Source organism: Paraburkholderia nemoris (genome assembly GCF_905221015.1).
Lineage (GTDB): Bacteria > Pseudomonadota > Gammaproteobacteria > Burkholderiales > Burkholderiaceae > Paraburkholderia > Paraburkholderia nemoris.
Window position 1 is genome coordinate 113,600 of sequence record NZ_CAJNBO010000012.1, and the last position, 56,923, is coordinate 170,522.

General features: G+C 61.9%; 52 protein-coding genes, 1 other RNA gene and 1 riboswitch (2 of these 54 cut by a window edge). Of the genes, 24 read left to right on the forward strand and 29 right to left on the reverse strand.

Translation table 11 applies throughout. The features are described from left to right. The 4 genes from glpD to KHO33_RS19920 form a co-directional block, all read left to right on the forward strand. On the forward strand, nucleotides 1-232 hold the 3' portion of the coding sequence (gene glpD, locus KHO33_RS19905; RefSeq protein ID WP_200565177.1) for a glycerol-3-phosphate dehydrogenase. Its footprint begins 1,298 nt before the window's first position; 232 of the gene's 1,530 nt are visible here — the last part of the coding sequence; its start codon lies beyond the left edge, outside the window; its stop codon occupies nucleotides 230-232. 253 nt (nucleotides 233-485) lie between these two features. Continuing rightward, the gene (glpK, locus tag KHO33_RS19910; protein ID WP_154558058.1) at nucleotides 486-1,985 is read left to right on the forward strand and encodes a glycerol kinase GlpK; all 1,500 of its coding nucleotides are present in this window, start codon (nucleotides 486-488) and stop codon (nucleotides 1,983-1,985) included. A 92-nt stretch (nucleotides 1,986-2,077) separates the two neighbouring features. Next, nucleotides 2,078-2,791, forward strand: a complete 714-nt coding sequence (locus tag KHO33_RS19915; protein ID WP_054034471.1) for an MIP/aquaporin family protein — start codon at nucleotides 2,078-2,080, stop codon at nucleotides 2,789-2,791. 208 nt (nucleotides 2,792-2,999) lie between these two features. Next, on the forward strand, nucleotides 3,000-3,686 hold the full coding sequence (locus tag KHO33_RS19920; protein WP_200565178.1) for an HAD family hydrolase: 687 nt from the start codon (nucleotides 3,000-3,002) through the stop codon (nucleotides 3,684-3,686). Nucleotides 3,687-3,778: 92 nt separating this feature from the next. Here KHO33_RS19920 and ribB read toward each other — a convergent pair whose 3' ends face one another. The 4 genes from ribB to KHO33_RS19940 form a co-directional block, all read right to left on the reverse strand. Continuing rightward, a complete protein-coding gene (gene ribB / locus KHO33_RS19925; RefSeq protein ID WP_200565179.1) occupies nucleotides 3,779-4,498 on the reverse strand; it encodes a 3,4-dihydroxy-2-butanone-4-phosphate synthase in 720 nt (239 codons plus the stop codon). Nucleotides 4,499-4,644: 146 nt separating this feature from the next. Further along, a riboswitch (FMN riboswitch) is annotated at nucleotides 4,645-4,827 on the reverse strand. Nucleotides 4,828-4,961: 134 nt separating this feature from the next. Further along, complete coding sequence (locus tag KHO33_RS19930; protein WP_200565180.1) at nucleotides 4,962-5,651, reverse strand: helix-turn-helix domain-containing protein; 690 nt, start codon at nucleotides 5,649-5,651, stop codon at nucleotides 4,962-4,964. A gap of 184 nt (nucleotides 5,652-5,835) precedes the next feature. Continuing rightward, on the reverse strand, nucleotides 5,836-7,002 hold the full coding sequence (locus tag KHO33_RS19935; RefSeq protein ID WP_200565181.1) for an MFS transporter: 1,167 nt from the start codon (nucleotides 7,000-7,002) through the stop codon (nucleotides 5,836-5,838). A gap of 31 nt (nucleotides 7,003-7,033) precedes the next feature. Next, nucleotides 7,034-7,435: a VOC family protein gene (locus KHO33_RS19940; protein ID WP_200565182.1), complete on the reverse strand. Its 402-nt coding sequence runs from the start codon at nucleotides 7,433-7,435 to the stop codon at nucleotides 7,034-7,036. A gap of 116 nt (nucleotides 7,436-7,551) precedes the next feature. On the opposite strand from KHO33_RS19940, the gene KHO33_RS19945 reads away from it, so the two are divergent. From KHO33_RS19945 to lnt, 7 genes are all read left to right on the forward strand, one after another. Next, complete coding sequence (locus KHO33_RS19945) at nucleotides 7,552-8,535, forward strand: LysR family transcriptional regulator (protein WP_200565183.1); 984 nt, start codon at nucleotides 7,552-7,554, stop codon at nucleotides 8,533-8,535. A 162-nt stretch (nucleotides 8,536-8,697) separates the two neighbouring features. After that, nucleotides 8,698-10,071, forward strand: a complete 1,374-nt coding sequence (miaB, locus tag KHO33_RS19950; protein ID WP_054034483.1) for a tRNA (N6-isopentenyl adenosine(37)-C2)-methylthiotransferase MiaB — start codon at nucleotides 8,698-8,700, stop codon at nucleotides 10,069-10,071. 46 nt (nucleotides 10,072-10,117) lie between these two features. Further along, a complete protein-coding gene (locus KHO33_RS19955) occupies nucleotides 10,118-11,191 on the forward strand; it encodes a PhoH family protein (RefSeq protein ID WP_200565184.1) in 1,074 nt (357 codons plus the stop codon). An 84-nt stretch (nucleotides 11,192-11,275) separates the two neighbouring features. After that, complete coding sequence (gene ybeY / locus KHO33_RS19960) at nucleotides 11,276-11,737, forward strand: rRNA maturation RNase YbeY (protein WP_054034485.1); 462 nt, start codon at nucleotides 11,276-11,278, stop codon at nucleotides 11,735-11,737. Between the two features lie 39 nt (nucleotides 11,738-11,776). Continuing rightward, on the forward strand, nucleotides 11,777-12,490 hold the full coding sequence (locus KHO33_RS19965; RefSeq protein WP_200565185.1) for a gamma-glutamylcyclotransferase: 714 nt from the start codon (nucleotides 11,777-11,779) through the stop codon (nucleotides 12,488-12,490). A gap of 230 nt (nucleotides 12,491-12,720) precedes the next feature. After that, the gene (locus tag KHO33_RS19970; protein WP_054034680.1) at nucleotides 12,721-13,617 is read left to right on the forward strand and encodes an HlyC/CorC family transporter; all 897 of its coding nucleotides are present in this window, start codon (nucleotides 12,721-12,723) and stop codon (nucleotides 13,615-13,617) included. Between the two features lie 49 nt (nucleotides 13,618-13,666). After that, the gene (lnt, locus tag KHO33_RS19975) at nucleotides 13,667-15,376 is read left to right on the forward strand and encodes an apolipoprotein N-acyltransferase (protein WP_200565186.1); all 1,710 of its coding nucleotides are present in this window, start codon (nucleotides 13,667-13,669) and stop codon (nucleotides 15,374-15,376) included. Nucleotides 15,377-15,502: 126 nt separating this feature from the next. Here the strand turns inward: lnt and loiP are convergent, their stop codons facing one another. Together loiP and KHO33_RS19985 are read right to left on the reverse strand one after the other, a co-directional pair. Further along, a complete protein-coding gene (loiP, locus tag KHO33_RS19980; protein ID WP_054034487.1) occupies nucleotides 15,503-16,261 on the reverse strand; it encodes a metalloprotease LoiP in 759 nt (252 codons plus the stop codon). A 296-nt stretch (nucleotides 16,262-16,557) separates the two neighbouring features. Beyond that, nucleotides 16,558-17,172, reverse strand: a complete 615-nt coding sequence (locus KHO33_RS19985; protein WP_200565187.1) for a glutathione S-transferase C-terminal domain-containing protein — start codon at nucleotides 17,170-17,172, stop codon at nucleotides 16,558-16,560. 233 nt (nucleotides 17,173-17,405) lie between these two features. Here KHO33_RS19985 and KHO33_RS19990 point away from each other — a divergent pair, with 233 nt between their 5' ends. The 8 genes from KHO33_RS19990 (at nucleotide 17,406) to ruvB (ending at nucleotide 25,974) form a co-directional block, all read left to right on the forward strand. After that, nucleotides 17,406-18,812 (forward strand): aminopeptidase P N-terminal domain-containing protein, encoded by a 1,407-nt coding sequence (locus KHO33_RS19990; protein ID WP_200565268.1) that lies wholly within the window; start codon nucleotides 17,406-17,408, stop codon nucleotides 18,810-18,812. A gap of 44 nt (nucleotides 18,813-18,856) precedes the next feature. Further along, entirely contained in the window at nucleotides 18,857-20,098 is a 1,242-nt protein-coding gene (locus KHO33_RS19995) for a UbiH/UbiF/VisC/COQ6 family ubiquinone biosynthesis hydroxylase (protein WP_200565188.1), read from the forward strand. Nucleotides 20,099-20,375: 277 nt separating this feature from the next. Beyond that, entirely contained in the window at nucleotides 20,376-21,443 is a 1,068-nt protein-coding gene (dusB, locus tag KHO33_RS20000) for a tRNA dihydrouridine synthase DusB (protein ID WP_200565189.1), read from the forward strand. Next, nucleotides 21,440-21,673, forward strand: a complete 234-nt coding sequence (locus tag KHO33_RS20005; RefSeq protein WP_007180440.1) for a Fis family transcriptional regulator — start codon at nucleotides 21,440-21,442, stop codon at nucleotides 21,671-21,673. Before dusB ends, KHO33_RS20005 begins: the two co-directional genes overlap by 4 nt. A 49-nt stretch (nucleotides 21,674-21,722) precedes the next feature. Then, nucleotides 21,723-23,288, forward strand: a complete 1,566-nt coding sequence (purH, locus tag KHO33_RS20010; RefSeq protein WP_054034489.1) for a bifunctional phosphoribosylaminoimidazolecarboxamide formyltransferase/IMP cyclohydrolase — start codon at nucleotides 21,723-21,725, stop codon at nucleotides 23,286-23,288. Between the two features lie 234 nt (nucleotides 23,289-23,522). After that, nucleotides 23,523-24,065 carry a crossover junction endodeoxyribonuclease RuvC gene (gene ruvC, locus KHO33_RS20015; RefSeq protein WP_093635488.1) on the forward strand — a complete coding sequence of 181 codons (543 nt, stop codon included), beginning with the start codon at nucleotides 23,523-23,525 and terminating at the stop codon, nucleotides 24,063-24,065. 141 nt (nucleotides 24,066-24,206) lie between these two features. Beyond that, nucleotides 24,207-24,788, forward strand: coding sequence for a Holliday junction branch migration protein RuvA (gene ruvA, locus KHO33_RS20020; RefSeq protein WP_054034490.1), 582 nt, complete (start codon nucleotides 24,207-24,209; stop codon nucleotides 24,786-24,788). Between the two features lie 121 nt (nucleotides 24,789-24,909). After that, complete coding sequence (gene ruvB, locus KHO33_RS20025) at nucleotides 24,910-25,974, forward strand: Holliday junction branch migration DNA helicase RuvB (protein WP_200565190.1); 1,065 nt, start codon at nucleotides 24,910-24,912, stop codon at nucleotides 25,972-25,974. 33 nt (nucleotides 25,975-26,007) lie between these two features. Here the strand turns inward: ruvB and KHO33_RS20030 are convergent, their stop codons facing one another. The 3 genes from KHO33_RS20030 to tyrS all read right to left on the reverse strand — a co-directional run bounded on the left by KHO33_RS20030 (nucleotide 26,008) and on the right by tyrS (nucleotide 28,557). Then, on the reverse strand, nucleotides 26,008-26,688 hold the full coding sequence (locus tag KHO33_RS20030; RefSeq protein WP_200565191.1) for a histidine phosphatase family protein: 681 nt from the start codon (nucleotides 26,686-26,688) through the stop codon (nucleotides 26,008-26,010). 111 nt (nucleotides 26,689-26,799) lie between these two features. Continuing rightward, nucleotides 26,800-27,258 carry a D-aminoacyl-tRNA deacylase gene (dtd, locus tag KHO33_RS20035; RefSeq protein WP_172160035.1) on the reverse strand — a complete coding sequence of 153 codons (459 nt, stop codon included), beginning with the start codon at nucleotides 27,256-27,258 and terminating at the stop codon, nucleotides 26,800-26,802. Nucleotides 27,259-27,312: 54 nt separating this feature from the next. Next, nucleotides 27,313-28,557, reverse strand: a complete 1,245-nt coding sequence (gene tyrS, locus KHO33_RS20040) for a tyrosine--tRNA ligase (RefSeq protein ID WP_200565192.1) — start codon at nucleotides 28,555-28,557, stop codon at nucleotides 27,313-27,315. 206 nt (nucleotides 28,558-28,763) lie between these two features. Here tyrS and KHO33_RS20045 point away from each other — a divergent pair, with 206 nt between their 5' ends. Further along, entirely contained in the window at nucleotides 28,764-29,894 is a 1,131-nt protein-coding gene (locus KHO33_RS20045) for an anhydro-N-acetylmuramic acid kinase (protein WP_200565193.1), read from the forward strand. Nucleotides 29,895-29,972: 78 nt separating this feature from the next. On the opposite strand, the gene erpA is transcribed toward KHO33_RS20045, so the two are convergent. The 4 genes from erpA to KHO33_RS20065 all read right to left on the reverse strand — a co-directional run bounded on the left by erpA (nucleotide 29,973) and on the right by KHO33_RS20065 (nucleotide 31,882). After that, a complete protein-coding gene (gene erpA / locus KHO33_RS20050; RefSeq protein ID WP_054034493.1) occupies nucleotides 29,973-30,338 on the reverse strand; it encodes an iron-sulfur cluster insertion protein ErpA in 366 nt (121 codons plus the stop codon). Nucleotides 30,339-30,607: 269 nt separating this feature from the next. After that, on the reverse strand, nucleotides 30,608-31,000 hold the full coding sequence (gene rpsI, locus KHO33_RS20055; RefSeq protein ID WP_007180423.1) for a 30S ribosomal protein S9: 393 nt from the start codon (nucleotides 30,998-31,000) through the stop codon (nucleotides 30,608-30,610). An 11-nt stretch (nucleotides 31,001-31,011) separates the two neighbouring features. Then, a complete protein-coding gene (rplM, locus tag KHO33_RS20060; protein WP_020069304.1) occupies nucleotides 31,012-31,440 on the reverse strand; it encodes a 50S ribosomal protein L13 in 429 nt (142 codons plus the stop codon). After that, complete coding sequence (locus KHO33_RS20065) at nucleotides 31,412-31,882, reverse strand: hypothetical protein (protein ID WP_200565194.1); 471 nt, start codon at nucleotides 31,880-31,882, stop codon at nucleotides 31,412-31,414. The genes rplM and KHO33_RS20065 overlap by 29 nt, the downstream gene beginning before the upstream one ends. 241 nt (nucleotides 31,883-32,123) lie before the next feature. Here KHO33_RS20065 and KHO33_RS20070 point away from each other — a divergent pair, with 241 nt between their 5' ends. Continuing rightward, nucleotides 32,124-32,546 (forward strand): OsmC family protein, encoded by a 423-nt coding sequence (locus tag KHO33_RS20070; RefSeq protein WP_063497318.1) that lies wholly within the window; start codon nucleotides 32,124-32,126, stop codon nucleotides 32,544-32,546. 110 nt (nucleotides 32,547-32,656) lie between these two features. Here the strand turns inward: KHO33_RS20070 and rnpB are convergent. From rnpB to pyrC, 3 genes are all read right to left on the reverse strand, one after another. Beyond that, an RNA gene (rnpB, locus tag KHO33_RS20075) (RNase P RNA component class A) lies at nucleotides 32,657-33,070 on the reverse strand. 41 nt (nucleotides 33,071-33,111) lie between these two features. Continuing rightward, the gene (locus KHO33_RS20080) at nucleotides 33,112-33,945 is read right to left on the reverse strand and encodes a DUF3025 domain-containing protein (protein WP_200565195.1); all 834 of its coding nucleotides are present in this window, start codon (nucleotides 33,943-33,945) and stop codon (nucleotides 33,112-33,114) included. 11 nt (nucleotides 33,946-33,956) lie between these two features. Then, nucleotides 33,957-35,036 carry a dihydroorotase gene (gene pyrC / locus KHO33_RS20085; protein WP_054034496.1) on the reverse strand — a complete coding sequence of 360 codons (1,080 nt, stop codon included), beginning with the start codon at nucleotides 35,034-35,036 and terminating at the stop codon, nucleotides 33,957-33,959. Nucleotides 35,037-35,226: 190 nt separating this feature from the next. Here pyrC and KHO33_RS20090 point away from each other — a divergent pair, with 190 nt between their 5' ends. After that, nucleotides 35,227-36,156, forward strand: coding sequence for a class II glutamine amidotransferase (locus KHO33_RS20090; RefSeq protein ID WP_200565196.1), 930 nt, complete (start codon nucleotides 35,227-35,229; stop codon nucleotides 36,154-36,156). 119 nt (nucleotides 36,157-36,275) lie between these two features. On the opposite strand, the gene KHO33_RS20095 is transcribed toward KHO33_RS20090, so the two are convergent. The 6 genes from KHO33_RS20095 to KHO33_RS20120 form a co-directional block, all read right to left on the reverse strand. Continuing rightward, entirely contained in the window at nucleotides 36,276-37,001 is a 726-nt protein-coding gene (locus KHO33_RS20095) for an amino acid ABC transporter ATP-binding protein (RefSeq protein ID WP_200565197.1), read from the reverse strand. Further along, a complete protein-coding gene (gltK, locus tag KHO33_RS20100; RefSeq protein ID WP_054034499.1) occupies nucleotides 36,998-37,675 on the reverse strand; it encodes a glutamate/aspartate ABC transporter permease GltK in 678 nt (225 codons plus the stop codon). Before gltK ends, KHO33_RS20095 begins: the two co-directional genes overlap by 4 nt. Next, nucleotides 37,675-38,415, reverse strand: coding sequence for an amino acid ABC transporter permease (locus KHO33_RS20105; protein ID WP_054034500.1), 741 nt, complete (start codon nucleotides 38,413-38,415; stop codon nucleotides 37,675-37,677). Before KHO33_RS20105 ends, gltK begins: the two co-directional genes overlap by 1 nt. A gap of 82 nt (nucleotides 38,416-38,497) precedes the next feature. Further along, entirely contained in the window at nucleotides 38,498-39,391 is an 894-nt protein-coding gene (locus tag KHO33_RS20110) for a glutamate/aspartate ABC transporter substrate-binding protein (protein WP_054034501.1), read from the reverse strand. Nucleotides 39,392-39,656: 265 nt separating this feature from the next. After that, nucleotides 39,657-40,970: a Glu/Leu/Phe/Val family dehydrogenase gene (locus KHO33_RS20115; protein ID WP_054034502.1), complete on the reverse strand. Its 1,314-nt coding sequence runs from the start codon at nucleotides 40,968-40,970 to the stop codon at nucleotides 39,657-39,659. 138 nt (nucleotides 40,971-41,108) lie between these two features. Continuing rightward, nucleotides 41,109-42,071, reverse strand: a complete 963-nt coding sequence (locus tag KHO33_RS20120; RefSeq protein WP_054034503.1) for a LysR family transcriptional regulator — start codon at nucleotides 42,069-42,071, stop codon at nucleotides 41,109-41,111. 142 nt (nucleotides 42,072-42,213) lie between these two features. Between KHO33_RS20120 and purB the strand changes: the two genes are divergently transcribed. Beyond that, entirely contained in the window at nucleotides 42,214-43,602 is a 1,389-nt protein-coding gene (gene purB / locus KHO33_RS20125) for an adenylosuccinate lyase (RefSeq protein WP_054034504.1), read from the forward strand. Nucleotides 43,603-43,701: 99 nt separating this feature from the next. Here the strand turns inward: purB and KHO33_RS20130 are convergent, their stop codons facing one another. From KHO33_RS20130 to edd, 4 genes are all read right to left on the reverse strand, one after another. Beyond that, nucleotides 43,702-44,205 (reverse strand): gluconokinase, encoded by a 504-nt coding sequence (locus KHO33_RS20130; RefSeq protein WP_200565198.1) that lies wholly within the window; start codon nucleotides 44,203-44,205, stop codon nucleotides 43,702-43,704. A gap of 10 nt (nucleotides 44,206-44,215) precedes the next feature. Beyond that, a complete protein-coding gene (locus KHO33_RS20135; RefSeq protein WP_093635464.1) occupies nucleotides 44,216-45,601 on the reverse strand; it encodes a GntP family permease in 1,386 nt (461 codons plus the stop codon). Between the two features lie 253 nt (nucleotides 45,602-45,854). Continuing rightward, a complete protein-coding gene (gene eda / locus KHO33_RS20140; protein ID WP_054034506.1) occupies nucleotides 45,855-46,496 on the reverse strand; it encodes a bifunctional 4-hydroxy-2-oxoglutarate aldolase/2-dehydro-3-deoxy-phosphogluconate aldolase in 642 nt (213 codons plus the stop codon). A 2-nt stretch (nucleotides 46,497-46,498) separates the two neighbouring features. Continuing rightward, complete coding sequence (gene edd / locus KHO33_RS20145) at nucleotides 46,499-48,415, reverse strand: phosphogluconate dehydratase (protein ID WP_200565199.1); 1,917 nt, start codon at nucleotides 48,413-48,415, stop codon at nucleotides 46,499-46,501. A 291-nt stretch (nucleotides 48,416-48,706) separates the two neighbouring features. On the opposite strand from edd, the gene KHO33_RS20150 reads away from it, so the two are divergent. Beyond that, a complete protein-coding gene (locus tag KHO33_RS20150; RefSeq protein WP_200565200.1) occupies nucleotides 48,707-49,552 on the forward strand; it encodes a MurR/RpiR family transcriptional regulator in 846 nt (281 codons plus the stop codon). Between the two features lie 196 nt (nucleotides 49,553-49,748). Here the strand turns inward: KHO33_RS20150 and KHO33_RS20155 are convergent, their stop codons facing one another. The 3 genes from KHO33_RS20155 to KHO33_RS20165 form a co-directional block, all read right to left on the reverse strand. Then, nucleotides 49,749-54,869, reverse strand: a complete 5,121-nt coding sequence (locus KHO33_RS20155) for a YadA-like family protein (RefSeq protein ID WP_200565201.1) — start codon at nucleotides 54,867-54,869, stop codon at nucleotides 49,749-49,751. Between the two features lie 547 nt (nucleotides 54,870-55,416). Then, nucleotides 55,417-55,833, reverse strand: a complete 417-nt coding sequence (locus KHO33_RS20160) for a CopD family protein (protein ID WP_200565202.1) — start codon at nucleotides 55,831-55,833, stop codon at nucleotides 55,417-55,419. 114 nt (nucleotides 55,834-55,947) lie between these two features. After that, nucleotides 55,948-56,923 carry the 3' portion of a glutamate-5-semialdehyde dehydrogenase gene (locus KHO33_RS20165; RefSeq protein WP_200565203.1) on the reverse strand. It continues 296 nt past the right edge of the window, so only the last 976 of its 1,272 coding nucleotides appear in the window; the start codon falls outside the window, past its right edge; it ends in the stop codon at nucleotides 55,948-55,950.

Here is a 56,923-nt window from a genome sequence, read left to right on the forward strand (position 1 = left end):
AGACGTCATTGGCAGCGCGCGCTCGGTGGCCGATCTCGGCAGCGCTTTCGCGCCGGGTCTCTACGAAGCCGAACTCACTTACTTGCGCGACACCGAATGGGCGCGCAGCGCGCAGGACGTACTGTGGCGCCGCTCGAAACTCGGCCTGCACGTCGAACCGGGCACGCTCGATTCGATCACACACGACATTGACGCATGGTTCGCCCGCGAGCCGTTCCGACAGAGTGCCTAGCTAAAGCAGTTAGTTAGATTGTTTAGTTAGGCTCATTTAGCAGAGCCGCATAGCAGGACCACCCAGGTCAGGCTATCGCAACACGGCCTGGCTATGTGAATTAACCCGCATGACCCGAATCGATTTTCACCCCTCGGCTACTGACAAAGCCGGGACGCATACGCTCAAACTGTTGCAGCCCGCTTAAACCAACAAGCCGTTCCCGTCGCCGGTAAGCAATCCGGCGATTCATAAAACACATGGAGAAGAGACAATGCAGGATCAGTACATCCTCGCGCTTGACCAAGGCACCACCAGTTCCCGCGCGATGCTGTTCGACCGGCTCGGCAATATCGTGTCGACCGCTCAGAAAGAATTCCAGCAAATCTATCCACGTCCGGGCTGGGTCGAACACGACCCGCAGGAAATCTGGTCGACGCAGGCCGGCGTCGCCGCCGAAGCGGTCACGCGGGCCGGCATGAACGGCACCTCGATCGCGGCGATTGGCATTACTAATCAGCGTGAGACCACCATCGTGTGGGACCGGGAAACCGGTCATCCGATTTACAACGCGATCGTCTGGCAAGACCGCCGCACCGCCGACTTCTGCGACCAGCTCAAAGAGCAAGGTCTCGAAGAAAAAGTCCGCGCGAAAACCGGTCTGCCGATCGACTCGTACTTCTCGGCGACCAAGATCCGCTGGATTCTCGACAACGTCGAAGGCGCACGCGAAAAAGCGAAGCAAGGCCGCCTCGCCTTCGGCACGGTGGATAGCTGGCTGGTGTGGAATTTCACCAAGGGTGGTCTGCACGTCACCGACGTGACCAACGCGTCGCGCACCATGCTGTTCAACATCCACACGCTGAAGTGGGATGACGAACTGCTCGAAGCGCTCGACATTCCGCGCAACATGCTGCCGGAAGTGCGTGCATCGTCGGAAGTGTACGGGCCGACCAAGACCACCGTATTCGCCTCCAAGATTCCACTCGCGGGCATCGCCGGCGACCAGCACGCGGCCCTGTTCGGCCAGATGTGCACGGAATCGGGCATGGTGAAGAACACCTACGGTACCGGCTGCTTCCTCGTGATGAACACCGGCGACAAGCCGATCGAATCGAAGAACAATCTCGTCACCACGATTGCCTGGCAGATTGGCGACCAGATCAACTACGCGCTCGAAGGCAGCATCTTCATCGGCGGCGCGGTGGTGCAATGGCTGCGCGATGGCCTCGGCATCATCAAGAACGCAGCGGAGATCGAAACGATGGCGCGCAGCGTGCCGCATAGCGATGGTGTGTATCTGGTGCCCGCGTTTGCAGGCCTGGGTGCGCCGCACTGGAATGCACGGGCTCGCGGCACGCTGTTTGGCGTGACGCGTGGCACGAGTTCGGCGCACATTGCCCGCGCCGCGCTCGACTCGATCGCTTATCAATCTCTCGACGTGCTGAAAGCAATGGAAGCCGACTCCGGCATTCGCATCGGCGAATTGCGTGTGGACGGCGGCGCTTGCGCGAACAATCTGCTGATGCAATTCCAGGCGGACATTCTCGGCGTCGACGCAGTGCGTCCGAAGATATCGGAGACGACCGCATTGGGCGCCGCGTATCTGGCCGGTCTCGCGGTCGGTTACTGGAAAGACGTGAACGAACTGAAAAGCCAGTGGGCGCTCGATCGTCGTTTCACGCCTGCCCTGCCGCACGCCGATGTCAAGGAGTGTCTCGACGGCTGGCAGCGCGCGATCCGCGCCGCGAAGGCCTGGGCCGACACGCCCTGATTGCTGTCCACCGGTTCCATAAGACACCTTTCGACATAACGAAGCCGCCTATCCAGCGGCTTCCCTAACAACTATATTTCGGATACCAAATCATGTCTCCTTACATTGCGGAATTCATCGGCACCGCACTCCTGGTGCTGCTCGGCAACGGCGCGGTTGCCAATGTGCTGCTCGCGCGCACCAAGGGCAAAGGCGCGGACCTGATCGTGATCGTAATGGGCTGGGCGATGGCCGTGTTCATCGCTGTGTACGTCACGGCATCGTACAGCGGCGCGCACCTGAATCCTGTGGTCACGATCAGCCTCGCGCTGGCAGGCAAATTCGCGTGGGCCAAAGTGCCGGGCTACGTCGCGGCGCAGATGCTCGGCGGGATGGCGGGCGCCCTGCTCGTGTGGCTCGCGTATCGTCAGCACTTCAACAAGGAAGGCGATGCCGACGTGAAGCTCGGCGTGTTCTGCACGTCGCCCGCAATTCGCAGCGTGCCGCATAACCTGCTCACTGAAATGATCGCGACTTTCGTGCTGATTCTCGGCGTGCTGTATCTGGCTTCGCCGCAAGTTGGTCTGGGCGCGCTCGACGCGCTGCCGGTCGGCCTGCTGGTACTCGGCATCGGTATTTCGCTCGGCGGCCCGACCGGTTACGCGATGAGCCCCGCGCGCGACCTGTCGCCGCGTCTGATGCACGCGCTGCTGCCGATTCCGGGCAAACGCGACAGCGACTGGCGTTATTCGTGGATCCCGGTGTGCGGTCCCTTGCTGGGCGGCGCGGCGGCAACAGGGCTGTATTTGTATCTGCACGCGCACTGATTCTGCAGCGCACGTGGGAGCGTATATAGGGCCTGCACGAGGCGCACTAAAGGCAAACATAAGCGCGCTCCCACCGCGCAAATAAGCACCGGCGGCAAGCGACGGCGCCGCGCACGCGGCGCCAAAGCACGTATCATGATGCTTTCAATCTCCGCGCATGAGCTTGCAACTGTCTTGCTCGCGTGCTTCTCGCTTTCCGTCTTAAAGCATGATCGACCACCTCATCTGTGACTGCGACGGCGTGCTCGTCGACAGCGAAATCATCGCTGACCGCGTAATGCTCGCAACGCTGTCCGCCACCTTCCCCGGCCTCGACTTCGAACCCGTCGTCAAGACGGCCTTCGGCCAGCAGACCTCGCGCTTTCTCGAAGGTATCGAGAAGTCGTTCGATATCACGCTGCCGGCCGATTTCTTCAATACGATTGAACACAATGTCGAGCTTGAACTCGCGGCATCGCTCAGCCCGATCAACGGTGTGCGCGAAGCCTTACAACGCGTGACGCTGCCGGCCGCGGTCGTATCGAACAGCCGGATGGCGCGCGTGAATGCGTCGGTGCGACGCGCAGGTTTGCAGCAGATTTTCGGTGAGCGGATTTTCAGCGCCGAACAGGTCGCGCGGCCGAAGCCTTATCCGGATGTGTATCTGTTCGCTGCAAAGACACTGGGCGTGGAGCCCTCGCGCTGCGTCGTCGTGGAAGACAGCGTGGCCGGTTTGAATGCGGCGCGAGCGGCGGGTATGAAGACGATTGCCTTCGTCGGTGCGAGCCATATCCCCGACGGTTATGCGGATGCGCTTCGCAAGATGGGCATGACACGCATCATGAAGCATATGGATGAACTACCCGCACTGGTCGAGGCCGGTGTGCGTGGGGAGTTTGGCGACGTGCAGTCTTAACGGGCGCAACAAGAAAAAAGCCGGCTGCAATAGCCGGCTTCAAATTCCTGAGAAACCCCGCGCTATTCCGGGCGCGGGTTTTTTCTAATGCATCAAACCTCATCCGCGACGCATTCGCGCGCCGTCGCCAGCGCCTGGCGGAATTCCACCAGCTCGGCGATCGTCAGCATCGGCAGATTGTGTTGTTGAGCGAAACGCTCCACATCCGCGCCGCGCATCATCGTGCCGTCCGCGTTCATCAGCTCGCACAGCACGCCTGCCGGTTTCAGACCCGCGAGAATCGCCAGATCGACCGTGCCTTCGGTGTGGCCGCGGCGCGCGAGCACGCCGCCCGGTTGCGCACGCAGCGGAAACACGTGGCCCGGACGCACGATGTCGGCAGGCTTCGCCGTATCGCTAATAGCCGCGCGGATTGTCGTCACGCGATCGAGTGCGGATACGCCCGTGGTCACGCCATCGCGCGCTTCGATCGAGACCGTGAACGCGGTGCCGTGACGGCTTTCGTTGTTGACAGACATCGGCGGCAGTTCTAGCGCGCGGATTTTGTCGTCGGGCAGGCACAGGCAGACGATGCCGCTGCATTCGCGGATCAGCAAGGCCATGGTTTCGACGGAAAGACGCTCGGCGGAAACGATCAGATCGGCTTCGTTCTCGCGGTCGTGATCGTCTTGCAGGACGACAGCGCGGCCATCGCGCATAGCTTGCAAGGCGGCGGCGATACGCGGCGGAACGGGCTCGGTGGCGAGCAGGGGAAGGTCAAGTGATGCGCTATCCGCAATCACCGACGGAGCAGGAAAAGTAGCAAAGGACATAGTTGAAACGCTCATCGCAAAAGTTGGGCGAAAAACGTTTCAGGGCATTGCAAACAGACAAAGACGCGCCGTTGAACGCCGCGCAAAGCGGCGCTCGCGCACCGCCCGAACCTCTGGCGGCAACACGGAAACGAACATGACTATCTGCACATCTTCTTCCATCCGGACTCTAACCGTCGGCTCTGGCTTCTCACCAGATCTGCTGACCCCACTGCGCTTTCGATACGCTGAAAGCTGAACAAAGCGGGCGCTCGCGGGCTCACCGGCTCACGCTCTCGCGCTGCCGGCATACCGCCGGTGGGGAATTTCGCCCCGCCCTGAAGACGCACTGATTGCCGGATTGACCGGCCGGCAAAGAATACAACAGTCGCGCGGAACCTGCAGCGCAACCCCTACTGATTAGACGGACATCCCGGCTTCACCGCGGATTCTGGCAGCACATCCGCCTGAAAAACTGCATTCGTCAAACCGGCGCGGCCTGGCGCGGCAAATCGTGCGGCGCGGGCACATCCCAGCGCGGCGGCGTTTCCGCCTTCAACGTGACGCGAAACGCGCGCGCTTCGGTGTCGCCCGGATTGCGCAGGCTGTGCGGCTGGTCGGCATCGAACACGATCGCGTCGCCCGTGGCCAGCAATTGGCGCTGGTCGTGCACGCTGACTTCCAGCGTGCCTTCGCTCACCACCAGATTCACTGTGGTGCCCGGCGCGCGGCGCGTGCCGGCCTCGGTATGCAACGGCGCGATACGCAACTCGTGAAACTCGGCGGCGGTCGGCTCGGCGTCGGGATAAAGCGGCCGGGCCGAGTAGCGCCCATTCGAACTGACGAGCCGCGACGAACGCTCCGCCGGCAAATGCTCGAAGCCGTTGGTCGCATGACGCCGCAAGAACGCCGCCACCGAAACCTTCAGCGCCGATGCCACTTTGCACAGCACCTTGATCGACGGCACGCTGCGCGCCGACTCGATCTGCGCGAGCATCGCTCGCGAGACGCCCGAGGCGCGGGCGAGAGCGTCGAGCGAAAGTTGGCGCTCGGCGCGCAAACGGGCGAGATTCACGCCGACCAGATGTTCAAGAGCATCGAAAGGTTCAGCGGCACGCGGCGACGCATCGGTGTCAGCCGTGGGATCGCGAACCAGCGCAAGCGGGGAATGCATGATTGCCTCCAGGAGCGCCGCCGGACGGCGGGCAAGCGGTTAGTGGAAGCAAGATAGCACCGCGCCCCGCCGCGCCCAACGAAGTTATCTTCACACTGTTATCAGCATTGCGGAGGACGATTCTCGCAAAGCTTGTGCGAATTTTTCATATGGGCGTGTTTGGGGCAGATGCGCCCACGCAGACTCAGGCGCTTTGCGCCACGGTCCTTGCCGGCGCATCCATCCGCGCCGCGAACCACGTGAGCAGCAACGCCACCACGCTAACCGCCGCTGCGACCCATGGCAGCGTATCGAGCGAATGGCCGTGATTGATCACCAGACCGCCGAGCCACGCGCCGCCCGCATTGCCAACGTTGAACGCACCGATGTTCAGCGTCGAAGCCAGATTCGGCGCGGCAGCGGCCTCCTCGACCACACGCATCTGCAACGGCGGCACCGTCGCGAACGCCGCAATACCCCACACGAAAATGGTAATCGCCGCCGCCACCTGCGAGTGGCTGGTACGCGCGAAGATCGCCATCACCACCGCGAGCGCCACCAGAATGCCCATCAGCGAAGGCATCAGCGCACGGTCCGCAAGCTTGCCGCCCACGGTATTGCCGATCGTGAGACCGACGCCGAACAGCACCAGAATCAGCGTGACGCCACGCGGCGAGAAACCGCTGACCTGTTCGAGAATCGGCGCGATATAGGTGAACACGACAAACACGCCGCCGAAGCCCAGCACGGTCATCGCGAGCGCGGTCCAGACTTGCGGGTCTTTCAGTACGCGCACTTCGTGACCGAGGCCAACCGGGCCGGAATCATGGCGATTCGGCACCAGCAGCGACACGCCCGCCAGCGACAGCACGCCAAACGCGCTGACGATCCAGAACGCCGCACGCCAGCCAAACTCCTGGCCGACGAACGTCCCAAACGGCACGCCGAGCACATTCGCGAGCGTCAAACCGGTGAACATCAGCGCAATGGCGCTTGCACGCTTTTCAGCCGGCACGAGCGAAGCCGCCACCACCGCGCCGATGCCAAAGAACGAGCCATGCGCAAACGACGTCACCACGCGCGCGATCATCAGCACCGAATAGCTGGACGCAATCGCGCACAGCGTATTGCCGACGATGAACACGCCCATCAGCAACTGCAACGCGAGTTTGCGCGGCATCTTGCTGGTGACCACGGCGAGCAGCGGCGCACCGACGGCCACGCCGAGCGCATAGCCGCTCACCAGCAAACCGGCCGACGGAATCGACACAGCCAGATCGCGCGCGACCTCGGGCAGCAAGCCCATGATCACGAACTCGGTCGTGCCGATCGCGAAAGCGCTGATCGCGAGCGCCAGTAATGGAATGGGCATTTTTCTACTCCAGGTTCTAAAGTTGAGCGTGTCAGCTACGGTGGGCGTTGCGCAGCGCCGTTACGAATTCGATGACCACGCCCGGCGCGAGCGCGATAAACAACTGCTGCTCGGCTTGCTGCGGCCCCATCTGCGGCACTTCGGCAAGCTGATAAGGCAGCTCCGCCGCATGCACGCGCCGCAAGAGCGCCGCCCATTCGTCGGCACTCTCCAGCCGGAAGGCGACATGGTCGATTCGCGGCATAGCCCTGCCCGCTACGGCGGGCACCGTCGCATCGATCAGATGAATCACCGGCCGGCCGTTCGCATACAGCCAGTAGCCGTCGATCGAAAACGGCGGACGCGCGCCCTCCGTCAGCCCGGCGACGTCGACGAAGAAACGTCGGGCGGTCTCGAGGTCGGCGGTGACGATCGTTGCGTGATCGAGTTGCATGGCGCGGGCTGCACGGAGCACAAAGGGTTTACGAGGAGTGCATTGTGAGCGGAACACGTCAATTTGATAATTGGCGTAGCATTTGAAACATTTTCAAATAACTTTGAAAGATCGCGATGGATAACCTCGGTGATATCCGCCTGTTCGTCGAAGCGGCGCAGCAGGGCAGCCTGTCGGCGGCGGGCCGCAAGATGGGCCTAACGCCGGCCGCCGCCAGCGCGCGACTGGCCAAACTCGAAACCGGCCTGAAGACGCGCCTGTTCGAGCGCACCACCCGTCAACTGAGACTCACGGACGAAGGCCGCCTCTACCTGAACTGCTGCCGCCAGGCGCTGCAATCGCTCGACGACGCCGAAGCCGCGCTGCAAGCCGGACAGGGCGTGGTGCGCGGCAAGGTGCGGATCTCTGCGACCTCGGATTTCGGCCGCAACTTGCTGATGCACTGGCTCGACGAGTTCAACGCGCTCTACCCGGAAGTCACGTTCGCGCTGACGCTGTCGGACTCGCTGTCGAACCTGGTGCAGGAAGACATCGATCTGGCAATCCGCTTCGGCGTGCCGCAGGACACCTCGCTCATCGCCCGCAAACTGGCGCCGAACCGCCGTGTGCTGTGCGCGTCGCCGGACTACATCGCGCGCAAGGGCGAGCCGAAAGACCCGAACGATCTGGCGAATTTCGATTGCATCGTGCTCGGCACCGCATCCGGCCCGGCCAACGAATGGCGTTTCACGCGCGGCGAAGAAGTGCAGCACTACACGGTGCCGTTCGAAACGTCCCGGGAAACCAACGACGGCGCGGTCGCCCGCGAATGGGCGCGGCGCGGCTACGGGATCGTGATCAAGTCGATGTGGGACGTGGAAGCGGACTTGCGGGGCGACTGCCTGAAAATCCTGCTGCCCGAATGGCGCTATCCGGACGCGCCGTTGCACGCGCTCTACCACCGCAACCGCTTCATGGCGCCGCGCGTGCGCGTGCTGCTCGATTTTCTGAGCGAGCGCTTCGCGCAGGTGTCAGACGAACTGGAAGGCCTGCTGGGCTTGCCGCCGGAGCGGCCGCGCGCCAAGGCTGCCGCGGAAACCGCATCCGGTGAAGGGCTATAATATTGAGCTACGCTGCAAACGTGCATTGAAAGTGGACCGGAATAAGCTCAAGCGGGCTCGAGCAAGCCCCAGCGCCGCCCCGCGGCGCCGTCCGCACGTTTTCACCTCTCTCCACCTTTTAAACGACGCCCCCAGGTTAACCACTGCGACCGGCGAAAATCGATGACCAAGAAAGTTTATGTAAAGACCTACGGCTGCCAGATGAACGAGTACGACTCCGACAAGATGGTCGACGTACTCGGCGCGGCTGAAGGCCTCGTCAAAACCGACACCCCGGAAGACGCGGACGTCATTCTCTTCAACACCTGCTCGGTGCGCGAAAAAGCGCAGGAGAAAGTCTTCTCCGAACTCGGCCGTGTGCGCGAATTGAAAGAAGCGAACCCGAATCTGATCATCGGCGTGGGCGGTTGCGTGGCGAGCCAGGAAGGCGCGTCGATCGTGGCGCGCGCACCCTATGTCGATCTGGTGTTCGGGCCGCAAACGCTGCACCGTCTGCCGCAAATGATCGACAAGCGCCGCGAAAGCGGCCGCGCTCAGGTCGACATCTCGTTCCCGGAAATCGAAAAGTTCGATCACCTGCCGCCGGCGCGCGTGGATGGCGCGAGCGCGTTCGTGTCGATCATGGAAGGCTGCAGCAAGTACTGCAGCTACTGCGTCGTGCCGTACACGCGCGGCGAAGAAGTGTCGCGTCCGCTCGACGACGTGCTGACCGAAATCGCCGGCCTCGCCGACCAGGGCGTGCGTGAAGTCACGCTGCTCGGCCAGAACGTGAATGCTTACCGCGCCGGCATCACGCTTGGTTCGTCGGAGATCGCCGACTTCGCCCAGCTGATCGAATACGTCGCGGACATTCCCGGCATCGAACGGATTCGCTACACCACGTCGCATCCGAAGGAATTCACGCAGCGCCTGATCGACACCTACGCCAAGGTGCCGAAGCTCGTCAGCCACCTGCATCTGCCGGTGCAGCACGGCTCCGACCGCATCCTGATGGCGATGAAGCGCGGCTACACCGTGCTCGAATACAAATCGGTGATCCGCAAGCTGCGCGCGATCCGCCCTGACCTATCGTTGTCGACCGACATGATCGTCGGCTTCCCGGGCGAGACGGAAGAAGACTTCGACAAGATGATGGCGCTGGTGCACGAGATGAAGTACGACACCAGCTTCTCGTTCATCTACAGCCCGCGTCCCGGCACGCCGGCCGCGAATCTGCACGACGACACCCCGCGTGAAGTGAAGCTCAAACGTCTGCAACATTTGCAGGCTACGATCGAAGAAAACGTGCAGCGCATCAGCGATTCGATGGTCGGCAAGATCGAGCGGATTCTGGTCGAGCGCCCGGCGCGCAAGGACCCGAACGAACTCGCGGGCCGCACCGAGAACAACCGCGTGGTGAATTTCCCGGCGCCGGTCGCGTCGCACGCACGGCTGATCGGCCAGATGGTGGACGTGAAAATCGTCCATGCGTACCCACATTCGTTGCGTGGCGAGCTCGTGCTGGTGCACGACGACGCGCCCGCAACCACCCACTGAGCGACGCCAGCCAGCGTCACAACCCCGACAGGATCGATCCTCCGCCTTGAAGACCACTCAGCAGCATCTGGAATTCACCGCACCGCGCGACGACAACGCGCGGCTCGCCAACCTCTGCGGACCGCTCGACGAAAATCTGCGGCAGATCGAGCAGGCGCTCGACGTGACGCTGCAACGCCGTGGCCACCGCATCACGATTCGTGGGCGCGGCGCGAAACTCGCGCTGACCGCGCTCGAAAGGTTCTACGACAATTCGCAGAAGCCCCTGTCGGTCGACGACATCCAGCTCGCGCTCGTTGAAGTGCGTCAGCCGGCACGCCATCGCGCGAACGGCAACGGCCACAGCACGGAAACACTGGACCCGCGCTTTCCGGGCAATCCGGATCACCCGTTCGATCAGCCCGCCGATAGCGGCGACGACGACCTCGAAGAACTCGGCCCGAAGCTGTACACGCGCCGCGCCGACCTGCGCGGCCGCACGCCGATGCAACGCGAGTATCTGAAGCAGATCATTTCGCACGACGTGACGTTCGGCATCGGTCCGGCGGGAACGGGCAAGACCTATCTCGCGGTGGCTTGCGCAGTGGACGCGCTGGAGCGCGATCAGGTCAAACGCATCGTGTTGACGCGTCCGGCCGTCGAAGCGGGCGAACGCCTTGGCTTCCTGCCGGGCGATCTGGCGCAGAAGGTCGATCCGTATCTGCGTCCCCTGTATGACGCGCTGTACGACCTGCTCGGCTTCGACAAGACCGCCAAAATGTTCGAGCGCCAGATGATCGAAATCGCGCCGCTCGCGTACATGCGCGGCCGTACGCTGAATCACGCGTTCATCATCCTCGACGAGGCGCAAAACACCACGCCCGAACAGATGAAGATGTTCCTCACGCGGATCGGCTTCGGCTCGAAGGCCGTGGTCACCGGCGACACGACCCAGGTCGACTTGCCGCGTGGTCACAAGAGCGGGCTGATCGAAGCGCAGCAAGTGCTGGCGGACGTGCGTGGCATTGCGCTCACGCGCTTCACGAGCGCGGACGTGGTGCGGCATCCGCTGGTCGCGCGAATTGTGGAGGCGTACGATGCGCATTCGCAGAAAACCGCCAGTCCGGCGGATTCGCGCTAGATTGCGTCGTTGATTTACGTCGCTAATTTTGGGCCGAACTCCACTGGACAGGCCGCAGCAAACCAGGCAACAAACCGAACAAGCATGAGCCGCGCACCGAAACTGACGTTGAATCTGCAATTCCCCGCCGCCAAGACCTGGCCGGAACATAAGGCGCTGCTGCCGCGCGCTACCGTGGCCGGCTGGATCAAGGCGGCGCTCTTCGCGGACGGGGAACTGACCGTGCGTTTCGTCGATGCCGAAGAAGGCCGCACGCTGAACCGCACCTATCGCGGCAAGGATTACTCCACCAACGTGCTGACGTTTGCGTACGCCGAATCGGAAGACGATCCGGTGACGGGCGATCTGATCCTGTGCTGTCCGGTGGTCGAAAAAGAAGCCGCCGAACAGGGTAAGCCGCTGATCGCGCACTACGCGCATCTGCTGGTGCACGGCACCCTCCATGCGCAAGGCTACGACCACGAGGTCGAGGAAGAAGCCGAGGAGATGGAAGCGATCGAAACCGAAATTCTCGGCAAGCTCGGTTTCCCCGATCCTTACCAATAGTCTTTCTCAACCTCTTTAACTTCTCCGTCAGAAACTACCGTGAGCACGTCCTCCCCTGAAACCGATACGCGACGCACGCCCTGCCCGGACTACCCGCCCGCGCTCGGCGAACCGCGGCTGCTGACTGAGGAGGAGTTGCGCGCGTCGCTCGAATGCACGTTGCGCGACTGGGACCGCAAAAGCGATCTGTGGCTGTTCGGTTATGGTTCGCTGATCTGGAATCCCGGTCTGCCTAGTGTCGAAGCGGCCCGCTCGAAAGTGCATGGTTATCACCGTGGACTGTATCTGTGGTCGCGCGTGAATCGCGGCACCCCCGAACAGCCGGGTCTCGTGCTCGCGCTCGATCGCGGCGGCTCGTGCTCAGGCATCGCCTTCCGCCTCGCCGCCGAGGGTGCGATGCCGCATCTGGAAGCGCTGTGGCGCCGTGAAATGCCAATGGGTTCGTATCGCCCGACGTGGCTGCCTTGCGTACTCGCCGACGGCCGGCGCGTCGACGCGCTCGCGTTCGTGATGCGGCGCGACGTGCCGACCTACACCGGCAAGCTGCGCGACGAGGTCGTCAAAACCGTGTTTGGCTGCGCGAGCGGCCGCTACGGCACCACGCTCGACTACGTCAGCCGCACTGTCCACGCGCTGCGCGAAAGCGGCATGCCCGACCGCGCGCTTGAAGCGCTGCTCGAGCGTTGCCGGGAGGAAAGCCGCGAGGCCGGTCATGAACCTGAGCGGCAAACGGGCCAAGGATCGCCGCAATAAGGCACACGCAGCCGCTCTCACTTCAGCGCCCCGCTCGATCCTTACTTTTTTGCTCGAAAACGCTTTTCCTCGCGTAATCAGTTAGGATTGACCCATGCCCACCGCGCGCGGCCGGGCGGGTCATAACTGCTTCACTCATCGCCCAGCCGGGCAGGACACGGTCCTGCCATGTGCCTGGTGTATCCTTAATGCTCTGCAACAGCGCGCCCAGTCTCGCCGGGCGCACTACCATGAACGACACGTATCCCAGTCGACACCGAACTAGCGACAAACCACAGGAAAAACGCTCACTCCTCGAGCGTCTGACCGACTTCATCTCGCCCGAGCCCGACTCGCGGGCCGAACTTCTGGAAATCCTGCAGGACGCGCACGAGCGCAACCTGATCGACGCCGACTCGCTGTCGATGATCGAGGGCGTATTCCAGGTATCTGAACTCAGCGCCCGCGACATCATGGTGCCGCGCGCTCAAATGGACGCGATCAACATCGCGGACAATCCCGCCGAATTCATCCCCTACGTGCTGGAAAAGGCGCACTCGCGCTATCCGGTGTTCGAGGGCAATCGCGACAACATCATTGGTGTGCTGCTCGCGAAAGACCTGCTGCGCTATTACGCCGAAGACGAATTCGACGTGCGCGGCATGCTGCGCCCCGCCGTCTTCATCCCGGAGTCCAAGCGCCTGAATGTGCTGCTGCACGACTTCCGCGTGAATCGTAATCACCTCGCGGTGGTGGTCGACGAATACGGCGGCGTGGCCGGCCTGATCACGATTGAAGACGTGCTGGAACAGATCGTCGGCGATATTGAAGACGAATACGATTTCGACGAAGAAAGTGGCAACATCATCGCTTCGCCGGACGGCCGCTTCCGCGTGCGCGCGCTCACGGAGATCGAGCAGTTCAACGAGTCCTTCGGCACACATTTTCCGGACGACGAAGTCGATACGATCGGCGGTCTCGTCACGCATCATTTCGGACGGGTGCCGCATCGCGGCGAAAAAGTCCGTCTCGACGATCTGATCTTCGAGATTCTGCGCGGCGACGCCCGCCAGATTCACATGCTGCTGGTGCGCCGCGACCCGCTCGCGGGCCAGCGCGAGCGCGAAGCACAGCACGTGCAGACCTGATCCGCTTCTTTTCTTCGCCTCTTCAACTCCTCACGCCGACCGCGCAACAATGGCCGACCCGATTACATCCCGTTCGCGCCGCGGCGTGAGTGCTCCTGTCGCCCCTGCCACCCAGGAGGCGCGCGGCCGTGCACTGCCCCGCTGGCATTACCTCGTCGCGCTGGCCGCAGGTGCAGCCAATACGCTGTCGTTCGCGCCAACGCCGCATGGCGGCTGGCTCGAACTCGTCATCTTCGCGTTCTTTTTCGCATGGCTCACGCGCACGACCGGCTGGAAAAGCGCCGCGCTGACGGGTGGCGCATTCGGCTTCGGCAACTACGTCACCGGCGTGTGGTGGCTGTACGTCAGCATGCACGACTACGGCGGCATGGCCGCACCGCTTGCGGGCGCGGCAGTCGTGCTGTTCACGTTGTATCTGGCGGTGTATCCGGCACTGGCTGCCGGCATCTGGTCGTTCTGCGCGGGGCACGCGCGCAACGGCGCATCTGACACCGACAAACCGTTCTCGCCGACCTGGCATGGCGCGCTGGCGTTTGCTAGCGCGTGGGCAATCGGTGAATGGCTGCGCGGCACCGTATTCACCGGTTTTCCGTGGCTCTCGAGTGGTTATGCCCAGGTAGACGGCCCGTTCGCCGGGTTTGCACCCGTGGCGGGCGTGTACGGCGTCGGCTGGATGCTGGCGCTGGTGGCCGCATTGATCGTGCAGGCGCTGATGCCGCTGTTGCCTTCGCGCGGGCAGCTCGATACCACCGATGGCGGCAACGAGGCTAAACGCAGCGTCGCACATGTTGCAGTGCCAGGGGGAATCGCGGTTGTGCTGATCGCGTCCGGCCTGCTGCTGCCGCTCGCGCAATGGACCCTGCCGGCCAACGCGCCGCTGACGGTGCGCCTCCTGCAGGGCAACGTCAAACAGGAAATGAAGTTCGAAGTAGCCGGCATGCGCGCCGCGATCGACCAGTATCAGCAGATGATCACATCCAAGCCGGCCGACCTGATCGTCACGCCGGAAACCGCCATTCCGGTGCTCGCGCAGCAATTGCCGCCGCAGTTCGCCTCGGCGGTGCGCAACTTCTCAGACACGACCGGCACCGCGATCGTGTTCGGCGCCATCGGCGGCACGATCACGCCGGAGGGTCAGGTGGTCGACTACACGAACAGCCTGTTCGGCGTCACGCCGGGCACGCGCGACGTATATCGCTACGACAAGCACCATCTCGTGCCATTCGGCGAATTCGTGCCGTGGGGCTTTCGCTGGTTCGTGAATCTGATGAGCATTCCGCTCGGCGATTTCGCGCGCGGCGCGCCGGTGCAGAAGCCGTTTATCGTGCATAACCAGCCGGTCTCGGTCGATATCTGCTACGAGGATATTTTCGGCGAGGAGATTGCGCGGAATATTCGCGAGAGCGACACGCCCGCGGGCGTACTGGTCAACTCGACCAATCTCGCCTGGTTCGGCGACACGATCGCGCTGGATCAGCATCTGCAGATTGCGCGCATGCGTTCGCTGGAAACCGGCCGACCGATGCTGCGCGCGACCAACACCGGCATGACCGCCGCGATCGACGCCAACGGCAAGGTGATCGGGCGCCTGACGCCGTACACGATCGGCTCGCTCGATGTGACGGTGCAAGGCACCTCGGGCAGCACGCCTTATGTGACGAGCGGCAATAACACGGTGCTGGCCGTTTCGCTATTGCTGCTGGCGTTCGGGTTTGCATTCGGGCCGGGGATTACGCGGCGGCAAAACGGTAAGAAATAACTCGCGATAAAACGGCGTGACTGTGCGCATGCCGTTTATATGTGAAAACGCCGTGGTGAATCTCGCCTCAATAGAAAAACGCGCGCTCCGGAACCCCGTGAGCACGCGCTCATAAAAAATCAGGCTTTACTGATTCGACGCAATTCGCTGCTGAATATGTTGTGCGCGCGCCGGTGAAGCCGGATGCGAACTCAACATGCTCGATTTACCGCCATCCAGTTGCGCGAGCTTGTTGAACGCCGTCACCAATCCCGACGGATCGAGATTCTTCTTTTTCTGCAGGTCGAATGAATAATCGTCGGCCGCGCTTTCCTGGGTTTGCGAGAACTGCGCATTAATCAGCTTCTCGGAAAAATCGCCCAGCTGCGAACCGGACAACGCCCCTGCCACACCACCCGCTGACGACGCCACCGAACGCGCCGCCGAAGTCGCGTACGCGACCTGCATCGCCTTCTTCGTATGGCCGAGTGCAACGTGACCCATCTCGTGGCCGACCACACCGCGCACTTCGTTGTCGTTCATCATGTCCATCAGGCCGCTATAGACGCGCACGCAGCCGTTGGCCATCGCCCATGCATTGACGTCCTTGGTGATGTACACCTTGTAGTTCACTGGCACGCCGTTGATGTTGTTGCCCAGTTGCGCGGCGATCTTGTTCAGGCGTTTCTGATACTTACTGTTTGCGGGGGCAATCTGATTTTCGCTATCCAGCTGCGCGCACGACTTGTCGGTCAGCGCACGCACGTCAGCATCGCTGAGCGTGGCGGCCTGAGCGGCCTGCTGGCCGGACTGGATCAGCGCAGTCGGATTAACGTTGCTGACGTTCGAGCACGCAGCAAACAGCGCGCAGGCAGAAGCGGCAATGACAAAGCGGTACGATTTCATGGTGGAAGTCTCTTTTGCGGACGTTATTAATATCGACGGCGCGCTTTAATGCACCGCCCATTCGCAATGGCCGCAGATCACGGGAGAAAAACTCCGCGTATGTCGATTGCATAAACCATTACGCCACGCGGCAGACAAAAAAAAATGCGCCTGACGGGTAGGCGCATTTTTACCACAAACGTAAGCTTAAATTTATGCTTATGAAAGCGTGAATGACATCATTTTGCAATTTAGTGAAAATTGCGGGCGGCGCGATTCCAGACAACCGCACCATTGAGCGGTGACGCGTACTTCGCTCAATCCGCCGGCACCGTATCAATGAACGACTGACGCAGCGACAGTTTCTGGAAATGTTTATCCAGGTTCGGATACCCTTCGCGCCAGTTCAACTCAGGCATGCGGAAATCGAGGTAGCCCAGCGCGCAGCCCACAGCGATATCCGCGAGCGTGTAGTGATTGCCCGTGCACCACGGCTTTGTGCCCAAGCCTTGTGACATGGCGATCAGGCCTTCGTCGATCTTGCGCTGCTGCCGCGCGACCCACGCGTCCACGCGCTGCTCGGGCGCGCGCTGGGTGCTTTCGAGGCGAATCAGCACCGCGGCGTCCAGCATGCCGTCGGCGAGCGCTTCCCAGCAGCGCACTTCGACGCGCTCACGCCCGGACGGCGGAATCAGCTTGCCGACCGGCGACAACGTATCCACGTATTCGCAGATCACCCGCGAGTCGAACACCGCTTCGCCGTCTTCCATCACGAGGCATGGCACCTTGCCGATCGGATTGAAGGTGTGAATCGTGGTATCCGGCGCCCAGACGTTCTCGGGCACGAGTTCGTAGTCGATCTTCTTGTCGGCCAGAACGATCCGCGCTTTGCGCACGAACGGGCTGGCGAGCGAACCGATGAGTTTCATCATTACCATCTGCCTTTTCTTGAATTCGGCGAAAGTATAAGTGGTCGGCGGCATTCCCGAGCACAGCGCAGTCGCTTCGCAAGCCGCATGGATGCTCGCTGTGGATGGATTGCAACATTGCCGCGACGCCAGCATGCCGTCTACCCGGCCAAATGGCCAACGTGGCAGGGGCGACCACCTCTCCCCGCCAGTATCCGCGCAAAATAAGTCTCCGCATTGGGCGCTACAATCTCACGATGAACCAGCCGACCGAACCCACCATCGCCATCGACGTCTACCGCACGCGCCGTGAGCGCGTCCTCGCCGCGCTGCGCGCGACGGGTGGGGGCGTCGCCATCGTCCCCACCGCGCCGGAAAAGCTGCGCAACCGGGACGCCGACTACCCCTACCGGCACGATAGCTACTTCTACTATCTGACGGGCTTCACGGAACCCGAGGCGTGGCTGGTGCTGGACGCAAGCGCCGCATCGGGCGAACCGACCTCGATCCTGTTCTGTCGCGAGAAGAATGTTGAGCGCGAGACGTGGGAAGGTTTCCGTTTCGGGCCGGAGGGCGCACGCGAGGCGTTCGGCTTCGAGGCCGCCTTCCCAGTCGACGAAATCGACGCGCAGCTACCGCGCATTCTCGCCGACAAGCCATCGCTGCATTACGCGCTCGGGACCTCGGCGGAACTGGACGAACAGGTGCGCGGCTGGCTCGACGCGGTGCGCTCGCTGGGCCGCAGCGGCGTCGCCACGCCCACCGCCGCGCATGATCTGATCCCGCTGCTCGACGACATGCGGCTCATCAAGGATTCCCACGAACTCGCCATCATGCGCCGCGCCGGACAGATTTCCGCGCAAGCGCATCGCCGTGCCATGGCCGCCTGCCACCCCGGCGTGCGCGAGTACGAACTCGAAGCCGAGCTGCTCTACACCTTCCGCAAATTCGGCGCGCAGGCGCCGGCTTACACGTCGATCGTCGCCGCGGGCGCCAATGCCTGCGTGCTGCACTACCCGGCCGGCAACGCGATCGCCCAGGACGGCGACCTGATCCTGATCGACGCCGCCTGCGAACTCGACGGCTACGCGTCGGACATCACCCGCACCTTCCCGGCAAGCGGCCGTTTTACGCCGGCGCAGCGCGAGTTGTACGACATCGTGCTGGCCGCGCAGCAGGCTGCCACCGACGCCACCCGCGTCGGCGCGACCTTCGACGATCCGCACCAGGCCGCCGTGCGCGTGCTGTCGCAAGGCCTGCTCGATACCGGCATCATCGACCGCACGAAGTTTGCCTCGGTCGACCAGGTGATCGCCGAACGCGCCTATGCACCGTTCTATATGCACCGCACCGGTCACTGGCTCGGCATGGACGTGCACGATGTCGGCGACTACCGCGAACGCGGCGCGCCGCGCGACGAAGCGGGCGCGCTGCCGTGGCGCACGCTGCAGGTGGGGATGACGCTGACCATCGAGCCCGGTCTGTACATCCGTCCGACTGACGGCGTGCCCGAGCGCTACTGGAACATCGGCATCCGCATCGAGGACGACGCGATCGTGACGGCGGCCGGTTGCGAGCTGATCACACGCGACGTCCCGGTGGCGGCTGACGAGATCGAGGCGCTGATGCAGGAAGCCCGCGCGGCCCAGCCGCTAAAGCAGTAACCGCGGCAGTAACCCAGGCAGCAACCCAAGGAAGCAAACCCGCAATGAACGACGTTTCCCAGTCGACGGTGATTCTGAAACCCGCCGCGTCCGACCATGGCTTCGATTTCGACGTGACGATCGTCGGCGCCGGGCCGGTCGGTCTGGCGCTTGCCGGCTGGCTGGCGCGCCGCAGCGCGACGCGGGCGCTGAAGATCGCGCTGATCGACGCGCGCGAGCCGGAAGACTCGATTGCCGATCCGCGCGCGATCGCCGTCTCGCACGGCAGCCGGATGATTCTCGAGCCGCTGCGCTGGCCTGCCGACGCCACCGCGATCCAGCGCATCCACGTGTCGCAGCGCGGCCATTTCGGCCGCACGCTGATCGACCACAGCGAGCACGGTTTGCCGGCGCTCGGCTACGTGCTGCGTTATGGCTCGATCGTGCATGGTCTCGCCGAAGCGGTTCACGCGAGCCCGGTGCACTGGTTCCGCTCCACCTCCGCCGCGGCGCCGACTCAGGACCTCGACGGCGTCACGCTGCCGATCGAAACTGCGGGTGTCACACGCAATCTGCGCACGCGGATTCTGGTGAATGCCGAAGGCGGGCTGTTCGGCGACCAGAAACAGAAAGCCACCGGGGACGCAGGCAGCAGCGCCGGCGGCGGTACGCGCGATTACGGGCAGACCGCGCTGGTCGGCACGGTCACCGTGTCGGCGCCGCAACCGCATGTGGCGTGGGAGCGGTTCACGTCGCAAGGGCCGATCGCACTGCTGCCGATGGGCGGCGTGCGCGGCGCGAATTACGCGCTGGTCTGGTGCTGCGCACCCGACGAAGCCGCGCGACGCGCACAGCTCACCGACGACGAATTCCTGCTTGAACTCGGCACCGCATTCGGCAACCGCATGGGCCGCTTCACGCAAATCAAGGGACGCGCGTCGTTCCCGCTGGGACTGAACGCGGTCGATACGCTGGTGAACGGCCACGTCGTTGCAATCGGCAATGCGGCGCAGACGCTGCATCCGGTGGCGGGTCAGGGTCTGAATCTGGGCTTGCGCGACGCGCACGCGCTCGCCGATGCCTTGTCGGCAGAAGGTCCGACCCCGCTGGCTCTCGCGACGTTCGCGCAACGCCGCGCGCTCGATCGGCGCCTGACGATCGGTGCAACCGACACGCTAGCGCGCCTTTTCACCGTCGACTTCCCGCCGCTCGCCGCCTTGCGCGGCCTCGCGCTCACCGCGCTCGAATTCGTGCCGCCGGTGAAAACCGCGCTGGCGCGGCAAATGATGTTCGGCCAGCGCCGCTGAGCGCGGTCCGTTCGCGCCTGACGCCCTCGGCCGTTGCAGCCTTTTTAGGCACCGTACCAGGCACATACAACGGCAAATAAGCACGCACATTGGCGGCGCCACGCGAACGGTGCCGGTTCTATGGACCGGACCACTTTCATAGAAGATTTAATGAGTTACGGCAGACTCAAGTCGGGTGTCGACTATCCGTTAACGCTAAAATACCGGTTTTCCTTCGCATTTCGCGCAATCTTCGATTGTCAGAAACTTAACAATCGGCCACAAGCGCGTCCAAGTCATGCCCACTCTCGGCCCCCACAATCTGCGAAACAACCTGTTCGTCGCCCCCATGGCCGGCGTAACCGACCGGCCGTTCCGCCAGCTGTGCAAACGGCTGGGCGCGGGCTATGCGGTGTCGGAAATGGTCGCCTCGAACGCGCAGTTGTGGAAAAGCGAAAAAACCATGCGCCGTGCTAACCACACGGGCGAAGTCGAACCGATCGCCGTGCAGATCGCCGGCGCGGATCCGGCCATGATGGCCGAAGCCGCGCGCTACAACGTGGCGAACGGCGCACAGATCATCGACATCAACATGGGCTGCCCGGCCAAGAAAGTGTGCAACGTGGCCGCGGGTTCCGCCTTGCTGCAGAACGAGCCGCTGGTGCAGCGCATCGTCGAGGCCGTGGTAGGCGCGGTGGGCGTCGGCCCGGATGCCGTGCCCGTCACGCTGAAGATCCGCACCGGCTGGGATCGCGACAACAAAAACGCTTTGACGGTCGCCCGTCTGGCCGAAGCCGCCGGCATTTCCATGCTGACCGTGCACGGCCGCACGCGCGCCGACCTGTATCACGGCGACGCCGAATACGAGACCATCGCTGCCGTCAAAGCAGCGGTGCGCATTCCGGTGGTCGCCAATGGCGACATCACGTCGCCGCAAAAAGCCCGCGAGGTGCTCGCCGCCACCGGCGCCGACGCCATCATGATCGGCCGCGCCGCTCAGGGGCGTCCGTGGCTGTTCCGCGAGATCGAGTATTTCCTGCAAACGGGTGAGTTGCTGCCGCCGCCGCGCATCGACGAAATCCAGCAGGTGATGAACGAGCATCTCGAAGATCACTACGCGTTCTACGGCGAATTTACGGGCGTGCGCACTGCGCGTAAGCATATCGGCTGGTACACTCGCGGCCTTTCTGGCGCCAACGTGTTCCGGCACCGTATGAATACGCTGGACACCACGCGCGAACAACTCCTCGCCGTCAACGAATTCTTCGACGCCCAAAAGGCGATTTCCGACCGCCTCGTCTACGTCGACGAGACGCTCAGCAAGAATGACGGCGAGCCGGACCATACCGACCGACTAGCAGCATGAGCAAGAACAATATCGAACAATCTGTCCGCGACAGCCTGGGGATGTATTTCCAGGATCTCGACGGCTCCAATCCGCATGACGTCTACGACATGGTTATTTCATGCGTGGAAAAACCCTTGCTCGAAGTGGTGCTCGAGCAGGCCGGCGGCAATCAGTCGCTGGCCGCCGAGTATCTCGGCATCAACCGCAATACGCTGCGCAAGAAGCTGCAACAGCACGGTCTGTTGTAGTTTTTTTTCGGCGCCCTGCCACGTTTCCCTTCGGCTTTTCGTCTTCATCATGATCAAGCAAGCGCTCATCTCCGTTTCCGACAAGTCCGGCATCGTCGACTTCGCCAAGTCGCTGTCGGACCTCGGCGTCAAGATCCTGTCGACCGGCGGCACCGCGAAACTGCTCGCGGACGCGGGCCTCTCCGTCACCGAAGTCGCCGACTACACGGGCTTCCCGGAAATGCTGGACGGGCGTGTGAAAACGCTGCATCCGAAGGTGCACGGCGGCATTCTGGCTCGCCGCGACCTGCCGGAACACATGGCAGCGCTTGAAAAGCACGACATCCCGACGATCGACCTGCTGGTCGTGAATCTGTATCCGTTCGTGCAGACCGTATCGAAGGAAGAGTGCTCGCTGGAAGACGCGATCGAGAACATCGACATCGGCGGCCCGACCATGCTGCGCTCGGCCGCGAAGAATCATCGCGACGTGACCGTCGTGGTCGATCCGGCGGATTACGCGGTCGTGCTCGACGAAATGCGTGCGAATAGCAACGCGGTCTCGTACAAGACGAATTTCCGTCTGGCCACCAAGGTGTTCGCGCACACCGCGCAGTACGACGGCGCGATCACGAACTACTTGACGAGCCTGACCGACGAACTGCAACACTCGTCGCGCAACACTTACCCGGCTACCTTCAACCTGGCTTTCGACAAGGTGCAGGATCTGCGCTACGGCGAGAACCCGCATCAGAGCGCTGCGTTTTACCGCGATCTGTCGGTGCCGGCCGGCGCACTGGCGAATTACAACCAGTTGCAGGGCAAGGAACTGTCGTACAACAACATCGCCGATTCCGATGCAGCGTGGGAATGCGTGAAGACGTTCGACGTGCCGGCTTGCGTGATCGTCAAGCACGCGAATCCGTGCGGCGTGGCAGTGGGTGCGGACGCGAACGAAGCGTATGCGAAGGCATTCCAGACCGATCCGACCTCGGCGTTCGGCGGCATCATCGCGTTCAACCGTGAAGTCGACGAAACGGCGGCGCAAGCGGTGGCAAAGCAGTTCGTCGAAGTGCTGATCGCACCGTCGTTCAGCGCGGCAGCTCGTCAGGTGTTCGCGGCCAAGCAGAACGTGCGTCTACTGGAAATCGCCTTGGGCGAAGGCCATAACGCGTTCGATCTGAAGCGCGTCGGCGGCGGCCTGCTGGTGCAATCGCTCGATTCGAAGAACGTGCAGCCGCACGAATTGCGCGTGGTCACGAAGCGTCACCCCACGCCGAAGGAAATGGACGATCTGCTGTTCGCATGGCGCGTCGCGAAGTACGTGAAGTCGAACGCGATCGTGTTCTGCGGCAACGGCATGACGCTCGGCGTCGGCGCGGGCCAGATGAGCCGCGTGGACTCGGCGCGTATTGCGAGCATCAAGGCGCAGAACGCCGGTTTGACGCTGACGGGCTCGGCGGTGGCGTCGGATGCGTTCTTCCCGTTCCGTGACGGTCTGGATGTGGTGGTCGCGGCAGGCGCAACCTGCGTGATTCAACCGGGCGGCTCGATGCGCGACGACGAAGTGATCGGTGCAGCAGACGAGCACAACATCGCGATGGTGTTGACCGGCGTGCGTCACTTCCGGCATTGATCTGATTTGCGGCACGCGGGCGGCGTGGGTGTTACGCGGCGCTCGTTGAAACTGGCTTTCGATGAAACGGCCTGGCGGAGATTCCGCCGGGCCGTTTTCTTTTGCGTGTGCGCGATCTCTTTTCAACGTATGCAGCAGGTTTTATTCCGCCTGCATCGCTGCACACCGACCGCCGCCCCGCGCGTTCGTTGTAGTATCCCAAGCACCTGCTTTTTACCGCATACGCGGCACCTCATGAGAATTCTCGGCATCGACCCCGGCTTGCGCGTGACCGGCTTCGGCGTGATCGATCAACACGGTCATAAGCTCAGCTACGTCGCGAGCGGCACGATTAAAACCGCCGACGCCGATCTGCCGTCGCGTCTCGGCACCATCTTCGAAGGCATTTCGACGCTGATCCGCCAGCACTCGCCCGACCAGTCCGCGATCGAAAAAGTGTTCGTCAACGTCAACCCGCAATCCACGCTGTTGCTCGGCCAGGCTCGGGGCGCGGCGATCTGCGGACTGGTGGCGGGTGGCGTACCGGTTGCCGAATACACGGCCTTGCAGTTGAAGCAGGCTGTGGTGGGTTATGGCCGCGCGACCAAGGAGCAGATGCAGCAGATGGTAGTCCGTCTGCTCAATCTCTCCGGCGTGCCCGGCACCGATGCGGCCGACGCCCTCGGCATGGCGATCTGCCACGCGCATGGGGGCTCGACGCTCAGCACGCTGGGCGGCATCGCGCCGTCGCTGGCCAAGAAAGGCCTGCGAGTGCGGCGCGGACGGTTGGTCGGGTAGGCGCGCCGACGTAGCGCTTTTGCGCGTGTTGCCACCTGGGTGAGGCAGCCGCAAGAAAGTGTCAACCATGTCCCCGTACGCCGCGCCATTCCACTCACCCACTGCGCTACACTCGCCCTTTCTCTCAAGATTGAATCCGCCATGATCGGTCGCATTGCCGGCGTTCTGCTGGAAAAAAACCCGCCGCATCTACTCGTCGACTGCAACGGCGTCGGTTACGAAGTCGATGTGCCGATGAGCACGTTCTACAACCTGCCCTCGACCGGCGAGCGCGTCGTGCTGCTCACGCAAATGATCGTGCGCGAAGATGCGCATTTGCTGTACGGCTTCGGCACTGCCGAAGAACGCTCAACCTTCCGCGAACTGCTGAAGATCACCGGCATCGGCGCGCGTATGGCGCTCGCCGTGCTCTCCGGCATGAGCGTGCATGAGCTGGCGCAGACCGTCACCATGCAGGACGCAGCACGCCTGACTCGCGTGCCTGGCATCGGCAAGAAAACAGCGGAGCGGCTGCTCCTCGAACTGAAGGGCAAGATCGGCGCCGACCTGGGCGCGCTGGCGGGCGCGGCGTCGGCATCCGACCACGCCTCCGATATCCTGAACGCACTGATCGCATTGGGTTACTCCGAAAAAGAAGCGTTGGCGGCCATCAAGAACGTGCCGGCGGGCACCGGCGTTTCCGAAGGCATCAAGCTCGCGCTGAAGGCGTTGTCCAAGGGTTAAAAGCTCATGCCGTGACGATAGCGCCGCGTGCGACAAATAAAGCTTCGCACACGGCGGCACGGCGCACACCCTGGCCGTTCGGCCGAGTTTCGCAACGGGCGGGGCGCGGTACAATGACCGCATGATCGAAACCGACAAACTCGCCGCCGAGCGCATCATCGCGGCCACGCCCGTCTCGCCGAACGAAGAAGCGTTCGAGCGCGCGTTGCGCCCGCGCCAGCTCGAAGAATATGTCGGGCAGGAAAAAGTGCGTGGTCAGCTGGAAATCTTCATCGAGGCCGCCAAGCGCCGGTCGGAATCGCTCGACCACGTGCTGCTGTTCGGGCCGCCGGGTCTCGGAAAAACCACGCTCGCGCACATCATCGCGCGGGAAATGGGTGTCAATCTGCGGCAAACGTCCGGCCCGGTGCTTGAACGCGCCGGCGACCTCGCGGCATTGCTCACCAACCTCGAAGCCAACGACGTTTTATTCATCGACGAAATTCACCGGCTATCGCCGGTTGTCGAAGAAATTCTGTATCCGGCGTTGGAGGACTATCAGATCGACATCATGATCGGCGAAGGCCCGGCCGCGCGCAGCGTGAAGCTGGATCTGCAGCCGTTCACGCTGGTCGGCGCAACCACCCGCGCGGGTATGCTGACTAATCCGTTGCGCGATCGCTTCGGTATCGTTGCGCGGCTCGAGTTTTATAACGCCGAACAACTGGCTCGCATCGTCACGCGTTCAGCGTCATTGCTGCATGCACAGATCCACCCGGATGGCGCATTCGAAATCGCCAAGCGCGCACGCGGCACGCCGCGGATCGCGAATCGGCTGTTGCGCCGCGTGCGCGATTTCGCCGAGGTGAAAGCGGACGGCAACATCACCGCAGAAGTGGCGGACGCGGCACTCAAGATGCTCGACGTGGACGCGGTCGGCTTCGACCTGATGGACCGCAAACTGCTCGAGGCGATCCTGCACAAATTCGACGGCGGCCCGGTCGGCGTCGACAATCTGGCAGCGGCAATCGGCGAAGAGCGCGACACGATCGAAGACGTGCTCGAACCGTACCTGATCCAGCAGGGCTTCCTGCAGCGCACCCCGCGCGGCCGGGTCGCCACGCTGCTCACGTACCGGCATTTCGGCCTCGCCGCGCCGGACGCTTCGAGCCCCATTTCCGGCCTGTGGGATTCGGCCGCGACCTGAACTGGATGCGCGAGTTGAAATAACTCGCGCCGTTTAACGCCCCGGTTCAGGCACCCTCTTCTTGAAGCTGTCGTCATCGCTCGGCGTGTCGAGATGCGACACGTCCGCCCACGACACGATCATCGCCTTGCTGGCGTCGTCGGCATAATCCACAACGTTGACGCTCGTGTTCAGCAACGCGTAATCGCGCGGCGCATCGAGCGACAAACCGCACGCAAAGCGACGCACGCAATCGAGCACACCGCCATGCGCGACGACAGCGATCCGGCCGCCCGGATGCGCGGCCACCAGAGGCTCGATCGCATGCAGCACGCGGTGATAGAGCGTGCGCTGCGATTCACCTTCAGGCGGCGCGAAACCAGGATCGCGGGTTTGCCAGTGCGCGTACTCATCAGGGAAACGGACGGCGATTTCGTCGCTGTCATGCCCTTGGAACGCGCCATATGAACGCTCGCGCAAACCTTCACGCAGTTGCAGCTGAAGGCCGAGCGCGTCGGCAATCGGCTGCGCAGTTTGCTGAGCACGTTGCAGATCGCTCGAATAGATCGCGTCGAGCCGCGCGCCCTCTTTCACCTCACTCGCGATGCGGCGTGCAAGGCGTTGCGCCTGCGCGAGGCCGGTCGTCGCGAGCGGAATGTCGATGTGACCTTGAATGCGCTTGATGCGGTTCCAGTCGGTCTCGCCGTGGCGAATGAACAGAATCTGCGTGGTCATGGGATGAGCGTGGGCGCCAATAGCCGGTTATGCCGAGCCGCTATTGTCGCAAAAAGCGGCTGGAGGAGTGGAAGCGTGCCGCCGAATACACCATACGGCAGCAGTTGAATCTCAAGCGTTCGTCTGCAGCCAGAACGTGACCGGTCCGTCATTGACGAGCGATACCTGCATATCGGCGCCGAACTCGCCCGTCTCGACGATCGGGTGCTTGGCGCGCGCTGCCGAGACGAAGTAGTCGAATAGCCGCTTGCCCTCGTCGGGCGGCGCGGCGGGTGTGAAGCTGGGGCGCAGGCCGCTGTTGGTGTCGGCCGCCAACGTGAACTGCGAAACGAGCAGCAAGCCACCTGCGCGCCCGGCGCCGTCGAGGTTCTGCACGGAGAGATTCATCTTGCCGGCCGCATCGCTGAAGACGCGGTAGCCGAGCACCTTGGCGAGCAGCCGGTCGGCTGCGGCCTCCGTGTCGCCACGTTCGGCGCATACGAGCGCGAGCAGGCCCGCCTCGATTGCGCCGGTCACGCGGTCGCCCACGCGCACTTCCGCGCGCCGAACGCGCTGGATCAGCGCGATCATCGGCTCGACTCCGGATGCAACAACGCCCGAATCAGCATCGTTATCGCTGAGCCATCAAGCCGTCAGCGTGACGCGCGCAAAACGGCGCTTGCCGACCTGCACGACGTACTCGCCGGCTTCGACCTTCAGGCCCTTGTCCGACACGGTCGTGCCGTCGATCTTCACGCCACCCTGCTCGATGTTGCGCAGCGCCTCGCTGGTCGACGGTACGAGATTGGCCTGCTTGAGCAACTGGCCGATTGCGAGCGGTGCGCCCGCGAGCGTCACGGCCGGAATATCGTCCGGCACGCCGCCCTTCGCGCGATGGTTGAAGTCTTCGAGCGCACGTTCGGCATCGGCTTGCGAGTGGAAGCGCGCAACGATTTCCTGACCGAGCATCACCTTGAAATCGCGCGGATTGCGACCCGCTTCGATTTCCTTCTTGAAGCCGGCGATCTCGTCCATCGGACGGAACGACAGCAGTTCGAAGTAACGCCACATCAGCACGTCGGAAATGCTCATCAGCTTGCCGAACATGTCCGTCGGCTTTTCGCTGATACCGATGTAGTTGTTCTTCGACTTCGACATCTTCTCGACGCCGTCCAGGCCTTCGAGCAAGGGCATCGTCAAGATGCACTGCTGTTCCTGACCGTACTGCTTCTGCAGTTCACGGCCCACCAGCAGGTTGAACTTCTGGTCCGTGCCGCCGAGCTCGAGGTCGGCATTCAGCGCGACCGAGTCGTAGCCTTGCATCAGTGGGTACAGGAATTCGTGGATCGAGATCGGCACACCGCCCTGGAAGCGCTTGGTGAAATCTTCGCGCTCGAGAATACGCGCCACCGTGTAGCGCGAAGCGAGCTTGATCATGCCGTCGGCGCCGAGCGGCATCGACCATTCGCTGTTGTAGCGGATTTCAGTCTTATCGCGGTCGAGCACGAGTGCTGCCTGATCGAAATACGTCTTTGCGTTCGATTCGATCTGCTCGCGCGTGAGCGGCGGGCGCGTGGCATTGCGGCCCGACGGATCGCCGATCAGCGAGGTGAAGTCGCCGATCAGGAAGATCACCGTGTGACCGAGATCCTGCAACTGGCGCATCTTGTTCAGCACGACCGTGTGGCCGATGTGGATGTCAGGCGCGGTCGGATCGAGGCCGAGCTTGATGCGCAGGGGCACACCGGTGGCCGCGCTCTTCGCGAGCTTCTGTGCGAATTCTTCTTCGATCAGCAGTTCGTCGACGCCGCGTTTGGTGACGGCGAGTGCGTGACGGACTTCGTCGGTGATCGGGAAGGCGGGGCTGGGCTTGGTGGACTCGGTGGTCATGCTGGAAACGTGAAGTCGCGAAAAAAGGAGATTGTCCCATAGATGCGCGCCGCCGCGCCCACTGACTCGGCCACGAGCGCGCCATCGACGCGTGATTTCGGTCTCTCGGGACGCGCCATTGGCATCGTCACGCTTTATATTCGACCGCGCTTGCACCGATAATCTGCTAAAACAGATCGCAACGAATCATCGAGAGGAGCAGCAACGTGGCGCAAGACCCCGCAGACGGCGTGTACTTGGGATTGATGTCCGGCACGAGCATGGACGGCGTGGACGGTGTTGCCGTCAGATTCGCGAAAGGAAAGCCGCCGGTGGTGCTGGCCGAAGCGTTTGTCGGTTTCGCGGCGGGCTTGCGCGACGCGCTGTTCGCACTTCAACAGCCGGGCGACAACGAGATCGAGCGTGAAGCGCTGGCCGCCAATGCGCTCGCCACACGCTACACGGTGTGCTGCCACGAACTGCTGGGCGCGAGCCGCGTGCCGGCTTCGGAAGTCCGTGCAATCGGCGTGCACGGTCAGACGGTGCGGCATCGGCCGGAAAAGGGTTACACGCGGCAGATCAACAACCCAGCGCTGCTCGCGGAAATGATGCACATCGACGTGGTCGCCGATTTTCGCAGCCGCGACGTCGCGGCCGGCGGCCAGGGTGCACCGCTCGTGCCGGCGTTTCACGCCACGGTGTTCGGTGCGAAAGACGAAACGCGGGTGGTCTGCAATCTCGGTGGCATCAGCAATATCACGATCCTGAACGCGACCGGCGGCGTGCGCGGCTTCGACTGCGGACCGGCGAACGCGCTGCTCGACGAATGGGCGCAGCGTCATCTCGGCAAGCCTTTCGACGAAAACGGCCATTTCGCCGCAAGCGGACAGGTCGATCGCACGCTGCTGAACGCGCTGCTCGACGAACCCTTTTTCTCTGCACAACCGCCGAAAAGCACCGGCCGCGACTTGTTCAACCCGCAATGGCTGGATGCCAAGCTCCAACCGTTCGCCGCCCTCGCCCCCGCCGACGTGCAAGCCACGCTGGTCGCGCTGACCGCCGTAACGGTTGCTCGCGAAATCGAACGGCATGCATCGGACGCCAAGGCGGTCTACGTGTGTGGCGGCGGTGCGCGCAATCCGGAGATCCTGAAAGCACTGCATCAGGCGCTGGAGGACAGCGGCGTAAGCGGCGTGCCCGTGATGACGACCGACGCGCTCGGCGTACCACCGAGCCAGGTCGAGCCGCTGGCCTTCGCATGGCTGGCAATGCGCTGCGTGGCGCGCCTGCCGGGCAATTTGCCGGCAGTTACTGGCGCCAGCGACGAACGCGTGCTGGGGGCGATCTATCCGCGGTGATTGGGGTAGTTCAGCTCAGGCAATAAAAAACGGGGCCGAAGCCCCGTTTTCTTTTACAACCTATCGACTAGTCAGCCATCAAACCGAAAACGACGAGCCGCAACCACACGTGGTTTGAGCATTCGGGTTCTTGATGACGAACTGCGCGCCGTTGATGTCGTCCTTGTAGTCGATCTCAGCGCCGACCAGATACTGGTAGCTCATCGAATCGATCAGCAGCTGGACGCCGCTCTTATTCATGACGGTGTCGTCTTCGTTGACGGCTTCGTCGAACGTAAAACCGTACTGAAAGCCCGAGCAGCCGCCGCCCTGCACGAAAACGCGCAGTTTGAGGTCCGCATTGCCTTCTTCTTCGATCAGTTGCTTGACCTTGTCAGCCGCTGCGTCGGTAAAAACGAAGGGGGCGGGCATCTCGGTCACGGGTGTATCGGTGACTGCGTTCATTCGAACTCTCCAAAAAGCTTCTAACCGCTATTGTAGGGCTGATCTCGATATCGTGCCGAAGCCCACAAAATCAATGGGTTCTTACAGCAAATTCAACGGTCGGCCCTGATGCCGCCACCAGCCTGCCTGAGCAGACCGCGTCGGCAGCTCCGGCAACAAAACACTTACTGCAAAGCCTGGCTACGAACCAATAAAAAAAGCCGCCTTCGCGAAAGCGTTGGCGGCTTTTGCAGCATTCCAGCCCGAAAGCCGGATTGCACATGAAGCGATTAACGCTTCGAGAATTGCTTCCGGCGACGTGCCTTGTGGAAGCCGACCTTCTTACGTTCGACTTCACGAGCGTCACGCGTAACGAAGCCAGCCTTCGACAGTTCCGGCTTCAGCGTTGCGTCGTAGTCCATCAGCGCGCGGGTGATGCCGTGGCGAACCGCGCCGGCTTGACCCGTTTCACCGCCACCGTTCACGTTGACTTTGATGTCGAACGTGACGCCGTGGTTCGTGAGTTCCAGCGGCTGACGCACGATCATCAGCGACGTTTCGCGCGAGAAGTAATCGGCGATAGGCTTGCCGTTTACAATGATCTCGCCCTTGCCAGCCTTGATGAAGACGCGTGCGACGGCGCTCTTGCGGCGGCCCGTGCCGTAATTCCAGTTACCGATCATGTGGGCTCCCCTTAGATCTCGAGCGCTTTCGGCTGTTGTGCCGAATGCGGATGCGTTGCTTCAGCGTAGACCTTCAGCTTCTTGATCATCGCGTAGCCGAGCGGGCCCTTCGGCAGCATGCCCTTGACCGCTTTCTCGAGCGCACGGCCCGGGAAGCGTTCTTGCATCTTGCCGAACGTCGTTTCATAAATACCGCCCGGGTAACCCGAGTGACGGTAGTACTTCTTGTCAGTAGCCTTGTTGCCCGTGACTTTCAGCTTGCCGGCGTTGATAACGATGATGAAATCACCGGTGTCGACGTGCGGAGTGAATTCAGGCTTGTGCTTGCCGCGAAGACGGTGTGCCACTTCGCTGGCGACACGCCCGAGAACCTTATCCGTCGCGTCAATCACGTACCATTCACGCGTAACCTCATGGGCTTTTGCGGAAAACGTCTTCATGATCGATCCAAAAAAATTGCTGCGCCCAATGTATTTTTTCCTGCTTGTAGTGTGCGCATCGAGGCGCGTGCAGGCTCTCCCTGGTTCTTCCTCCGCGGGCGCGGATGCGGAAAAGCTCTGAATTATAAAGGAATTTGTCACGCCGAGTCAAAGCTTGCGGGGGTTTCGGCGCGAAATCGGGCGATCCGGCGCCGGGATTTGGCCATTTGCCCTTCCCGTTAGCCCCGAATCCGGCGTTCGCGAGATCGAAGCCGTGGGCGAAAAAAAACCCGAACGAGCGGTTCGGGTTTAATCCACCAAAGGAGGAGGTGGAGGAGACAGCGGAGGTTGCAGAACTGCTGCAACCGATGGGATTGATTATATGAGGCACCCTTGTGCGACGCAAGAACATTTGCATTGTGAAATTCGATTTTACAATGTGGCAGACGATCTCGCCGATCAAAAAATTCTAAATTCCTTTTAAAATCAATCACAAAACTCCGTTTAAGAGCTTGCATACACAGACATCATCTAGAGTAAAACCCCTAAATCTGTCAGGGCATTCCCGAATCGCCGAAACATGCCGCACCGCAACACGCAAGCGGTCATCGGGCATAAGTTCCAGCGAAAGTCCCCTCGGGCGGACGCGCAAACACCGGGCTACAATGCGTTTTCGATATAAGCGCAGCGCGGTGGAGCACAGCATGGAATGCAAAGTTAGCTGGATGGGGCAAGACGGGATGGCATTTGCGGCCGAGACGGGCAGCGGTCATCTGGTCACGATGGATGGCGCGCCGGAAGGCGGCGGCCGCAATCTCGCGCCGCGTCCGATGGAAATGGTTCTGCTCGGCACGGGCGGCTGCACAGCGTACGACGTCGTGATGATCCTGAAGAAAAGCCGCCAGGAAATCGCCGGCTGCTCGGTGACGCTGAAGGCCGAACGCGCCAGCGAAGATCCGAAGGTGTTCACCAAGATTCACTTCCACTTCACCGTGACGGGCAAGAATCTGAACCCGGCTACCGTGGAACGTGCGATCAACCTGTCGCACGACAAATACTGCTCGGCGTCGATCATGATCGCGAAGACCGCCGAGCTCACGCACTCGTTCGATATCGTCGCGGGTTGAACTCGGCGCCTCGGCCCAGGCTTCTGCGCGGATAACCGCGCATTGAGCCAAACCAGCGCGTCAAAATAAAAATGCCGGCGTCCACACGGACGCCGGCATTTTTTGTTGGGTGGCAAAGCAAGCCGATAAGCCGGATTCTGTGCACGCGCCACGTTCGAAAACGCGACACGCGTAGCAGTCATTCCTCTAGGCGCGCCATTACTGACGTGCTCAAGCTTCCTACCCGCAGACGTGACGGGGGCCCCGTCCTGCATCTCGAAGATGCTAGCCTGCCTACTTGGAATTGCTCCGGGTGGAGGTTACCGTGCCGGTCTGCCTTGCAGCAGCCGCGGTGCGCTCTTACCGCACCGTTTCACCCTTACCTGATCCCGGCTTGCGCCGGGCCATCGGCGGTTTGCTTTCTGTTGCCCTGTTCCGCGTGTCACCACGGATGGCCGTTAGCCATCACCCTGCCCTATGGAGTCCGGACTTTCCTCGCCCTCTTTGACCGAAGCCGCAGAGGCCGCGACTGCCTGGCCTGCTTTGCTGGGGCGCATTTTAACACTGCGGCGAATAGGGTGCGGCTTTAGCGCGAACGCCGTCCTGTACGAAAGACGGACGTGTCGTCGTAAAACGCGGGGGATTCGTTCTCGGCGCACCAGCCCGGAATCCCTAGGACGGGCAGCGGCGCAAACATGCGGCTCGTCAATGCTTCGGTGCCCAATAGTGCCGTGCTGACAGACTCGTCGAGCCATGCATCGCGATCCGCGGCGTCCCACCCGAAGTACTCGGACGGCACGTCGACGATCCACGCGTGGCCCGTGCAGGCCTTGAACGGTGCGATCAGCTTTTCCAGCAACGCATGACCGAAGCAGCGCACTTCGCAGCGTGAGCCCCAGGCGTCACGATGAGCAACCATCAGCGTCTGCCAGTCGAACCCGCGCAAAGCCGCGCTCAACGCCGGGTCGGCACTCGCGAACAGCAGCGCGTTTTCGTCAAACAAGGTCAGCGTATCGCGCACGCCGCCGCGAGTCGGGCCGACGCCTAACACGTCGATCGCCGCCGACTGCCGCGCGTTCAGCGCCGCCTTGATCCGAGGAAACGCAAACCACATCGACCCGTTGAAGAAGTCATGCAGGTTGTGGCGCGTCGGCACGCAGCCCGTCGACGCGATGTGCGCCTCGTAAGCCGCGCCCGGCGGCAGATCGTCCTGCGCAATGAATGCGAGACGCTGGCCGCGCCCTGTCATCTGCCGCATTTCGCCGGCATCGGCATTCATTTCTGCGAGCAGGGCGGCGTAGCTCGTCAGCGCGCCCTGCTGCCAGCGCTCGCCGCGCGTCGCGAACTGTGCGAACCACGGCTTCGACCAGTCGATATCGGCGAAACCGAAGCCTACGCGCGCCGTCTCTTGCACCTGCATCTACTGCAACCTTAGACGAGGCGCCAGCCAATCGACTCACCGCCGCGCAGCGGCACAACAGGCGTATCGCCGACCGGCAATTCAGCCGGCAGCGTCCATTCTTCGCGGCGCAACGTGACCTTCTCTTCGCTGCGCGGCAGACCATAGAAATCCGCGCCGAAGAAGCTGGCGAAGCCTTCGAGCTTGTCCAGCGCGCCTGCTTTGTCGAACGCTTCCGTGTAGAGCTCGAGCGCATGCAGCGCCGTGTAGCAACCCGCGCAGCCGCACGCGTGCTCCTTCAAACCCTTCGGATGCGGTGCGCTATCCGTGCCGAGGAAGAAGCGCGGATTGCCCGAGGTCGCCGCCTCGACCAGCGCCACGCGATGCGTCTCGCGCTTCAACACCGGCAGGCAGTAGTAATGCGGGCGAATGCCGCCCTGGAAGATCGCGTTGCGGTTGTACAGCAGATGGTGCGCGGTGATCGTCGCGCCCAGCAGCCCCGGCGCCACGCCGGCTTCGCGGATGTAGTCGACCGCATCTTTCGTGGTGATGTGCTCGAACACCACCTTCAGCGCCGGAAAGGCGCGGCGCAGCGGCGTCATCACTCGGTCGATGAACACCTTCTCGCGGTCGAACAGGTCGATGGACGAATCCGTCACTTCGCCGTGCACCAGCAGCGGCATGCCGGTTTCCTGCATCACTTCGAGCGTTTTGGCGCACTTCATGATGTCGGTGACGCCTGCGTCCGAGTTGGTCGTGGCACCCGCCGGGTACAGCTTCACGCCATGCACAAAGCCGCTTTCGCGCGCGCGGCGGATTTCGTCGGGCGGCGTGTTGTCGGTCAGGTACAGCGTCATCAGCGGTTCGAACTTCGCGCCTTCCGGAATCGCGGCGACGATTCGCTCGCGGTACGCCTGCGCCATCGCGGTCGTGGTGACCGGCGGCTTCAGGTTAGGCATGATGATCGCGCGGCCGAACTGGCGCGCGGTATCCGGCAACACGGCAGCGAGCATCTCGCCGTCGCGAACGTGCAGGTGCCAGTCGTCCGGGCGGGCGAGCGTAACGGAGTCGATGGTGTCGACGGAATCGAGGGAGGCGTTGGAAGCGGTCATGGCGAGAGGGGAACGAGATTCGGCGGCAAAAAAAGCAAATCGGCGCGCTCGAAGCGGTACAAATCACAGCAATTCGCAGCGCTGGAGCCTAAACACACGTCAATTTTGCTATTTGGCGCTTCTGGCTCGGTGATATGCTTGGAAAATCATCATTGTAACGGCTCGCCCCGTTCACAGGCTTACCCGCAACATGTGCCAACTTCTCGGAATGAACTGCGCCGCGCCGACGGACGTCACGTTCTCGTTCACCGGCTTTGCGGCGCGCGGCGGCGTCACCGATCACCACGCGGACGGCTGGGGCATCGCCTTCTTCGAAGACAAAGCCTGCCGCCTGTTCATCGACCATCAATCGTCGGCGACCTCGCCGATCGCCGAGATGGTCAAGCGCTACCCGATCAAATCGAAAAACACGATCGCGCATATTCGCAAGGCGACGCAAGGGCACATCCTGCTGGAAAACTGCCATCCGTTCATGCGTGAACTGTGGGGGCGTCACTGGATCTTTGCGCACAACGGCGACCTGAAAGATTATTCGCCGGCGCTCAACGGCGTCTATCAACCCGTCGGCACAACCGATAGCGAGCTCGCCTTCTGCGCGTTGCTGCAAGGCTTGCGCAAGGCTTTTCCGGGCTGCCAGCCACCGCTGGAAGAGCTGTTCGCAGCGCTCGAAACGCTCACGCGCGAGATCACGCAATTCGGCGTGTTCAATTTCCTGATGTCGAACGGCCAGGCGCTGTTCGCGCATTGCTCGACACATCTGCACTACATCGTGCGGCGCTGGCCATTCTCCACCGCGCATCTGGTCGATGCCGACGTGTCGATCGATTTCGCCAAATACACGACGCCGGAAGACCGCGTCGCCGTGATCGCGACCAAACCGCTCACCGACAACGAAGTGTGGACCGCTTTCAAACCGGGCGATCTGCTGATGTTCCAGCACGGCGAAGTGATCGGCCGGGTTAACGTGCCGGTGCCGGCTTCGGTGCTGGAGAAGCTGCTCAATCCGGCGCTGGATGCGTCGGCTTCGGCGACTACGATTGCGGCTTCGGTTGAGGCGGTGGCCACAGCCGCCGAGCTCGACCTCGAAGCCGCGGACGACACCGCCGCTTTCGAATCCTGACCCGGGTTGGGTGGCGTTCGCGAAAGCCTGAAACGTCATCAGACACAAAAAAGCCGCTTCTTTCGAAGCGGCTTTTTTTCTGCAAGGGCCACGTCAACCAACGTGGCCCAGCAATAACCTCAGTGCAGGATCTTCGCCAGAAAATCCTTCGCGCGATCCGACTTCGGATTCGCGAAGAAGTCTTCCTTCCTGTCGTCTTCCACGATCAGGCCCTTGTCCATGAAGATCACGCGGTGCGCGACCTTCTTGGCAAAGCCCATTTCGTGCGTGACGCACATCATCGTCATGCCTTCCTGCGCGAGTTCGACCATCACGTCGAGCACTTCATTGATCATTTCCGGATCGAGTGCCGAGGTCGGCTCATCGAACAGCATCGCGATCGGGTCCATCGACAACGCGCGCGCAATCGCCACGCGCTGCTGCTGACCGCCCGACAATTGCCCCGGAAACTTGTCCGCATGCGCACGCAGGCCGACGCGATCTAGCAGCTTGTAGCCCTTGGTCGTGGCTTCGTCCTTCGAGCGGCCGAGCACCTTGACCTGTGCGAGCGTCAGGTTCTGCACGATCGACAGATGCGGGAACAGCTCAAAGTGCTGGAACACCATGCCGACCTTCGCACGCAGCTTCGACAGGTTGGTTTTCTTGTCGGTCAGCGATTGGCCGTTGATGACGATCTCGCCCTTCTGGAACGGCTCGAGGCCGTTGACGGTTTTGATCAGCGTGGACTTGCCCGAGCCCGACGGCCCGCACACCACCACCACTTCACCTTTTTTGACTTCCGTCGTGCAGTCCGTCAGCACTTGAAACTGACCGTACCACTTCGAAACATTCTTGATAGAGATCATCTTGCGACCTTTTTCTGAAGACCTTTGACGAGGCTCGACGCGATCACGCAGATCACGAAATAACACGCGCCCGCGAACAGTACCATTTCGACATTCGTGCCGTCACGGTCGCCAATATTCGTGGCAGTGCGGAAGAAGTCGGCGAGGCTGATCACGTAGACGAGCGACGTATCCTGAAACAGCACGATACCTTGGGTGAGCAGCAGCGGCACCATCGCGCGGAACGCCTGCGGCAGCACGATGAGGCGCATCGCCTGCGGGTAGCTCATGCCGAGCGCAAACGCGGCATTGACCTGCCCGCGCGGCACCGCCTGAATGCCGGCGCGGATGATCTCCGAATAGTACGCCGCCTCAAAGAGCGAGAACGCGACCATCGCCGAAGCCAGCCGAATATCGATATCCGGCGACAAACCCAGCACGTTCTGCAGCACCTGCGGCACGATCAGGAAGAACCACAGCAGCACCATCACCAGCGGGATCGAACGGAACACCGTCACGTAGGCCTTGGCGAACCATTCGAACGGCTTGATCGGCGACAGCCGCATGATCGCGAGAAGGGTGCCCCAGACAATGCCGATCACGATCGCGATCAGCGTGATCTTGATGGTGACGATAGCGCCGGTCCAAAGCGTAGGCAGTGCGCCCGGAATACCGCTCCAGTCGAAATGATGCATCACTTACCTCCGATATAGCCGGGCAACCGGGTCTTGGCTTCGACCCAGCGCATCAGTTGCATCACGACCAGATTGATCAGCACATAGGCCAGCGTGACCGCGATGAACGACTCATACGTCTGCGACGTGTAGTCGACCAGTTGGCGCGCCTGGGCCGACAGATCCAGCAAACCGATGGTCGACGCAACCGCCGAGTTCTTGAAGATGTTCAGAAACTCGGACGTGAGCGGCGGCACGATGATCCGGTACGCAACCGGCAGCAGCACGTAGCGATACGTCTGCCACTGCGTGAAACCCATTGCCAGACCCGCGGCGCGCTGGCCGCGCGGCAATGCGTTGATACCCGAGCGCACCTGCTCGCACACGCGCGCGGCGGTAAAGAGCCCGAGGCACAAAATAGACGATGAGAAGAACTGCGCGCCCGGCGGCAGTTGCTTGTACCAGTTCCCCATCGACGCAGGCAGCAGTTCCGGTATCACCAGATACCAGATAAAGAACTGCACGATCAGCGGGATGTTGCGGAAGATCGCGACGTAGAGCGTGCCGATACCCGACGCCCATTTGTTCGGCACCGTGCGCAGCACACCGAACAACGAACCGACGATCAGCGCGATCACCCATGCTGACAGCGACACGGTGATCGTCACCCAGAAGCCGGACAGCAGCCAGCCCAGATAGGTGGTCGGCTCGCCGGTGGAGACCGGACTCAGCAGAATGCCCCAGTTCCAGTGATATGACATGACCAAGACTCCAGCAAAAAGAAACGGAAGAAGCGCGTGGCCCCTTCCGTTTCGTTCAGCGTTTCAAAAAAACAGCTAAGGTTTAATCGATTGCCTTGTCATTCGGGCTCTTGTAGAGCGCCTTGATGTCATCGCTTTCCGGGAAGGCCAGGTTCAGGCCCTTCGGCGGAATCGGCGATTCGAACCACTTCTTGTAGATCTGATCGGCTTCGCCCGAGGTTTCGACCTTCGCGATCGCGTCGTCGACGACCTTCTTGAATTCCGGATCGTTCTTGCGAATCATGCAGCCGTACGCTTCATGCGATTGCGGCGTACCGACGATCACGAAATCGCCCGGGTTGTTCGACTTGGCGCGTTCGCCAGCCAGCAGCGCGTCGTCCATCATGAACGCAGCAGCGCGGCCGGTGGAGAGCGTCAGGAACGACTCGCCGTGGTCTTTCGCGCTGATGATGTTCATGCCCATGCTCTTGTCCTGATTCATCTTGCGAAGCAGGCGCTCGGAGGTGGTGCCGGCGGTCGTGACGACCGTCTTGCCCTTCAGGTCAGCGAAGTCCTTGATGCCGGAGTCTTTCTTGGTCATCAGGCGCGTGCCGATCACGAAAATCGTGTTCGAGAAGGCAGCCTGCTGCTGGCGCTCGGTGTTATTCGTAGTGGAGCCGCATTCCATGTCGACGGTGCCGTTTTGCACCAGCGGAATACGGTTTTGCGACGTGACCGGGGTGAGCTTGACCTTCAGGTTAGGCATATTCAGCTTTGCCTTGACCGCCTCCACCACCTTCAGCGCGAATTCCTGCGAGTAGCCGATGACATTCTGCTTGTCGTCGTAATACGAAAACGGGATCGACGATTCGCGGTGCCCCAGCGAAATGACACCCGTGTCCTTGATCTTTTTGAGCGTACCAGCGTCTTGCGCATGCGCGCCAACCGTAAACAGTCCGAGAGTCGCGAGCAGCAGCGCAGCTTTTTTAACCTTCATGTGTGATCTCCTTGGCAAGAACCGGCGCCAGTTTAGCAAAGTAATTATTCTGAAAGTATTGCTATAAACCATGTTTGTTGCGCCCGCGCGCCGCTACGGGATTACAGCAGCTTAATCCGGCAATTCAAACACGGTGAATACGCAAAGGCGGGCGGCATCGATAGGATGCCGCCCGCCGGGTGAAACACGCGGTCTTGTGGACCACGTCAAAGCAAGGATTCGCAGCGGCCCGCGAGGTGGCGGGCCGCCGTTTCATGCCAATCGATCAGGGATACAGGCCGCGCAATTCGCGCGCTTCAAGGATCCGCTTACATGCGACGATAAACGCCGCAGTCCGCACGGACACCTTCTGCTCGCTCGACACTTGCCACACAGCGGCAAATGCTTCGCGCATGACGCGCTCGAGACGCTGGTTGATCTCGTCTTCGGTCCAGAAGAAGCTCGAGAAGTCCTGCACCCACTCGAAGTACGACACCGTCACGCCACCGGCGTTAGCCACGACGTCCGGAATCACGAGAATGCCGCGGTCGTGCAGAATGTCGTCCGCTGCCGTGGTGGTCGGGCCGTTGGCGCCTTCCACAACGATCTTCGTCTTGATCTTGCCGGCGTTCTTTTCGGTGATCTGGTTTTCCAGCGCGGCCGGAATCAGGATGTCCGATTCGACCGTCCAGAATTCTTCGTTCGTGACTGCGTCGGCTTCCGGGAAACCGCCTACGCCACCGTTCTTCGCCACGTAATCCGCCAGCGCAACAGCATCGATACCGGTCGACTTGTACAGCGAGCCAGTGTGATCCTGCACCGCGACCAGCTTCGAGCCCGCTTCTTGGAACAGACGTGCGGCGATACCGCCCACGTTACCGAAACCTTGAACAGCAATCCGTGCACCTTCGATGTCGACACCGATACGGCGTGCCGCTTCGGAAGCCACCACGAACACGCCACGGCCCGTCGCTTCGCGGCGGCCCAGCGAACCACCCAGCGCGATCGGCTTGCCCGTCACGACGCCCGTAGCCGTTTGGCCCTGGTTCATCGAGTACGTGTCCATCATCCACGCCATGATCTGCTCGTTCGTGTTCACGTCCGGCGCGGGGATGTCGGTATTCGGTCCGATGATGATGCCGATTTCGCTCGTGTAGCGGCGCGTCACGCGCTCCAGCTCGCCACGCGACAGCGTACGCGGATCGACACGAATACCACCCTTCGCACCGCCGTACGGCACGTTCACAGCAGCATTCTTCACCGACATCCAAGCCGACAGCGCCATCACTTCCGACAGCGTCACGTCCTGGTGATAACGCACACCGCCCTTACCCGGACCGCGCGACACGTTGTGCTGCACGCGATAGCCTTCGAAGTGCGCGACCGTGCCGTTATCGAGTTCAATAGGCACATCGACGATCAGAATGCGCTTCGGGCGCTTCAGGGTTTCGAGCCAGCGGGACAGCGAGCCGAGGTACGGCGCGACGCGGTCGACCTGACGCAGGTAGTTGCCCCACGGGCCGAGGTCGTCTTTATTCAGGTAGGAAGGAACAGACTGCAACGTTGACGCGGATTGTGCTGCTTGTTGCTGGGATGACATGAACGCTCCGGCGTTGATCGAGTGACAGCATTGTCGAAAAACGCCGTTTTGAAATCCAATGCCGTTTCATTATCCGATTATGTTTTTTATGCATAACCATCAAAAAGCCGCAAATTCGCGTCGTGGGGAAGCAGGTTCTCAGGCAGCGCTTGAGCGTTGGGCGATCTCCTCGGACACCACGTCCCACAGTTGCCGCACAAGTATCTGCCGCGCATCGTCGGTCTTCGCTACAAGCTTGTCGCGATAGAGCCGGATCTCCATGGTTAGCGTGAGTTGCCCCTCAGGCGTGCCGCGGGTCGCACGGTCGAGCCGGATCAGCTTGCCGTCGGCGACCGCGTCTTCCACAGCGCTGTGCGGCAGGAAGGCGATGCCGTGGCCGGCCAGCGCCATGGCCTTGAGCCCCTCGGCCATGTCGGTTTCGTACAAACGGTCGAGATACAGGCGCTCCGGCGCGTTGGCGAGGATCACCTCGGTCATGCGGCCCAGATACGCGTTCGGCGTGTAGGACAGATAGGGTGTGGGCGCCTCGGGGGTGCCCGGCAACGTGTGACGTGCCCGGCCGGCGCGCCCCGGCGCGGAGAACGGACTGATCGGCTCGTTGCCGAGCGTGAGCATGTCGTAGCGCGCCGGATCGAGCGCGACCGGATGACTCGGATGGTGATAGCCCATCATCAGATCGCAGCCGCCTTCCACCAGCGACAATGCCGCGTCGTGCACGTTCAACGCCCGCAGCCGCGTGTGAATCGGGCCCATCTGCGCTTCGATGCGCTGCAGCCAGCGCGGGAAGTACGTCAGCGACAGCGTATGCGGCACCGCGAACTCGATGGTCGCCTGCGGCGTGGCCGTGTGGCCGCGCAGTAGCGCGCGTGCCTCGTGGAACTGCGACAGCATCGCGAGCGCCTGCTCGTTGAACACCTGGCCGGCCGCGGTCAGCCGCGTCGGGTAAACCGAACGGTCGATCAGTTCGGTGCCGAGCCACGCTTCCAATGCCTGAATCCGCCGCGAAAACGCCGGTTGCGTGACATGACGCAGTTCAGCCGAGCGGCTGAAACTACGCGTTTCCGCGAGCGAAACGAAGTCTTCGAGCCATTTCAGTTCCATGCGAAAGCCTGCTGCCAGCGGGAGGGAGGAAGTCAGCATTCTAGCGGCGCGGGGTGGTGCCGCCGGGTTGAGTGGTAAAATTCGCGGTTCCCTCCGTTCCCGATCCGCTCGCTGAGCGCTCGCTTTGACTCCGGCCCCCATCATGTCCGACACCCGCCCCGACACCCTGTTCGCGCTGAACGCGCTCTCCCCGCTCGACGGCCGTTACGCCTCGAAAACCGAAGCCCTGCGCGACTGGCTCTCGGAAGCCGCTTTCATGCGCAATCGCGTGACCGTGGAAATCCACTGGCTGATCGCGCTATCGCACGCCGGTTTCGCCGAAGTGCCGCGCTTTTCCGAAGCCGCCGAACAATTCCTGCTGCAACTGGCCGAGCGCTTCACCGCGCACGACGCCGCGCGCATCAAGGACATCGAGCGTGTGACGAATCACGACGTGAAAGCGGTCGAGTACTGGCTGAAGGAATCGGTCAAGGGTCAGGAAGAACTGGAACGCGCGAGCGAGTTCATCCACTTCGCGTGCACCTCGGAAGACATCAACAACACGTCGCACGGCCTGATGCTCGCCGGCGCGCGTGAACACGTAATTCTGCCGGCACTGCGCTCGGTGCATCAGCGCCTCGTCGCGCTGGCTCATGCGCAAGCCGAACAGCCGATGCTGTCACGCACGCATGGCCAGCCGGCCAGCCCGACCACGCTCGGCAAGGAAATCGCCAACGTCGCCGCACGTTTGGAACGCGCGATCGACCGTATCGCGAAGGTCGAACTGCTGGGCAAGATGAACGGCGCGGTTGGCAACTTCAATGCGCACCTGTCCGCGTATCCGGAATTCGACTGGGAAGCGTTCTCGCGCGAAGTGGTCGAACAGCGCCTGAAGCTCACGTTCAATCCGTACACGATCCAGATCGAACCGCACGATTACATGGCCGAACTGTTCGACGCCGTGTCGCGCGCCAATACGATCCTGCTGGATCTGGACCGCGACGTGTGGGGCTACATCTCGGTCGGCTACTTCAAGCAACGCACGAAGGCCGGCGAAATCGGTTCGTCGACGATGCCGCACAAGGTCAATCCGATCGACTTCGAAAACTCGGAAGGCAATCTCGGTCTCGCCAACGCCACGCTGCGCCACCTCGCCGACAAGCTGCCGATTTCGCGCTGGCAGCGCGACCTGACCGACTCGACGGTGCTGCGCAATATGGGCGTCGCGTTCGGCTACTCGCTACTCGCGTACGACTCGCTGATCCGCGGCCTCGACAAGCTCGAAGTGAATGCACAGCGTCTGAACGAAGACCTCGACAACTGCTGGGAAGTGCTGGCCGAGCCGGTGCAAACGGTGATGCGCCGTTACGGCATCGAGAACCCGTATGAGCAGCTGAAGGAACTGACGCGCGGCAAGGGCATCACGCGTGAAGCGCTGCAAACGTTCGTGACCGGTCTCGCGATTCCGCAAGATGCGAAGGATCGTTTGCTCGCCATGACGCCGGGTTCGTATATCGGCAAGGCAGTCGAACTGGCGAAGCGGATCGCTTAAGACCCAGTCACTGCCTCGCAGCTTCGGCCATAAAAAAGGCGCTCACAAACGTGAGCGCCTTTTTTTCATCCTGCAACGTCAGTGGGTTTAACTAAAACCTCACCGCTCCGTCATCTGCCTCAACACCTCTTCGACGATCGCTTCCGGCGACAGCTCGATGCTTACCGTGATCGCTTCATCCGGACCCGGCTCTTCGAGCGTATCGAGCTGACTCTGCAGCAGCGACGGATCGAAGAAGTGGCCGGTGCGCGTGGTCAGCCGCCCGCGCAGCACTTCGAACGAACCCTTCAGATAGACGAAGCACACGTCCTTATCGCCGTTGCTCCCGCCGCGCAGAACATCGCGGTATGAGCGCTTCAGCGACGAACACGTGAACACCGCCTTCTCGCCCGCCCTCTGCTTTTCTTCGATCGCCGCACGAATAGTTTGCAACCACGGCCAACGGTCTTCGTCGGTCAGCGGAATGCCGTGGTGCATTTTCTCCTTATTGGCGGCGCTGTGAAACGCGTCGCCGTCGGTGAACGCGCAGTGCAGGCGTTCCGCCAGCATTTCGCCAATCTTCGTCTTGCCGGCGCCCGACACGCCCATTGCGATCAAAATCATCAAAAACTCCTTACACGACCGTCGCGAGCGCGAAAGTCAAACCCAGGCCCATCAGGGAAATGACCGTTTCGAGGAGCGACCATGTCTTGAAGGTCTGCCCCACCGTCATACCGAAGTATTCCTTGATCAGCCAGAAACCGCCGTCATTCACGTGCGAGAAAATCAGCGAGCCCGAACCGGTGGCGAGCACCAGCAATTCCGGCGTGACCTGCACGCCGCTCGCCGAAGCGATCGGCGCAACGATGCCACAGGCCGTCGTCATCGCTACGGTCGCCGAACCCGTGGCCAGACGAATCAGCGCGGCCACCAGCCAGCCGAACAGCAGCGGCGACAGATGCATGGCCGTCGCCACGTTGACGATTTCCTTCGAGATGCCGCTATCCATCAGCACGCGCCCGAAGCCACCGCCCGCACCGACGATCAGCGTGATGCCCGCGATCGGCGCCAGACATTCGCCACAGAACTTCTGGATCTGCTCACGATTGAAGCCGCGGCTCGCGCCGAAGGTCCAGAAGCTGACCAGCACAGCGATCAACAGCGCGACGTCCGAGTTGCCGACGAAACGCAGCAGGTCGTTCGCCAGGGTCTTCGGCGTAAACACGAGATCGGCCCAGCTGCCGACCAGCATCAGAATCACCGGCAGCAGAATCGTGAACAACGTGATGCCGAAGCTCGGCAACTCGCGCTTCGGCGCCGCGCTCTTCGCGTTATTTTGCGCGTCGTCACCGTGGCCGAGGAATTGCGCGGCGAGCGGATTGTTCTCCGGCAGCTTGATGTAACGGCTGATCAACAGTGCGAACAGCGGACCGGCGACGATCGCCGTCGGCACGCCCACGATCAGCCCGTACGCAATCGTCTTGCCGATGTCGGCGTGATACGCCTGCACCGCGAGCATCGCGGCCGGGTGCGGCGGAATCAGACCGTGCACGACGGACAGGCCCGCAACCATCGGCAGACCGACCAGCAGCAGCGACTTGTTGGTGCGTTTGGCGACGTTGAACGCAATCGGAATCAACAGCACGAAGCCGACTTCGAAAAACACCGGCAAGCCGACGATGATCGCCACGACCATCATTGCCCAGTGAATATGCTTCTCGCCGAACTTGTCGATCAGTGTGGTCGCGATGCGCTCCGCACCGCCCGATTCGGCCATCATTTTGCCAAGCATGGTGCCGAGGCCGACCACGATCGCGATGTGGCCGAGCGTATTGCCGTTGCCGGTTTCGAACGATTTGACGATCGTGCCGATCGGCATGCCGGATGCGAGGCCCAGCAGCAGCGAAACGATGATCAGGACGAGGAACGGGTAAACCTTGTAGCGGGTGATCAGCAGGATCAGAAGTGCGATGGCGATCACCGCGAAGACCAGCAGCGTGCTGCCGTGGACAGCTTCCATGAAGCTCCTCCTTTGCGTTATTGATTGTTGGTGCGGAACACAGCTGGCACCTGTCTCACGGCGACCTCGAGCGGTGCCTGAAAACCCGGCAAGCCGCGCGGACGCTGAATTTTACTGTTTGTTGTCTTTAAAAGCGCGCGAATCCGGCACGCACATCGCAAAGGAGCCTCGGCGCGACAGCCTGACAGGCTGTTTCGACGAGGCTCCTTTGTGTAGGACCTGGTTACTGGACTAAAGTACGGGCCGTTTCAACTCAATGGGCAGGCGCGGCCAGTTCGCTGGCGGCACGTGCGAGACGCGTGACTTCGTCCCAGTTTTGCGCCGCAAGTGCAGCCTTCGGCGTCAACCACGAGCCGCCCACGCAAACCACATTCGGTTGCGCGAGAAAATTGATGGCGCTTTCGGCCGTGATGCCACCGGTCGGGCAGAATTTCAACGTTGGGAACGGACCGTAAAACGCCTGCAGCATCGGAATACCGCCGGCTTGCTGCGCCGGGAAGAACTTGACGATTTCGTAGCCGAGTTCGAGCGCCGCGATAATGTCGCTCGGCGTCATGACACCCGGCAGCAGCGGCAAACCCGCATCCTGCGCCGCCTTGTGCATATCTTTCGTCAGACCTGGCGACACGCCGAATTGCGCGCCCGCTTTCTTCGCCTGAAAACAATGCTCCGGCTTCGTGATCGTGCCGACTCCAACCACGATGTCTTCGGACAGTTGGCTCGCGCGTTCGATCGCTCCGAGCCCCGCAGCCGTGCGCAGCGTGATTTCGAGCACCTTCACGCCGCCCGCATGCAGCGCGCGCGACACGTTTTCGCCCTGTTCGACCGAGTCGAACGCGAGCACCGGAATCACCGGGCCGAGGCGCACGATATCGCTTACTGTTTTCGCCGTCATAGTCAGACTCCTTGTTTCTGCAGCTCGTGGCTGGCTTGAGTGGTGCTTGTGTGTGCTTTCTTGTGTTCGCCGTGCTGCGCGCCGCGCTCGCCCACCATCGGACCGAACACCGAGGCGCCCTGCTCCGCCGGCGCTGCCGCCGCACGGAACACGCCGAACAGTTCGCGGCCGAAGCCGACTTCGTTTTCCGCCTGATGCTGAGGCAACGCTTCCGGCCGCGCCGCCCATTCGGCTGCATCGATTTCAATGTCGAGCACGCCGGCGTCTGCATCGATCACCAGCATGTCGCCCGTGCGGACTTTGCCGATCGGGCCTTGCAGCAAGGCTTCCGGCGACAGGTGAATCACCGCCGGCACTTTGCCCGACGCGCCGGACATGCGGCCGTCGGTGACCAGTGCCACGTGGAAACCTTGATCCTGCAACACACCGAGCAATGGCGTCAAACGATGCAATTCGGGCATGCCATTTGCACGTGCGCCCTGGAAGCGCACCACGGCGATGAAATCACGCTTTAGCTCGCCGTTGTCGAATGCGGCCTGCACGGCTTCCTGTGAATCGAACACGATCGCCGGCGCCTTCACCTTGCGATGCTGCGCTGCGACCGCCGAAATCTTGATCACGCCGCGGCCAAGTTTGCCCTGCATCAGGCGCAAGCCGCCGTCAGGCTGGAACGGTTCCTTGATGCCGCGCAGCACTGCGGTGTCTTCGCTCTTTTCCGTGCCCGGCACCCATTGCAGCTTGCTGTCGAGCAGCTTCGGTTCTTCGGTGTAGTGATGGAGACCCTTGCCCGCGACGGTGTTCACGTCTTCGTGCAGCAAGCCGCCTTCCAGCAGATTGCGAACCAGGAACGCGACGCCGCCTGCGGCGTGGAAGTGGTTCACGTCGGCCTTGCCGTTCGGGTAAATCTTGGCGAGCAGCGGCACGGCTTGTGACAGCGTGTCGAAGTCATCCCAGTCGATCACAATGCCGGCCGCGCGCGCGATTGCGACGAGGTGCAGCGTGTGATTGGTCGAACCGCCCGTTGCCAGCAACGCTACGATGCCGTTGACGATCGCTTTTTCGTCGACCACGTGGCCAATCGGCATGTAGTTGCCGCGATCCACCGTCAAGTCGAGCACGCGGCGTGCGGCTTGCGCGGTCAACGCGTCGCGCAGCGGCGTATGCGGGTGCACGAACGCCGAACTCGGCAGATGCAGGCCCATCACTTCCATCAGCATCTGGTTGCTGTTTGCCGTGCCGTAGAACGTGCAGGTGCCCTGGCTGTGATACGCGGCGGCTTCTGCTTCGAGCAGCGCGTCGCGGCCGCATTGGCCGGTGGCGAACAGCTGGCGTGTCTTGGCTTTGTCGTCGTTCGACAGGCCGCTGCCCATCGGGCCGGCCGGCACGAAAATCGTCGGCAGATGGCCGAATTGCAGCGCGCCGATCAGCAGGCCCGGCACGATCTTGTCGCAGATGCCGAGGCACAGCGCCGCATCGAACATGTTGTGCGTGAGGGCCACCGCCGTGCTCATCGCGATCACTTCACGCGAGAACAGCGACAGTTCCATGCCCGCATTGCCTTGCGTGACGCCGTCGCACATGGCCGGAACGCCACCCGCGAATTGCGCGACGCCGCCGTTTTCACGCGCGGCCTCTTTGATGATGTCCGGGTAGTTTTTGTACGGTGCGTGCGCGGACAGCATCTCGTTGTACGAGGACACGATGCCGATGTTCGGCTGGCGAATCTGCTTGATGACGAGCTTGTCGTGGCCTTCAAGGCCAGCAAAGCCGTGAGCCAGATTGGCACACGAGAGCGCGCCGCGTGCCGGGAATTTGCCCTGAGCGTGCTCGATACGGGCCAGATACGCCTCGCGAGTGGGCTTGCTGCGCTCGATCACGCGTTGCGTGACCTTCAACAATTGCGAATGCGGGGAAACCATCGGAGCTCCTTCGTCGCTGGCGTGAGGCGTAGGCGCACTATGCCAGGCAGGTATCGCGGGGATGTCGAAACAGTCGACGTCGCAATGTTAGTAGAAAAACTACACGATCGCAATCACGACTCCTGTTGCATCGCGACATTTTTGAATGGCCAGATTGCCTTACTGGCCTTGCCTTAGCGGTGTATACGGCAAAACCTAGGGAATACACCTACTGCTCGATATGTAGTTTTTGTACCTTTTCCAGCAATCAGATATAGTCCACGCATTCTTCAGCATAGTGCGAGTTTTCCGATGATGCTGTCCCAGGTGGAAGAGATGCGCGACCAGTTGCGTCCGTCCGAACGCAAGCTGGCCGATTACGTAATCGAAGCGCCGCGTGAGGTACTCGATCTCTCGATGACCGAGGTGGCCGCGCGCGCGGGCGTCAGCCAGCCGACCATCGCGCGGTTTTGTCATGCGCTGGGGTTTTCGGGCTTTCGCGAGTTCAAGATCCGGCTGGCGCAGGGCATCGCCGCGGAAGTGCCGGCCGTCTACCGCGATGTGCGGCCGGACGAACCGACCCCAGGCGTTGCAGCGAAGGTGCTCGACCGGACCATCGGTGCGCTGATCCAGGTGCGCAACAATTTGTCATCGGATAGCGTGGCCGCGGCGATCGCGCTGCTGGCGCAGGCGCGGCGCATTGAGTTTTACGGCGCGGGCGGGTCGGGCATTGCAGCGCTGGACGTGCAGCACAAGTTTTTTCGTCTCGGGATGCCGAGCGTTGCCTATTCGGATCCGCACACGTTTCTGATGTCGGCTGCGCTGTTGGGTGAAGGGGATGTGGTGGTGGCGATTTCGAATACCGGACGTACGCGCGATATTGTGGATGCGGCGAAGTCGGCGTTGGCCAGCGGCGCGAAGGTGATCGCGATCACGCACGGTAATTCGCCTTTGGCGCGACTGGCGACGGTCGGCTTGTTCGCCAATGTCGATGAAGACACGGATATCTTTTCGCCGATGACCTCGCGCGTCTCGCATCTGGCGATCGGGGATATTCTGGCGGTGGGGGTGGCGTTGAGCCGGGGACCGGAACTCGTCGAGAAGCTGGCGCAAGCGAAGGAAGTGATCAACCGGCGACGGATCGATCCTCGCGCATAACGGATAACCCTTCTTGCGGGCCCGATCGCCATGCAAGCGGTGCGCAATGCAACCGCGCTTGCCGGAAATCTCAATTCCGATACCCCAAAAAAAGACGGGCTCCCCGAAGAGAGCCCGTCTTTTTGCACTAACAGCCTAAGATCGGTTCACGAAACGCACCCATTCTGAAGCGCCTTTCGCGACCGTCACCTGACGCTTACCACTGATACGACGCGCCCGCGCCGACAGTCGTTTCGCTGCCGCTGACCCCGGCGCCTACCTTGACCTTCAGGTTCGACGTGATGCGCGCCGAAGCGCCCACCGCCGCTGCCTGATAACCCTTGTAGGTCGCCCCGGCGACGCCAATTGCCAGCGTCTTGCCCGGATCGACTTCCGGAATCATCGTCAGCGCCGTGGCGGCCGCCACACCGCTGTAGGCAGCGCGTGCCGTATCGCCAATCGCCGACTGCATCTGACCAAGATTTACCGCATCCGTCGCTGCCTTGCCGGGCGCGACGTTCGTGATGCGACGCTCGTTACCCTGTGAGCCGACAGAAACGGTGTTGGCCTGGTCGGCCACCGAACCCACGCCGATGGCAACCGAGTTATCGCCGCTCGCTTGCGATCCGCCGCCGAGTGCCATCGCATTGTTGCCCGACGCTGCGGCTGCCGGCCCGCTTCCAGCATTGAGCGACATCGCTGCGCTACCCGTTTGCTGCTGGTTCTGCACCGACTGGCTCAGATCAGACAATTGCTGGTTGGTATTCCACAACTGCGCGCCGGTCACAGCATCGGTACTGGTCGCCGACAGTTCGCCGTCCTGCAGATTGGTCAGCTTCACCTTGGGCGCGTCAGCCGATCCACCCAACGTCACCTGATTGTGCGCGCCGGTGTCGTACTGCACCGCGTTCGCGACCGAACCGCTCATCGTGCCGACGGTTGTCTGCAGGCTCGCGATATCGTTGGTGTTCTGACTCACGCGGCCGTCCAGGTTCGTAATCGCCGCACCGACATTGTTCACAGTCGTACCGCCGACGGTGTATGCCGGCGCCGAAATCGTGCCGTCCTCGTTGACGGTCGAACCGCCGCCAAGCGCCTCTGCCGCGCTGGCCGCATGCGAATACAGTTGCGAGCCGTTCACCGCATCCACGCTCGCCTCGTTCACCGCACCTGCCGCCACACCCGTCACGACGCGGTTACCCGCCGTGCCGGCCATGTTGATACGCAGACCGTCCGTCGCCGCGCCAACGAGAATGTCGCGCGACGTCTGATCCTGCGTCACCAGACCGATGGTGCCGTTGTTGATCTGCGTCTCCAGCGACGTCAAATTGGTGTCGAGCTTGTCGAGCGCGTCGCCGACCGTAGTTTGCGTCTCACCCTGCATGCGGTACGTCGGGCTGATGAACGAACCGTCCGCGCCGATCTCCGCACCGCCGCCAAGTGACGCGACAACCGGGCTCAACTGGCCCAGATTGACCGCCGACGTCGCGGTTTTGCCGGCCGCAACACCTAGCAGTTCGCGCGGACCCGCGCTACCCGTAAAGTCGAAGCTCGTGCCGCCCAGCGCGCTGGCAACGCTCAACGCACCCGAAGTCGAGTCCCTCTGCACCAAACCCACGGTGCCCGCGTTGAGCTGGGTGGTCAGGTCGCCGACCGAATCTTCGACCTTCGTAACACGCTTATCGACGGTCGCGATGTCGTCGGCGTTCTTCGAAACGCTCTGGTTGGTCGCGTAGAGCTGCGAGCCGTTCACCGCGTCTGTGCTCGATTCCGATACCGCGCCCGCCGCCACGTTCGTGAGCGTTGTACCAGCCGCGCCGCCGCCGAGCGAGATCTTGTCCTTCGTCGTATCGTCGTAGGCAACGAACGCGTTGGTTGCATTGCCCGATTCGTCCGTGGTCAGACCTGCCGCCTTCAGTTGCGCCACGTTGACCGCGTCCATGTCGTCAACGCCCGCCTTCACGTTGCTCAGCGTCGTGCCCGACGCACCAGCCAGCTTCACCGTGTCGTGCGCCGACGTGTCGTACTTCATGACATCCGTCATCTGATCGTTGATCGTATCAACCTTCGTGGCGAGCGTGCCGACAGCGTCAGTGTTCTTCGCAACGCTCTGGTTGGTCGCGTAGAGCTGCGAGCCGTTCACCGCGTCCGTACTCGATTCCGATACCGCACCCGCCGCCACGTTCGTGAGCGTCGTGCCAGTTGTGCCATCAAGCGTCACCTTGTCATGCGCCGACGTATCGTACGTCACCGCCCCGGCCACGCCGCCACCAAGCGTCTTGATCTGCTTGTTGATATCGTCAATGTCGGTGGTGTTCTGCGTCACCCGGCCATCAATGTTGGAGATGGCCGCACCCACGTTGTTCACCGTGGTGTTGTCCACACTGTAGGCCGGTGCCGAAATCGTGCCGTCTTCGTTGATCTCCGCACCGCCGCCGAGCGCCGCGACAACCGGGCTCAACTGGCCCAGATTGACCGCCGATGTCGCAGTTTTGCCCGCCGCGACACCTAGCAGTTCGCGCGGACCCGCGCTACCCGTGAAGTCGAAGCTCGTGCCGCCCAGCTTGCTCGCAACGCTCAACGCGCCCGAAGTCGAATCCCTCTGCACCAGACCTACCGTACCCGTGTTGAGCTGCGTGGTCAGGTCGTCGACCGAACCTTCAACCGTCCCGACTCGCGTATCGAGATTCACGATGTCGTCGGCGTTCTTTGAAACGTTCTGGTTGGTCGCATACAGCTGCGAGCCGTTCACCGCGTCCGTGCTCGATTCCGATACCGCGCCTGCCGCCACGTTCGTAAGCGTCGTGCCCGATGCACCAGCCAGCGTCACTGTGTCGTGTGCCGACGTGTCGTACTTCATCACGTCCTCCATCTGGCCGTTAAGCGTGTCAACCTTGATCGCGAGCGTGTCGACAGCCTCGGTGTTCTTCGTCACCCGTCCATCAATGTTGGAAATGGCCTCACCGACGTTGTTCACCGTGGTGGTGTCCACGCTGTAGGATGGCGCTGAAATCGTGCCGTCTGCGTTGACGGTCGAGCCGCCACCCAGCGCCGAAGCCGTGCTGGCTGCGCTCGAATAGAGCTGCGAGCCGTTCATCGCGTCCTTGCTCGATGCCGATACCGCACCCGCCGCCACGTTCGTAAGCGTCGTACCCGATGCGCCGCCCAGCGTCACCTTGCCTTGGGTCGTATCGTCGTAGGCGACAAATGAGTTTGTAGCATTGCCGCTCGTGTCGGTTTTCAGGCCGGCTGCCTGTAATTGGCCATAATTGACCGCATCGGTAGCTTGCGTGCCTGCTCCAACGTTCACGATCTGGCGTTTCTGCGTGCTGCTGCCGACAGCAACCGTGTTATCGCGACTAGTCGACGAGCCTTGGCCCAACGCAACTGACGAACTGCCGGTAGCCGCGGCATTCATACCGATGCCAACCGACGCGGTGCCGCTGGCATTAACCGCCTCACCAATGGCGATCGCCCCGTCAGTAGCGACGGTACTGTCAGCGCCGATCGCGATTGCCCACTGGCCTTTCGCAGTGTTCTTGGAGCCGATTGCAATGGCGGAAGCTCCCGATGCGCTGGACCCGAAACTGGACGTGCCGATTGCAATAGCGTTCGCTGCCGTCGCGCTTGTGTTTGGACCGATAGCTATCGCCCCGCTCACGGAGGCAACAGCATCAGAGCCACCCGTGTTGACACGAAAGTACTTCACCCCGGTGCTGCTATTGGTGATGTTGTTTACGGCGTTTTGCAGGTTCGAGACGTTAGTGTTCGTCGTGAACAGTTGGGTGCCGTTCACCGCGTCCGTGCTCGATGCCGAGAGCGTGCCCGCCGCGACGTTGACGATCTTATTGCCCTTCACGTCCGCTGCGCCACCCGCACCGCTGAATTGCACGGTCGCGCTGTTGAGCGACGACAGTGCCGTGCCCACATCATGCTGCGTGCCGCCTGCGACGTTATAGGTCGGGGCGCTAATCGCACCGGTGCTTGCCGAGTACGCGGCGCCGCCGCCCAGCGCAGTCGCCGTGTTCGCACCTGCCGTGTTGATCTTCGCGTCTTCTGACTGCAACTGGCTCACGTTCACCGCGTCCGTTGCGGACGCGCCGGCAGCCACGTTGGTGATCGTCGTGCCTGATGCGCCACCCAGTGTCACCTTGCCCTTGGTCGTGTCGTCGTAGGCGACGAATGAGTTGGTTGCGTTGCCGCTTGAATCGGTCTTCAGGCCTGCTGCCTGCAACTGGCCGAGGTTCACTGCATCGGTTGTTTGCTGGGCAGCCGCTACGTTCACGATCCGGCGCTGCTGCGTGCTGCTGCCGACGGAAACCGTGTTGTCGGCGCTTGCCGTCGACTTGTAGCCAATCGCCACACTGTTAGTGCCGGAGGCTGTCGACATATAACCAAACGCCGCACTGTTATCGCCCGATGTCACCGAATAGGAGCCAATCGTCGTGGAATAGGCTCCCGACGCAGTCGAACGCGCACCCACTGCCGTCGAATTTGCCGTGCTTGCCCAGGCACCGTTACCAGCCGCGAGAGACATTGAACCGGACGCGAAAGCCAACGACCCTACAGCTGTCGAACCGGACGCAGTGGCGGTTGCGTTATTTCCGAGCGCCGTTGAGGCAACCCCCGTCGCGGTCGTTGTTTGCCCGATAGCTATAGAGTTGGGGCTAACTGAAATGCCCGCCGCCAGGCCCGTAATCGCCGCACCAACGCTGGTCACTGTCGAACCGTTCACAACATAGGATGGCGCGGAGATACTGCCGTTCGCGTTTACAGTGGAGCCGCCGCCAAGCGCCGCTGCGTTGCTCGCCGCAAGCCCGTACAGGAGCGAACCATTCACCGCATCCGTGCTGGACGCGGACACCGCGCCTGCAGCAAGATTGCTGATCTTCTTGCCACCCATGTCGAGGTTATTCAGCACAAACACACCACTGTTCGTGATCTTCATCTGATCAACGCCACCAGCACCAATGTGGGCAGTGTTCGGATCGGTCACCGTGAAATACGCACCCGCATTGCCGCTGCCGTCGTAGGAAACAATCCCCGCCTGCTGCGAAGCGGCGCTGCAATCGTTGCTAGTCACAACCTGCGCGCCGTCTGCCGACGAGATGCAGTCCGAGTTACTCGTATTGGTCCCCAGAATGCCTGCGGCAAAAGAGTTTGGCGTCGCCGCTGCCTCAGACTTCACCGCCGTGCCGAAACCCACGCCGGCCGCCAGCAACGCCGTCACCAGCGCTTTCTTGTTCCTGCTCGCTTTGCCCCGGTTCTTCGTCACTTCGGATGCCGCGACATACGTCCCGGTGCTCTCATTCCATACGCTTTGGTAAGACTTGTTCATGATTTCGTCCTTCTGACGATGTGATATCGGGTTCAGTGCCGCGGGAAGTGTCTTAATGGAGACATGTACGCGTCAGCGGTAGCAGAAGGATCGAAAACGGGGTCGTCGCAACAGATATTCTCGGACCATCCCATTAATCCTTCCGGGATGGCACCACTATAAAATTAGGAATTTCTTAAAATAATAGGAACATTCTTAAATCACCTTACTTTCGATCAGAATTGCCCTACTAAAAACACGCCGAAGTATGACGACCGTGGAGCACAAGGTTGGCTATGCATGCCTTGCAGACGACGTCCCAGCGAATTTCGGCCTAGAAGAGCACGAACACGGTCACGCTCGGATTGAAATAACTCCGAACGAGAGACCTTTTGGGGGAGTATTTTTACAGGGAGGGATGGACTGCAAAAACAGTCCGAATAAAATCGGCGCCTTGAAGAACGTCAACTAACAAGCATTCGATTATCGACTCGCACCCACACATCATTAGAAACCGCGCGAATGGATGAATATGGCAAGCAGAAGTAAATAAGAGAATTCCTATTTATTAAAACGGCTTAATAACCACCAACGCCACCGCCGCCAACATTCCCAACACCGGCAGTTCATTAAACATCCGATACCACTTATCCGAGCGGCGATTCTCGCCACGCTCGAACGTCCGCAGCAACACCCCGCAGTACGCGTGGTAAATGATCAGCAACACCACCACACCGACCTTCGCGAGAATCCAGCCCTGCCCGCGTCCGATGCCCACCGCGAGCCACAGCCACAGACCGCAAGCGAGCGCCGGCACCGCGATAAACGTCATGAAGCGGAACAGCTTACGCGCCATCGTCAAAAGGCGCGCCGTGGCGGCGGGTTCCGTCTCCATCGCCAGATTGACGAAGATACGCGGCAGATAGAACAGACCGGCAAACCAGGAAGCAATCAGAACGATGTGAAACGTTTTTACCCAAAGCATCAGCGGTCCTTGTACTGCTTGTCAGCGTGGAAATGAACAGGGAGCTACCCGCGCACTAAACGGAAAGCATGTGCCATCCCAACAATGGTGACAGCGCGTCGGCAGCGAACCGCGTTATTGCCGGCCTTCGCCGTGCCCCAGCACAATGTATTTCAGCGACGTCAGCCCTTCCAGCCCCACCGGCCCACGCGCATGCAGCTTGTCGTTCGAGATGCCGATCTCCGCACCCAAACCAAATTCGAAGCCATCGGCAAAGCGCGTCGACGCATTGACCATCACGCTCGCCGAGTCGACTTCGCGCAGGAAACGCATCGCGCGGTCATGGTCTTCGGTGACGATCGCGTCGGTGTGCTGCGAGCTGTAGGTGTTGATATGGTCGATGGCCGCGTCGAGGTCGTCCACCACCTTGATCGCGAGCACCGGTGCGAGATATTCGGTGCGCCAGTCTTCTTCGGTGGCATCGACAAGCGGGCCCACGCCTGCGTCCGACAACACCGCGCGCGCTGCTGCGTCCACGCGTAGTTCGACTTCCTTGCTGCGATACAGCTTGCCCAAGGGCGGCAGCACTTCAGCCGCAATGCCACGCGCCACCAGCAGCGTTTCCATCGTGTTGCAGGTGCCGTAGCGGTGCGTCTTGGCGTTATCGCAGACGGTCAACGCCTTCGCGATATCCGCGCGGTCGTCGACATAGACATGGCAGATGCCGTCGAGGTGCTTGATCATCGGCACGCGCGCTTCGTTCATCAGCCGCTCGATCAGGCTCTTACCGCCGCGCGGCACGATTACGTCGACGAATTCAGTCATCGTGATCAGCTTGCCGACCGCGGCGCGATCCGACGTAGCCACGACTTGCACCGCGTCCTGCGGCAAACCGGCGGCTTCCAGCCCTTCACCGATCAGCTTGGCCAACGCCGTGTTGCACTCCAGCGCTTCCGACCCGCCGCGCAGGATCGTCGCATTACCCGATTTCAGACACAGCGCGGCCGCGTCGATGGTCACGTTCGGGCGCGATTCGTAGATGATGCCGATCACGCCAAGCGGCACACGCATCTGACCAACCTGGATGCCGCTCGGCCGGTACTTCAGATTG

What these genes read in the sequence shown, in the direction of transcription:
- glpK (WP_154558058.1), top strand. Translation starts at nt 486, where the DNA reads ATGCAGGATCAGTACATCCTCGCGCTTGACCAAGGCACCACCAGTTCC.
- KHO33_RS19970 (WP_054034680.1), top strand. Translation starts at nt 12,721, where the DNA reads ATGAACGACACGTATCCCAGTCGACACCGAACTAGCGACAAACCACAG.
- KHO33_RS19990 (WP_200565268.1), top strand. Translation starts at nt 17,406, where the DNA reads ATGAACCAGCCGACCGAACCCACCATCGCCATCGACGTCTACCGCACG.
- KHO33_RS20115 (WP_054034502.1), bottom strand. Translation starts at nt 40,970, where the DNA reads ATGTCATCCCAGCAACAAGCAGCACAATCCGCGTCAACGTTGCAGTCT.
- KHO33_RS20070 (WP_063497318.1), top strand. Translation starts at nt 32,124, where the DNA reads ATGGAATGCAAAGTTAGCTGGATGGGGCAAGACGGGATGGCATTTGCG.
- dusB (WP_200565189.1), top strand. Translation starts at nt 20,376, where the DNA reads ATGCCCACTCTCGGCCCCCACAATCTGCGAAACAACCTGTTCGTCGCC.
- KHO33_RS20155 (WP_200565201.1), bottom strand. Translation starts at nt 54,869, where the DNA reads ATGAACAAGTCTTACCAAAGCGTATGGAATGAGAGCACCGGGACGTAT.
- KHO33_RS20095 (WP_200565197.1), bottom strand. Translation starts at nt 37,001, where the DNA reads ATGATCTCTATCAAGAATGTTTCGAAGTGGTACGGTCAGTTTCAAGTG.
- ruvB (WP_200565190.1), top strand. Translation starts at nt 24,910, where the DNA reads ATGATCGAAACCGACAAACTCGCCGCCGAGCGCATCATCGCGGCCACG.
- KHO33_RS20130 (WP_200565198.1), bottom strand. Translation starts at nt 44,205, where the DNA reads ATGATTTTGATCGCAATGGGCGTGTCGGGCGCCGGCAAGACGAAGATT.
- loiP (WP_054034487.1), bottom strand. Translation starts at nt 16,261, where the DNA reads ATGAAATCGTACCGCTTTGTCATTGCCGCTTCTGCCTGCGCGCTGTTT.
- gltK (WP_054034499.1), bottom strand. Translation starts at nt 37,675, where the DNA reads ATGCATCATTTCGACTGGAGCGGTATTCCGGGCGCACTGCCTACGCTT.
- KHO33_RS20135 (WP_093635464.1), bottom strand. Translation starts at nt 45,601, where the DNA reads ATGGAAGCTGTCCACGGCAGCACGCTGCTGGTCTTCGCGGTGATCGCC.
- purB (WP_054034504.1), top strand. Translation starts at nt 42,214, where the DNA reads ATGTCCGACACCCGCCCCGACACCCTGTTCGCGCTGAACGCGCTCTCC.
- ybeY (WP_054034485.1), top strand. Translation starts at nt 11,276, where the DNA reads ATGAGCCGCGCACCGAAACTGACGTTGAATCTGCAATTCCCCGCCGCC.
- purH (WP_054034489.1), top strand. Translation starts at nt 21,723, where the DNA reads ATGATCAAGCAAGCGCTCATCTCCGTTTCCGACAAGTCCGGCATCGTC.
- eda (WP_054034506.1), bottom strand. Translation starts at nt 46,496, where the DNA reads ATGACGGCGAAAACAGTAAGCGATATCGTGCGCCTCGGCCCGGTGATT.
- KHO33_RS19935 (WP_200565181.1), bottom strand. Translation starts at nt 7,002, where the DNA reads ATGCCCATTCCATTACTGGCGCTCGCGATCAGCGCTTTCGCGATCGGC.
- dtd (WP_172160035.1), bottom strand. Translation starts at nt 27,258, where the DNA reads ATGATCGCGCTGATCCAGCGCGTTCGGCGCGCGGAAGTGCGCGTGGGC.
- KHO33_RS20120 (WP_054034503.1), bottom strand. Translation starts at nt 42,071, where the DNA reads ATGGAACTGAAATGGCTCGAAGACTTCGTTTCGCTCGCGGAAACGCGT.
- KHO33_RS19930 (WP_200565180.1), bottom strand. Translation starts at nt 5,651, where the DNA reads ATGCATTCCCCGCTTGCGCTGGTTCGCGATCCCACGGCTGACACCGAT.
- rpsI (WP_007180423.1), bottom strand. Translation starts at nt 31,000, where the DNA reads ATGATCGGTAACTGGAATTACGGCACGGGCCGCCGCAAGAGCGCCGTC.
- tyrS (WP_200565192.1), bottom strand. Translation starts at nt 28,557, where the DNA reads ATGACCACCGAGTCCACCAAGCCCAGCCCCGCCTTCCCGATCACCGAC.
- KHO33_RS19915 (WP_054034471.1), top strand. Translation starts at nt 2,078, where the DNA reads ATGTCTCCTTACATTGCGGAATTCATCGGCACCGCACTCCTGGTGCTG.
- KHO33_RS20030 (WP_200565191.1), bottom strand. Translation starts at nt 26,688, where the DNA reads ATGACCACGCAGATTCTGTTCATTCGCCACGGCGAGACCGACTGGAAC.
- KHO33_RS20080 (WP_200565195.1), bottom strand. Translation starts at nt 33,945, where the DNA reads ATGCAGGTGCAAGAGACGGCGCGCGTAGGCTTCGGTTTCGCCGATATC.
- KHO33_RS20150 (WP_200565200.1), top strand. Translation starts at nt 48,707, where the DNA reads ATGATGCTGTCCCAGGTGGAAGAGATGCGCGACCAGTTGCGTCCGTCC.
- erpA (WP_054034493.1), bottom strand. Translation starts at nt 30,338, where the DNA reads ATGAACGCAGTCACCGATACACCCGTGACCGAGATGCCCGCCCCCTTC.
- KHO33_RS19920 (WP_200565178.1), top strand. Translation starts at nt 3,000, where the DNA reads ATGATCGACCACCTCATCTGTGACTGCGACGGCGTGCTCGTCGACAGC.
- ribB (WP_200565179.1), bottom strand. Translation starts at nt 4,498, where the DNA reads ATGTCCTTTGCTACTTTTCCTGCTCCGTCGGTGATTGCGGATAGCGCA.
- KHO33_RS19995 (WP_200565188.1), top strand. Translation starts at nt 18,857, where the DNA reads ATGAACGACGTTTCCCAGTCGACGGTGATTCTGAAACCCGCCGCGTCC.
- ruvC (WP_093635488.1), top strand. Translation starts at nt 23,523, where the DNA reads ATGAGAATTCTCGGCATCGACCCCGGCTTGCGCGTGACCGGCTTCGGC.
- ruvA (WP_054034490.1), top strand. Translation starts at nt 24,207, where the DNA reads ATGATCGGTCGCATTGCCGGCGTTCTGCTGGAAAAAAACCCGCCGCAT.
- edd (WP_200565199.1), bottom strand. Translation starts at nt 48,415, where the DNA reads ATGGTTTCCCCGCATTCGCAATTGTTGAAGGTCACGCAACGCGTGATC.
- KHO33_RS20105 (WP_054034500.1), bottom strand. Translation starts at nt 38,415, where the DNA reads ATGTCATATCACTGGAACTGGGGCATTCTGCTGAGTCCGGTCTCCACC.
- miaB (WP_054034483.1), top strand. Translation starts at nt 8,698, where the DNA reads ATGACCAAGAAAGTTTATGTAAAGACCTACGGCTGCCAGATGAACGAG.
- KHO33_RS20005 (WP_007180440.1), top strand. Translation starts at nt 21,440, where the DNA reads ATGAGCAAGAACAATATCGAACAATCTGTCCGCGACAGCCTGGGGATG.
- pyrC (WP_054034496.1), bottom strand. Translation starts at nt 35,036, where the DNA reads ATGACCGCTTCCAACGCCTCCCTCGATTCCGTCGACACCATCGACTCC.
- KHO33_RS20090 (WP_200565196.1), top strand. Translation starts at nt 35,227, where the DNA reads ATGTGCCAACTTCTCGGAATGAACTGCGCCGCGCCGACGGACGTCACG.
- KHO33_RS19985 (WP_200565187.1), bottom strand. Translation starts at nt 17,172, where the DNA reads ATGATGAAACTCATCGGTTCGCTCGCCAGCCCGTTCGTGCGCAAAGCG.
- lnt (WP_200565186.1), top strand. Translation starts at nt 13,667, where the DNA reads ATGGCCGACCCGATTACATCCCGTTCGCGCCGCGGCGTGAGTGCTCCT.
- KHO33_RS20110 (WP_054034501.1), bottom strand. Translation starts at nt 39,391, where the DNA reads ATGAAGGTTAAAAAAGCTGCGCTGCTGCTCGCGACTCTCGGACTGTTT.
- KHO33_RS19945 (WP_200565183.1), top strand. Translation starts at nt 7,552, where the DNA reads ATGGATAACCTCGGTGATATCCGCCTGTTCGTCGAAGCGGCGCAGCAG.
- rplM (WP_020069304.1), bottom strand. Translation starts at nt 31,440, where the DNA reads ATGAAGACGTTTTCCGCAAAAGCCCATGAGGTTACGCGTGAATGGTAC.
- KHO33_RS20160 (WP_200565202.1), bottom strand. Translation starts at nt 55,833, where the DNA reads ATGCTTTGGGTAAAAACGTTTCACATCGTTCTGATTGCTTCCTGGTTT.
- KHO33_RS19940 (WP_200565182.1), bottom strand. Translation starts at nt 7,435, where the DNA reads ATGCAACTCGATCACGCAACGATCGTCACCGCCGACCTCGAGACCGCC.